Raw genomic sequence first — 57,671 nt, 5'->3', positions numbered from 1 at the left:
ATCGCTTTATCCACAGGAATGACATAGGCTTTCAAATGTGGTGGCGTAATTTGAAGAAGCAATTCCTTACGCAATTCATCATTTGCCACGTCATCACTAATAGCAAAAATGGCTTCGCATTTCACTGCTTTTGCCCAAGAAGTAGCGACTTGACCATGAATTAAACGATCATCAATACGCAGTAAGTTGACACTCATACGTCCATTAGGATCGTATTGAGTATTATCTTCTTCGCTTTCTTGTTCTTCTTTTGCTTCCTCTTTTGGAGTTTCAGGTTGAGCGAAAGAGGCAAGATCATCTGGTTTCCGATAACTTTTCACCGCCATTACGCCAACTTCCTTGGCGACATCGGCAAGTGCTTCCGCTGATTTTGCATCATCCTTGGCATCTAATACTTCTAATAACATTGGTAAACTTACGCCAGTGACAATATCATCTTGAGGACGTTTTGCCGCTACTCGGGCTGCCGCGTTATACGGGCTACCACCAAATAAATCTACCAAAAATAACACGCTATCTGATGGCGAGCATTCAGCAATAATAGCCTCATACTTTTCCACCAAGGTGTCTTGCCCTTCTCCTGGAACGAATGTTACACCGTGGAGTCCTTCCACCTCACCGAACACCATTTCAGAAGAATTGACCAGCTCAGCAGCAAGCTTGCCGTGAGCTGCAACGATTACTTGAATCATTGGATACTCCTAAGGTTGAAATAAATCGTCAAGAGCACAGAGTAAACGGTTGCCTAACTCAAGATAATTATAAGTGCTTGTACCATTAAAATTGACATACATCAATTTTTCAGGACAAAAAAAGCATTGCAAACGGAATAATTTGGCGTGCATTATTGCTTAATTACACATCAGAACTTTTGGATAAAAAGTGCGGTATAAACTAAGAAAGTTTTTAAAAAATAAGAAAAAAGAACGGTGAAATTTGATCTACCCCCAAAAGTTAGACTAAACAAACCAACAATTAAAGTTCAGATCAAATTTCACCGCACTTTTTTATGACTAATTACCCGCTAAACCATCTCTAATCCGTTTTTCAAACTGATCATAATCCACTAAAAATGCATCGTGTCCATAATCTGATGGGAATTCGTAAAAATGTAGATCGACTCCACTTTGTTCTAAAAGCTGTTTACTTTTATAAAGGTCAACTGGCTTAAAAAGCTGGTCCGTTGTCACAGAAACCAACGTATAGCAAGCTTTAATGCGTGATAATGCCTCTTTGACATTTTCATACCCAATGCTTGGATCATACATATCCAACGCACGTAACAAATGCAAATAACTATTGGCATCAAAACGTTCTAAAAATTTTTTACCTTGATAAGAAAGGTAGGATTCAACTTGAAAATAGTCGCCCCAAAAACTGCCATCTGATTTTGTTGCTCGCCCAAATGCTTTTGCAAGCTGTAAATCAGTACGGTAAGTCAACATACCTAGCATACGAGCAATAGATAGCCCTTGATCCGGCGGTGTACCATCATAGTAATCGCCACCATTAAAATTAGGATCATTAATTACCGCTTGACGCATAACATGGTTAAAGCCTATGGCTTCCGCACTAAAATAAATGGATGAGCAAAGATTCACGATATTATCCATAAAATCAGGATAATCAATCGCCCATTGATTCGCTTGCATACCGCCAAAAGATCCACCAATAATAGCTTTTAAATGGCTAATGCCAAGATGATCAAGCAAGGCTTTTTGTACTTTGACAATATCTTGCACGACAATATTAGGAAATTGGCTACCATAAGGTTTACCCGTTTGCGGATTAATTGATGAAGGCCCAGTTGTTCCCTTGCAACCACCTAAGACGTTCGAGCTAATAAAAAAATAACGATCCGTATCCAATGCTAAACCTTTGCCCATAAAATTCTGCCACCAGCCATCTCGACCATCATCAAAATAAGGCTCAGCATCGCCAGTCAAAGCGTGACAAATTAATACTGCATTATTTTTTTCGGCATTGAGCGTACCATAAGTTTGATACGCGACATTGATATGGGAAAGCTTGCCACCAAGCGTCATGGTTAAAGGCTGTGTGTCAAAAAGCACTACATTTTGCACAGACATTGGAAACCTATTGTAATAATGAGAATGGCACTTAAACTATCAGTAAGTCAATTAGGTTGTCAAGAAACTTTAGCCGTCTAAACGGCTAAATTATCGCACATCAATGCAATTCACAAAATCCATCAAATTCCCCTTGAAGTGCGGTCGATTTTTCATTATGTTTACCGCTATGCTAGTAAAAAAATTCTCCCCAAAATTCACCGCACTTTTTCGCACACTACTCTACGCAATCTTTGCATTGATTATACTTTGCTTGCTAGTTGATCGAGGCGTAAGTTTTTACGTGCGTGATAAAGTATTCACGAATATTGATGAACTCCCCCCTCGCGCATATGCTCTTGTGCTGGGCACATCAAAATATATTATTGGTGGAAAACCCAATGCTTATTACGAGTATCGTTTAGCCGCAGCAAAAGAGCTAATCAATCATCAAAAAGTCAATTACCTTTTATTAAGTGGCGATAATCGCACTGTTCAATATAACGAACCAAGAGCAATGTTTCGTGATTTACGAAAAATGGGCGTATCTGAAGCCTCTATGTTCCGTGATTTTGCTGGTTTCCGCACGCTAGATTCCGTTATCCGCGCAGATAAAATTTTCCAAGTGCAAGCATTTACGATTGTCAGCCAAAAATTTCATTGCGAACGCGCACTTTTAATTGCCAAAGCACATGATATTGATGCAATTTGTTTTGTAGCAAAACAACCTGAATTACCTCTATCTACTCGAATAAGAGAAGTTTTTGCGCGTATAAAAGCGGTTTTGGATTTGATATTAGGGGTTGAGCCTTATTTTTTGGGAGAGCCTCAGCCATTACCAAACAGCGCCACATTATAAATATTGATCTAAATCATATTTCTTCTATTTTTTAAAATCACACTAATCTAAACTTGTTAAATAAACACAAACTGATTAAAATATCAGCCGATAAGGAAAATCCTGTTTTATGCTAAAGGATTTACTTTGATTGTCATTGAACTCACAACTTTGGTAGGTTAACTTATGAAACAAGAATCTCAAAAGCAAGCAAGCAAAATTGTAAAAAAAACTTCTTAGTATTCTAATCTCTTCTGCCCTTTCTACTACCTATTATTCACTTAGTACAACTCCAGCCTACGCAGCTTTAACAGAAAATATTATAACAGACACCACGCTTACTGGTGAAACAGATACTCTTCCAGATAATAAACAGCTTTCTGTACAAAACGGTGCACATTTAACATTAAAAGGCGAAGAAACCATAAATGAAACAATTACAGGAGACGAGATCGTTCCCTTATATGTAGAAGGTTCCAAACTAACAGCTGAAACGTTAAATATCAATGTCACCCCTAGTGACAAGGCAACAAACAATCGCCCTAAAGGAATGATTGTTCGTGGTAATTCAACTGCCGAGATCAAAAACCTTAATATCAATGTCACAAAATCCAATCGTGAGAAAAATACAAGCCAATCAGCTGATTCTGACGCGGCTTATGGGCTGGCTGTAGGGTATAACTGGAATGGGGGGAGTAATACTGGTAATGCTCGTGTTAATGTAGAAAACGCAAATATTACAGTAAATAATACAGCAGATACTGTAAGAGGGAATATACTGGAGTTCCTATTCCTGGTGGAAAATTTGAAACTGGCTATCAATATTTTGGTATTAGAGTATATCGTTCAACAGGTTCAACACCAGAATTTCATTCTACAGGAAAAGTAGATATTAAAGTTTCTGATGTGAGTGCAAATAAAGTTGCAGATTATATGGAGGGGCTTTACGTGTCAGGTAATGATGCTAAGGCTATTTTAGACGGGGATACAAATATCAGTGTCACAGCAAATGGTATTAACTCTGCAGGTATTAAAATCGGGAAACCTGGCAACGGAGATGCTGGTAAAAATGCGACGGTAGAAGCTAATGGAAAATTAACCGTAGATACTACTTCAATTAATGGAACGACTCTTGCGAAAGGAAAAACTTATCGCGGTTCAGGTGCGGTACGTTTATTTGATGAAGACTCAAAATTCACTATTACAGGTGAAAAAAATAAGAATGAAGCTTCTGAAATTCGAGCCAGTACAAATGCTTTAGTTTTCGATACTATTGATTATGAGAATCTTGGGGAAGTAAAGTATCTATTTTTTAATTTTCACGAAATGCTTACGAGAGGTAAAGATAATAAAAACAATCAGGTTAGCTTAGTTAATACCAAACTTTCTACTAAATCGGAAACCGATAGCCTTATTCTTGCCAATGCCTGTTTTAAAAAAGATGGACAACTTCTTTCTGGCGCTAGAATATTAGGAAAAGAAGGGATATTAAAAAGTCGTTTTAATTGGGGAGCTTTTAACGTATCTAATGTGACATTTAAACTTTCAGGCAACAAATCCACCGCCACCGCTGCGCCAAAAGGCTGGGCGGTATACGCTAAATCAGAAGAAATTGACGAAATCAATAAAACCGCCGAAGCCCATTCAGAACTTACCGCCACTTTTAGCGATGGTGCAAAATTAACAGGTCTTGTTCATCAAGATATTGGTTCAAGTTTAACAATGAATGTGGATAACAACGCCGTTTGGACGTTGAAGAAAAAAGACGATTTAGGTTCAGACAAGCAACGTTCTACATCAAAATCAGTCACACTTAGCAAAGGTGGTATATTAGATGCTGGAAGTAATCCAGCCGATGAATACATTATCAAAGTATCATCAAATGGCGCTGATAAAGATGGAACATTCACCAATGATCACGGTATCATCACTCTAGCCAATCAATCCTATGCAGACAAACTCACCATTGAAGGGAATTATGTTGGTAAAGATGGTGTGTTAGAAGTAAACACCAAATGGAATACCCCAGGTGATTATCTCGGCACAAATTCAGAATCAGATTTATTAACGATTACAGGTGATGCCTCTGGTAATACGACTGTCAAAGCTATTAAGACGGATGGAACTGAAGATGTTATTGATGGCTCAATCGGCGAACTTGCCGATCGCTACAAACGTAGTGTCCCTGTTATTAAAGTTTTAGGTGCTGACAGTGGAACAGAAGGCAATGAAATAAATTCTACGGATGCAACCAAACCTTACGCTTACAATACACGTTCAACCTTTACTGGTACAGCAAAAACCACAGGGGCAGGAGAATTACAATTAGTTTCACATAAAGATGACAATGGTGTAACAGAATACTTCTGGACTTTAACCACACCAAATAAAGATAAAACCATCATCACGCCAAGCTCACTGGCTTATACACTCGTTCCCCGTCAAAACTTGGAATTAGGCTATACAATGTTGGATACGCTTCATCAACGTCGTGGCGAAAATCAAAGCCTTTCTTGGGATAAACAAGGCAATTATTGGCAAGATGTGGAAAAACAATCTTGGGGGCGAGTGATTGGCAAACACCTCAAACTCGATGGCAAAGAACGTTTTGGTTTAAAAACCAATATGTACGGTTTCCAAGTTGGGCACGACTTTGATGTCAAAACCAAACAAGATGACGAGGGCAAACTCACTCGTCGTTTTACTGGCTTATATCTCGGCGCATTACGTTCTCATAGCAAATTCTATGATGAATACCGTGCGAAAAATGGTGTCGTGATTGCAGATAAATTAACTTCTCGCGTAAAAACCACCGCACTTAATCTTGGTGTAACCGATACACGTTACAATGAAAATGGCACTTACATTGACTGGGTGGGGCAACTCTCTTGGTTAAATAACCGTTATTCATCGGTTGATGGCACAGGTGCGAAAAATCACGGCTGGGGTGCTGCCCTTTCAGTGGAAACTGGTCGTCCTTACGCATTAGGTAAAGATAAAACCAACAACGGGGATAGTTGGATTTTAGAGCCACAAGCACAACTTATTGCACAATACTTGCGCTTAAATGACTTTAACGACGGCACTCGTGCAGTTTCGCAAAAAGGTTATGGCCTGCGCGGTCGTGTTGGTTTCCGTTTGGCGTATAACAAACCAAATGATAAGCAACGCACTCGCACCTATTATTTCATCGGTAATATTTGGCACGATTTTAAAGCAACGGGCAATGCATTAATTGGTCGTGATAAATTAACCGAGAAATTTGACCGCACTTGGTGGGAATTAGGCTTAGGCACTCAATTCTCATTAAGTGAAAACACTTACCTTTATGCGGACGCTCGCTACGAAAAATCCTTCGATAGCAACCGACACAAAGGTTACCAAGGCACCGTGAGTGTGAAATATTCTTGGAAATAATCTTCTAGAAAAAATAAGGGCTGATTTTAAATATCAGCCCTTTGTTTTAATGATAAATTTTATTCCACCACAGACCAAAATTCGGCTACGGTGTGGAAAGATCCAAAGACTAAAACCACATCATTTTTTACCGCACTTTTGAGTGCTGTACGCACCCCATTCATAACAGAATTATCTGATGTAGATTGAATATATGGAAAATGGCTTTTCAGTTTTTCTGCTAGTTCATCGCCTGACTGCCCGCGATAACCGCCTAAGGTCACACAATGCCATTCATCAATAATAGGTGTTAAATGCGCAAATACCCCATTTGCATCTTTGTCTTTGAGCATCCCACATACGGCAATCATTTTGCCCTCAATGTTGCATTTAAGTGCGGTCAATTTTTCAGATAAATATTTAGCAGCATGAGGATTATGCCCCACATCAACGATGATTGTTGGCAAGATTTCAACTGATATGCCAAGATAATCCGCTAATTTTTCACGTCTATCTGCTTTTATTGCTTGAAAACGACCAACCAGTTCAACCTCTTGCAAAGATTTTCGCAAAGTCTGTTCTGAAATATCAAAAGGTAAACATTGAACAGCAGCAAGAGCCGTTGCGGCATTCGCCAATGGAATCTGACAAAACGGCAAATTTTCTAACCGCACTTTTTTATTTTGCCATTGCCAATTTTTAGCATTTTGCTCAAATGACCAATCCACATCGCGTCGAGAAACTTGGCAATGTAATTTTTCAGCTTGCTCGAGCATTGTTTGTGGCACATTAGGTTCGCCAATCACGACAGGGCAATTTTCGCGGAAAATTCCTGCTTTTTCAAAAGCAATGTCCTCTCTGGTATCCCCAAGAAAATCGGTGTGATCAATATCGATGCTAGTAATCACAGCAAGATGGCTATCCACAATATTGGTCGCATCTAAACGTCCACCCAACCCCACTTCTAAAATAACCACATCTAATTTTGCTTGCTTAAATAAATGCAAGGCAGAAAGGGTGCTAAATTCAAAATAAGTCAGCGATTCTGTTTTGTTTTCATTAATAAAAGTAAAAGAGGTGGTGTGTGCTTCATCGGGTAAATCTTGATTTTGAATGCGTACTCGCTCGTTATAACGTAGTAAATGAGGCGAAGAATACACGCCCACACGTAATCCGTGATTAAGCAGAATCGTTTCTAACAAACGGCAAGTCGTGCCTTTACCATTCGTCCCCCCCACTGTTATCACATAAGGGGCAGGATGAAGTAAATCCAATTTTTCTGCCACGGATTTAATGCGATCTAAACCAAGATCAATCGGTTTAAAATGATTTTTTTCTAAATAAGAAAGCCACTCAGCGAGTGGCGAAGTGGCTTTAAGTTGCATATTATTCATCTTCTGAAATGAGTTCAGACTCTACAAAAGGAGAAGGTTGATTCGTTAATTTACTCAGTACACTTGCCAAAGTTTTACGCATTTCTGAACGTTTCACAATCATATCAATTGCCCCTTTCTCAAGTAAAAACTCACTACGTTGGAAACCTTCTGGCAATTTTTCACGCACGGTTTGTTCAATAACACGTGGACCTGCAAAACCAATTAAGGCTTTTGGTTCAGCAATATTTAAATCCCCTAACATCGCAAAACTGGCTGATACGCCGCCTAAAGTTGGATCCGTTAATACTGAAATAAATAGCACGCCTTTTTCACGCATTTGGGCAAGCACCGCGCTAGTTTTTGCCATTTGCATTAAAGAAAATAAGGCTTCTTGCATACGCGCCCCGCCACTTGCAGAGAAACACACAAATGGACAATTCATTTCGATTGCTTTTTCCGCCGCTTTAACAAATTTTGCACCAACTACAGAACCCATTGAACCGCCCATAAAAGCAAAGTTCGATGCAGCCACAACAATTGGCATATTATAAAGCGTACCAGTCATGGTAATTAACGCATCTTTTTCACCCGTTTCTTTTTGCGCCGCACTGATACGATCTTTATATTTCTTTAAATCTTTAAATTTTAAAATATCTTTTGGTTCTAAATCTGCCGCAATTTCTTGGCTTGAACCTTCGTCCAATAATTTTAATAAACGCTCACGTGCGTCAATGCGCATATGATGACCGCATTTTGGGCAAACATAAAGATTACGTTTGAGTTCTTCACTATAAAGTACTTGTTCACAAGAAGTACATTTTGTCCACACGCCTTCTGGCACATTTGCTTTTCGAGTAGAAGAAGACGGACTTTTACTAAAAATTCGGTTAATCCAGCTCATTTTCGACCTTTTTATTGACTAAAAAATTCTGCGTATTAGACCATAAATTTGCAGAATTTGCTACTTGTAAGGCGTTTTTGTACTGCTCCGATTTCCTTTAGAAACTTTCAATAAATACGAGAAATAAATCCATGATTGAACATTTTTTTTATTTCTTTGTCTCATAGACCACGTTATCTGAAATCTATTTTGGAGTATTTTATGAAAAAAACACGTTTTGTATTAAGCAGTATTGCTCTCGGATTAAGTGTCTTGAGTACACCATTTGTGGCTCAAGCCGATTTACCAAGCTTCATTTCAGAGCAAAATAGTTTGGCACCGATGTTAGAAAAAGTTCAACCTGCAGTGGTGACACTTTCTGTTGAAGGAAAAGCAAAAGTTGATTCACGTTCTCCTTTCCAAGACGATATTCCAGAGGAATTTAAATTTTTCTTCGGTGATCGTTTTGCTGAACAATTTGGTGGTCGCGGTGAATCAAAACGTAACTTCCATGGTTTAGGTTCTGGTGTCATTATTAATGCAAATAAAGGCTATGTTTTAACGAATAACCATGTTATTGACGGGGCTAATAAAATTACCGTGCAATTACAAGATGGGCGTGAATTTAAAGCAAAATTAGTAGGTAAAGATGAACAATCAGATATTGCATTAGTTCAACTTGAAAAACCAAGTAATTTAACAGAAATCAAATTTGCTGATTCCGATAAATTACGCGTAGGCGATTTTACTGTTGCAATTGGTAATCCATTTGGTTTAGGTCAAACTGTTACATCAGGCATAGTTTCTGCATTAGGTCGCTCAACTGGCTCTGATAGCGGTGATTATGAAAACTATATTCAAACTGATGCTGCTGTAAACCGCGGTAATTCAGGTGGTGCATTAGTCAACCTAAATGGTGAACTCATTGGTATCAACACCGCGATTATTTCGCCAAGCGGTGGCAATGCAGGAATTGCCTTTGCGATTCCAAGTAATCAAGCAAACAATTTAGTGCAACAAATTTTAGAATTTGGTGAAGTACGCCGAGGATTGCTTGGTATTAAAGGTGGCGAACTCAATGCTGATTTAGCCAAAGCCTTTAATGTAAGCGCACAACAAGGCGCATTTGTAAGTGAAGTATTGCCGAAATCAGCCGCTGAAAAAGCTGGCATTAAAGCGGGGGATATTATCACGGCGATGAACGGTCAAAAAATCTCAAGCTTCGCAGAAATGCGTGCAAAAATTGCAACCTCAGGTGCAGGAAAAGAGATTAGTTTAACTTACTTACGCGATGGAAAATCTCACGATGTTAAAGTGAAATTACAAGCGGATGATGGAAACCAACTTTCCTCTAAAACAGAATTACCTGCGTTAGATGGCGCGACATTGAAAAACTATGATGCAAAAGGCATCAAAGGGATTGAAATCACCAAAGTTCAACCGAACTCGCTTGCTTCGCAACGAGGTTTAAAAGCTGGCGATATTATTATTGGTATAAACCGTCAACTGGTTGAAAACACGGCTGAATTAAGTAAAGCACTTGATGATAAGCCATCGGCTGTAGCCTTAAATATTTTACGTGGAGACAACAATTTTTACTTATTAGTACAATAATTCTTCCACCTAATATATAAACAAAAAGTCCGATCATGATGATCGGACTTCTTTTTTATGAAGCAATTGCTTTCAACAAATCTACCACAAATTCTAACCGCACTTTGTTATCAGATAAATCTTTCATGAACTTAAATTTTAATGGGCCATCAAATCGATACACAATAGGTTCTTTTTGGATTAATTGAATAAATTTATCTGGATTCACTTGTGCTTTTGGTGAAAACTCAATGAAACCGCCTTGCGTTCCTGCATCAATTCGCACAACTTTCAACGGCTCAACCAACAAACGCAATTCTGCAATTTGCAGTAGATTTTTTGTCGCGTCAGGCAATAATCCGAATCGATCTATTAACTCAACTTTTAACTCGTCCAACTCTGATTTACTCTCTGCGGCGGCAATACGTTTATAAAAGAATAAACGCATATTCACATCACCTAAATAATCATCTGGCAATAAAGCAGGCACGCGCAATTCAATATCCGCTTGTTGTTGCGTCAATTCTTCTAATGATGGTTCTCGCCCTTCTTTTAACGCTTTAACCGCCGCATCCAATAATTCCATATAAAGCGAAAAACCGATGCTTTCGATTTGTCCGCTTTGTTCGTTTCCGAGTAATTCGCCAGCGCCACGAATCTCTAAATCGTGGGTTGCCAAGATAAAACCAGCCCCAAGATTATCAAGATTTTCCAAGGCATCTAGACGGCGTTCGGCATCTTTTGTCATCATTTTTGGCGGTGGCGTGAGTAAATAAGCATAAGCCTGATGATGTGAACGCCCTACTCGTCCACGTAATTGATGCAACTGAGCTAATCCAAAATGATCCGCTCGTTCAATAATGATGGTATTAGCCGTTGGTACATCAATACCCGTTTCGATAATGGTTGAACAAACTAAGACGTTATAACGCTGATGATAAAAATCACTCATCACACGTTCTAACTCACGTTCTCGCATTTGTCCGTGCCCCACAATCACTCGCGCCTCTGGCACAAGTGCGGTCAGTTTTTCTGCTGTATTTTCAATACTTGCGACATCATTATGGAGATAATAAACCTGCCCACCACGTAAGATTTCACGCAAAATCGCTTCTCGTACAACAAGATCGTCATTCTGGCGGACGAAGGTTTTAATACTTAATCGACGCGCAGGAGGCGTAGAAATAATGGAAAGATCACGAATACCATTCATCGCCATATTAAGCGTACGCGGAATTGGCGTTGCCGTTAGGGTAAGAATATCGATATTCGCACGGAGCTGTTTGATTTTCTCTTTTTGCCCCACACCAAAACGGTGCTCTTCATCAATAATCAACAAACCAAGATCGCTAAATTTGACATCTGATTGAATTAATTTATGGGTACCAATCAGTATATCGACTTTGCCTTCTGCAAGGTTTTCCAGAATTTGTTTTTGTTCTTTTGCAGTTTTGAAACGCGATAACACTTCTACGTTCACAGGCAAATTCGCAAAACGATCTTTAAAATTCTCATAATGCTGTTGGGCTAAAAGTGTAGTTGGCACCAACACTGCTACTTGCTTATGATTCATCACAGCCAAAAAGGCAGCGCGCATTGCCACTTCAGTTTTACCAAAACCTACATCACCGCAAACAAGGCGATCCATTGCTTTTGGCTGACACATATCCGAAATCACTGCATTAATTGCCATTTCCTGATCATAAGTTTCTTCAAAAGGAAAAGTTGCGGCAAATTGTTGAAATTCCTCACGATCATATTTAAAAGCAAAGCCTTTCTTCGCTTCACGTTGTGCATAAACATCTAATAATTCAGCCGCCACATCACGAATTTTCTCCGCTGCTTTTTGGCGCGATTTCGCCCAAGCCCCGTTACCCAATTTATGTAATGGCGCACTTTCATCAGAACCACCGACATAACGGCTAATCAAATGTAATGAAGTAACAGGCACATAAAGTTTTGATTCATTTGCATAATTTAGTAGCAAATATTCTGCTTTAATACCGCCTGTATCTAACGTGACCAAACCGCCATAACGCCCCACACCGTGATCAAGATGCACAACGGGCTGCCCTATTTTCAACTCAGCAAGATTGCGCACTAGCGTGTCAGGATTAATTGTTTTACGTTTATCTCTAGAACGTTGTTGAACGCGCTCGCCAAGTAAATTAGCTTCACCAATAATCGCAACAGGAAGCGATTGTTCAATTATAAAACCTTGTTCAAGAGAGCTGACTAACAAGCTAAATTTTTCATTTTCAGCCTGTTCCAAGGATTGAATTTGTTTTGGCTTGAGTTTTAACGGTGAAAGCAAATCAAGCAAAGTCTCTCGGCGACCTTCCGTCTCCACGGAAAACAGTACATTTCCTTTAAAATGCTCAATAAATTGGCGGAGTTGTCCCAATGGTTCTTTTTGCTGGGATTGAATGGTCACTTCTGGTAAAGCGACAACAGGTAAATTTTTCTGGCGTACCGATGACCGCACTTTTTCCGCTTTAAATGTAATACGTGGATAAGATTTCAATCGGCGATTGACTTCATCAACATTAAGCCATAATTTTTCAGGCGGTAAAAGCGGACGCATCGGATCCACTTTACGTTGTTCATAACGCTGTTTGGCATCTTGATAAAAACGCTCACCTTGCATTTGGTTATTTTCCATATCCACAAACAGCGTTTGTTCTGGTAAATAATCAAACAAAGTCGCCATTTCAGAAAAGAAAAGAGGCTGCCAATATTCAATGCCAGAAATCAAGGTACCTTTACTGATTTGCTGATAAATATGTTCTGGATCACGACGAATTTCACCAAAGGTTTCACGAAATTGCGCACGGAAAAATTCAATCCCTTTATCATCCGTTGGAAATTCGTGCGCTGGTAAAAGGTTAATCGATGTAATTTCATCAAGAGTACGTTGCGTATCCACATCAAAAGTGCGAATTGAATCAATTTCATCATCAAAAAAATCGAGACGAAAAGGCACCGCACTTCCCATTGGGAAAAGATCCAACAAAGCTCCACGAACAGCGTATTCACCATGTTCTAATACTTGCTCCACCGCACAATAGCCTGCAGCTTCTAATTGTAAGCGCATTTTATCAATGACCAAGCGATCGCCTTTTTTAATCAGAAGCACATTGTGTTGTAAATATTGTGGCGGGCAAAGGCGTTGCATTAATGTCGAAATCGGCAATAAGAAAATGCCTTTTTTCGCATTTTGTAAATGGAAAAGCGCACTTAAACGAGAGGAAATAATTTCTTGATGGGGAGAAAACGTATCATAAGGCAACGTTTCCCAATCAGGGAAAAGGCATACATTTTGACTGCTTAATTCCGATAAAACACGTGATAAACGCACCGCACTTCGTGTATCTGGAGTCACCACTACGGTTAAATTTTGATTTTGCTCTGCAATTTCACTGATCGCCAATGCATCAGCACCCGGTAATACATTGCCTAAAATTTTGTGATCATTGGGTTGGATAGGAATATCAGGTTGGAAAAAAGCCGTTTTCATAAATATAAATAATGCGCCAATCTTGTATAAAAATTGACGCATAGTGTACTGGAATTTGACTTATTTTTCAACAAATTTACTGTTTAAAAAAACAGTTAATGTTTATTTCTTTAAAGGAGATTCTTCTTTCTTCAAATTACCATTTTCATCTTCTGTTGCTGACATAGGCACGCAGCTACAATTAGGTTGCTCTAACCCCCACTCTTTAATGAAATTATCATATTTTTCAAGTGCACGCTTAAACCAACATTTTGGTTTCTCAGTTTGTTCTGTCATAAAGTTCCTCGTTCTAAATATTGTTTAATTTCTAAACGCAGCCATTCTACGCCTTTTTTCTTGTTAATGGGAAGTTGTTTTTTTGTTAAATAAGCGGAAATTAATGGGAAATTTTCTTTGCCCGCTAATTTTAATAAACGCCTCATCGCAGGAATGCTCGAAAATAAAGTACGGTGAAAATTAGCAAAGTTTTTTAAGCTCAACCAATCGAACTCATCAAGCTGCCAATCAAGCTGATTTTTCTCAAAATTTATGGCGAAAGGATGAAAAGATAAAGGAATATTACGCTGAAATTGTTTGTACGCACTATCAACTAAAGCCAAGCCTTCTTTAGAAAGACCTTTAAGGGCAATCGCTGAATAACAACCACTACTCGCTTCTTGATGCTCGCCTAAATGCACCAAAACAAAACCGCACTTTTGCCAAAATTTTGCCAATTCGTCAGTGTAGCCAAAACTCACCGAAAAAAAATCCACTTCTGAATTTTTCATAAATTTCATTAGATTTTGACCAATACCCTTTTTTTGCCAATTTGGCTGAACCGCTATACGAGAAATACGTAAGGAATGTAATTTACAGGCTTGGGACAGATTTTCATGGAAACATAATGCCTGCGGCACCAGATTCCCTTTCGGACGGCGTTTGCCTTGTTGAATTTGAATAATCAACTCATCATCAGCCATATTTCCTTCTTCTAACGCCCAAATTGCACCGAGCAAATTCTGTTGATATTCGGCAAAATAAAAACGTTGATTTTCCCCATCAAATAAACGGCGAAGATCAAGTGGCGACGTTCGATAATGCGCCAATGTCATTAAGCCATAAAACTCTGCAATATGATGTGTTTTTTGCACTTCTCGAATTTGATAAGGGAGATGGGGCTGGAAAAGAAATTGCTGAAACTCATCTTCGGCATTTAGCAACAAAAGATCATCAATAAAATCTTCTAACGGATCATTTTCTTGCCAACGTAGAGGCTGTTTAAGCTCAAAATGCTGAAAAGTGCGGTGAATTTTCCGTTTAAATTTTAATTCGAAACCACGCCCTGTTCCTTCATAGCTATGAATTGTAGTACTGAAAATAATATGTTGAAAATATTGAGAATATTCTTGTAATAACGGCAATGGAATCATCGCAGCTTCATCTACGAGTAACCAAGCGGATTGACTAAATTCGGGTTCAGTTTGTAACATCAAAGCCAATTCATCTGGCGCAATAAATTCAATGCCCCCTTCTGAAAATTCGATAACCGAATATACCGCACTTTTATTCGGTGCGGTGAGATAAACTGGCGCCTGAATTTGGTTAGCAAGCATCCCCAATAATGCGGATTTTCCTCTTCCGCGCTTAGCGGTTAGAAAATAAATATCCTGCTCAACTTGTAAAATATTATCAATAATTTGCTGCTGAGCTAACGTGGCATTTTTATGATGCTCGTTAGAATAAAAAACAGGGGGAAATTCAACCGAACTTTTCTCTCTTAAAATGGGGAAATGATAGCGATCAATGCACTGTTTGAAATGATCAATAAAATTAGGCGTGGCGATTACTGACTGATTTCCATTCCAACGTAAACTATCTTGATCAGGCTGCTGAGATAAATTTTCCCAATCGGACAACACTAAACAAAGTGTGCCGCCCATTTTCAGTGTTCCAGCTCCAATAGCTAGCGCTTCAAGATGAATGCCATTTCGTCCATCAAATAAGATATGTTCAAATTCTTGTCCGAGCAAATTCGTTGCTTTAGAAAAAGCAATGCCGCTTTCACCGATAATTAATACGTTATCAGGCACAAGCGGCAAAGTTTTGCTGATTAAAATTTGAAGCTGGCGAGATAACATCTTTTATTTTAAATAGGCAATTAACATCGAGCCAATAAAACTTACACAAGCAAGCCAAAAGAAAATGCTTTTGGGTTGAGAAACTTTTTTACTGAAAAATTTCGCAGCAAACACGATATACAAAATCAGTAATGCGAATTTAGCCACTAACCACCATTCAATATCAAAAGCAAAGAGATATAAAATGACAACACCAGAAACAATCAACAAGGTATCTGATAAGTGCGGTAAAATTTTTAATAATTTTATCGAACGCCAGTTTTTGCCAGTAAGTTGCATTGCGCCACGAATCACCGACAAGGCAAAACTTAAAAAGGCGAAAAAAATATGTAAATAAACTAGCATAATCACTCCCAAAAAAGTAAGAAAAGTTCGGTTAACATCAACCGCACTTTCTCAATATAAATTACTTCGCAATTCGTTTATATTTAATACGATGTGGCTGAGTCGCTGCATCGCCTAAGGTTTTCTTTTTCCACTCTTCGTAGTCAGAGAAGTTACCTTCGTAGAAGGTCACTTTGCCTTCATCGCCGTAATCTAAAATATGCGTTGCGATACGGTCTAAGAACCAACGGTCATGGGAAATCACCATTGCACAGCCCGGGAACTCTAAAATCGCATTTTCTAACGCACGCAAGGTTTCAACGTCTAAGTCATTGGTTGGTTCGTCCAATAACAGCACGTTACCACCACGTTGTAAAAGTTTCGCTAAGTGTAAACGACCACGTTCACCACCTGATAATTCGCCAACACGTTTTTGTTGATCCACGCCTTTGAAGTTGAAACGGCCCACATACGCACGGCTTGGAATTTCAAAGTTACCAATGGTCAAAATATCTTGTCCGTTAGAGACTTCTTCCCAGACGGTTTTCTTGTCATCCATAGAATCACGGAATTGATCCACCGAAGCAAGCACAACAGTTTCACCCATTATCACAGAGCCTGAATCTGGTTGTTCTTGACCTGACAACATACGGAATAAGGTTGATTTACCCGCACCATTTGCCCCGATAATCCCAACGATTGCACCTTTTGGAATACTGAAGGATAAATCATCAATTAAAGTGCGGTCGCCATAAGATTTGGTTAAGTTTTGCACTTCAATCACTTTATCACCTAAACGCGGACCAGGTGGAATAAAGAGTTCGTTCGTCTCGTTTCGTTTTTGATATTCGCCAGAGTTCAACTCATCAAAGCGCGCCATACGTGCTTTGCTTTTCGCTTGGCGACCTTTAGGATTTTGACGCACCCATTCTAACTCTTTCGCAATGGATTTTTGACGCGCGTTTTCAGCTGCTTGTTCTTGCTCTAAACGTTTCTCTTTTTGCTCTAACCAAGAAGAATAGTTACCTTCCCAAGGTATACCCTCACCACGGTCAAGTTCTAAGATCCAGCCCGCTACGTTATCTAAGAAATAACGGTCGTGGGTAATTGCGACAACAGTGCCCTCGTAATCATGTAAGAAACGCTCTAACCACGCCACAGATTCCGCATCTAAGTGGTTAGTTGGTTCGTCTAATAAGAGCATGTCTGGTTTTTCAAGTAATAAGCGGCAAAGTGCCACACGGCGACGCTCACCACCAGATAAATGTTCAATTTTGGCATCCCAATCAGTTAAACGTAACGCATCAGCGGCACGCTCTAATTGGTTATCTAAATTATGCCCATCGTGCGCCTGAATGATGGCTTCAAGGTTCGCTTGTTCTGCCGCCAGTTTATCGAAATCAGCATCAGAATCCGCATAAAGTGCATACACTTCATCTAAACGAGTCAGTGCATTTTTCACTTCAAAAACCGCTTCTTCCACTGCTTCACGCACGGTTTGTTGCGGATCAAGTTTTGGTTCTTGTGGAAGATAACCGATTTTGATACCTGGCTGCGGACGCGCTTCCCCTTCAAATTCTTTATCCACGCCTGCCATAATGCGTAAGAGGGTTGATTTACCCGCACCATTTAAGCCTAGAACCCCGATTTTAGCTCCAGGGAAAAAGCTTAAAGAAATATCTTTCAAAATATGACGCTTCGGTGGCACTACTTTGCCGACACGGTGCATCGTATATACAAATTGAGTTGACATATTTATCCTTTATCTAATAAAAAAGTGGGGTCATTTTACTTGAAGTTTCTTTATTTGCCTAACAATAGGCAAATAATAGACAAAAAAAAACCACCCGAAACGGGTGGCAGGAAAGTAGTTTAGCTATATTTATGATTATTTTATTTAGGAACTTTATGAATATCAAGCAATTACTTGACGGCGCTATGTTACTGAATATTGAAAGCTAAAGGAAATGCTATTGAGAGTTTTTTTGATTTACATCAACATTTTTAACAGAAAAATTCGTTTTTGCGTGTAGAATAAACAACTTCTAATGCTAACGTTCAAAATAATTAGGATTTTTTGTGAAAACGTATTCATTATTACTCGGTCTATTCATTAGTTGTGGTGTTTTAGCTCACCCCCATGCATTTATAGATATGCAAACCACGCCTATCATAGAAAATAGTCAACTCACCGGTTTATCAATGAAATGGACATTGGATGAACCAAGTTCGTCCGCAATTATTTATGATATGAAACAGGCTAAAACAAAAAATGATCAGCAAAAACTCATCGATGATGTCATGGGAAATATTGTGAGTGAACATTATTTTAGCTATCTATATGACGCTCAAAATAACAAAATTAAATATTCTTCACACCCCAAAAATTACGGCGTAAAAATCCAAGGATTACAACTGCAATATTATTTTGATGTGCCACTCGCCCATTCACAACAGTTAGAAAAAAACACATTTAGCTTACAAACTTACGATCCCACTTATTATGTGGCGATGACTTACGCCTCAAGAAGTGCGGTAGATTTTTCCGCACTTCCGAAAAATTGCCAAGGAAAATTAATTGAACCTAATGTGGATGAAAAAATCCAAGCCTACGCATCTTCACTTGATAAATCCCAAAAGAACGAAGATGATTCATTAGGCGTAATGTTCGCGCAAAAAATAATAATTCAATGTGAGTAGAAATGAAAAAATATAAAACAGGGCTCGTGTTATTAGTGATTGCACTCGCCTTACTTGGCTATTTTTCCCCTTGGTTTTTCTTACATATTGCTGCATGGCAAAAAGATTTTAATCAACTTATTTCGGAAAATTTACATCAAATTCAAAATAATAGTATCAAGGCAGGCATCACACTTATTTTCGCTAGCTTTGTTTACGGCGTACTTCATGCCCTCGGGCCAGGGCACGGCAAATTTATTATCGCCAGCTACCTTTCCACTCATGAAAGTCAATTAAAACAAAGTACTATCTTGAGCTTACTTTCTTCCTTAATGCAAGGTATTGTCGCGATTACAGCAACCACATTGCTCGTTGTAGTACTTAATCTATCATCACGTTATTTCAAATTAAGTCAGCTTTGGTTAGAACGAGCTGCCTTGCTATTATTAGTATTTCTCGGCTTTTATTGGATTTGGCAAGGTTTACGTGCCTATCGTAAAAAAGCTAAATTAGCCATAAAATCCCTAAATCCACTTTCACTACACGAAAAAAGTGCGGTGAAAAATAACCGCACTTTTCAACTAAATACCTGTAGCTGTGGACACCAACATTTGCCAAGCCCGATGCAAACTGCACAAGCTACCAATCTAAAATCACAATTTCTCGTGATTCTAACAATTGGTATGCGCCCATGTAGCGGTGCTATTTTCGTATTATTTTTAGCTTATATGCTTGATCTTTATGGCTGGGGAATTTTAGCTGTATTAGCTATGTCTTTCGGCACAGGACTTATGCTGTCAGCCTTCGCGGGAATTGTACGTTATGCACGAAATACTGCGATTCACTTAGGGAGTTGGTATAGTTCAAAACATACAAAAGGGAAAAGCGAAAGCATCGTGAAATTAATAGCAGGTGGAATAATGCTATTTTTTGCCTTGAGCTTGTTATACGGTACAACCATCTCAACTGGCGGAAGCAAAATCCTATTTTGAGGTAAAAAAATAAAGCCCATCAACATGATGGGCTCAAAATCTTTTGGTTACTAATTTAGAATCTGTAAAAGGAGACAAACAAACTCTAAACCAAAAGAAAAATTGGCTCCTCCTGCTGGACTTGAACCAGCGACATATGGATTAACAGTCCACCGTTCTACCGACTGAACTAAGGAGGAATAAACTTTGTATCACAAGGGATAGGGCGCGAATTCTAATGGTCGATAGTTAGCTTGTCAATGCAAAATTTAAAAAAATTTCATAAAAAAAACAAAAATTTTCTCATCTTTTATATATATACCACCTAATATTTATTTTTCTATCCACAGAGCCTGTGGATAACTTTGTGGATTAACTTTTTAAAATTTTGCGGATCCCTTGTTCTTACAAGGCTTGTTCGATCTTGATTACAGATTAGCCTAAAATTAAATTTTAATTTAAAATCAAAAAGTTAAGTTTTGTCTAGTAAAAAAATTAAAGTTTTTTTATGAATTTGTGACATCTTCCTCTTGACATCACTAAGTCTGTGTAAAACTTAGATTTTTGCCTGATCAATTTTACACATTAAATATGCTAAAATAGACATTATTCAAAACTATGAAAAAACCGACCGCACTTTATGTCTGAGAAAATCAACACAAAACCATTTATTCTGCATTCCGACTTTCGTCCCTCTGGCGATCAGCCACAAGCTATCGAAAAATTGGCTGAAAATTTAACGGATGGATTAGCTCACCAAACTTTACTCGGGGTAACAGGCTCGGGGAAAACCTTTACTATCGCCAATGTAATTGCTCAATTAAATCGCCCCGCAATGTTACTTGCGCCAAATAAAACCCTTGCTGCCCAGCTTTATGCAGAAATGAAAGCCTTTTTTCCAGAAAATGCAGTGGAATATTTTGTGTCTTACTATGATTATTACCAGCCAGAAGCCTATGTGCCGAGCAGTGATACATTTATTGAAAAAGATGCGTCTATTAATGATCAAATCGAACAAATGCGTCTTTCTGCGACAAAATCTTTTTTAGAGCGTCGAGATACTATTGTAGTAGCTTCTGTTTCTGCAATTTATGGTTTGGGCGATCCTGATAGCTATTTACAAATGATGTTGCATTTACAACAAGGTGCCATTATCGATCAGCGCCAAATTTTAGCGAAGTTAGCGGAATTACAATATACGCGCAATGATCAAGCATTTCAGCGTGGAACTTTCCGTGTTCGTGGAGAAATTATTGATATTTTTCCTGCGGAATCCGATGATCGTGCGGTGCGTATTGAATTATTTGATGATGAAATTGAGCGTTTAAGTTTATTTGATCCGCTCACTGGTAGTAGTTTTGGTGCTGTACCACGTTTTACGATCTATCCTAAAACTCACTATGTGACGCCCAGAGAACGTATTTTAGATGCTATAGAAAACATCAAAAAAGAACTCGTATCACGCCGTGAATACTTCATTAAAGAACATAAACTTTTAGAAGAACAACGTATCAGCCAGCGTACCCAATTTGATATTGAAATGATGGATGAATTGGGCTATTGCTCGGGCATTGAAAACTACTCTCGCTATTTATCAGGCAGAAATGAGGGTGAGCCACCACCAACATTATTCGATTATATGCCCTCTGATGCGATTTTAATTATTGATGAATCTCACGTTACTGTGCCTCAAATTGGCGGGATGTATCGTGGCGACCGTTCACGTAAAGAAACTTTAGTCGAATATGGTTTTCGTTTACCATCAGCATTAGATAATCGTCCGTTACGCTTTGAGGAATTTGAACGCTTAGCCCCACAAACTATTTATGTTTCCGCAACACCAGGACCTTATGAATTAGAGAAATCAGGCAGTGAAATCATCGATCAAGTGGTTCGCCCCACTGGTTTGCTTGATCCGCTTATTGAAATTCGTCCAGTCTCAATTCAAGTGGATGATTTACTTTCTGAAGCTCGCCAAAGAGCGGATAAAAATGAGCGTGTTTTAGTGACGACACTCACAAAAAAAATGGCAGAAGATTTAACGGATTATTTAGATGAACACGGGATTCGTGTGCGTTATCTACATTCTGATATTGATACCGTGGAACGCGTCGAAATTATCCGTGATTTGCGTTTAGGCGAATTTGATGTATTGGTGGGAATTAACTTATTACGTGAAGGTTTAGATATTCCAGAAGTGTCTCTTGTGGCGATTTTAGATGCCGACAAAGAAGGATTCTTACGTTCCGAACGCTCTTTAATCCAAACCATCGGCCGAGCTGCGCGAAACTTAAATGGTAAAGCGATTTTATATGCGGATAGCATCACAAAATCGATGGAAAAAGCCATCACCGAAACTAATCGTCGTCGTGAAAAACAAACCAAATACAATGAAGAACATGACATTGTGCCACAAGCATTAAATAAGAAAGTCGGTGAATTGTTAGATATTGGGCAAGGTGCAAACCAAAAAGCGAAAGCCAATAAACAACGTGGAAAAATGGCAGCAGAATCAACCGCACTTTATAATGCACCGAAAAATGTCAAAGAATATCAGCAACAAATCAAAAAACTGGAACAACAAATGTATAAATTTGCGCAAGATTTGGAATTTGAAAAAGCCGCGGCAATTCGTGATCAATTACATCAATTACGTGAACAGTTTGTTTTTGAAAACTAAAAAAACGCCAGCTTAAGCTGGCGTTCCGTTTATTATAGCCAGCCAAAAGTCTGGCTATAAAAACCATACGCTATGCGTATGGAGCCAAATAGCTTAAGCGATGAACAGAAAAAATCCTCGCTATATAATGAACAAGGCTGACAACCAAAATTCAACATATAGGAGGATTATCATGGTAAGTAAAACCAGTGACGATTCAAGTCTATCACACACAAAATGGAACTGTAAGTATCACATTGTATTTATCCCGAAGTATAGAAGAAAAGCAATTTATGGAAAGTTAAGAGCAGATATAGGTCAAATATTGAGGCAGTTATGTGACTATAAAAATGTGGAGATAATAGAAGCGCATGCAATGCCAGACCATATCCATATGCTCTTAAAAATCCCAGCTAAAATATCAGTATCAGGTTTTATGGGCTATCTGAAGGGGAAGTCAGCGCTGATGATTTTTGAAAGACACGCGAACTTAAAATATAGATATGGAAATAGGCATTTCTGGGCGAAAGGATTTTTTGTAAGCACAGTAGGGTTAAATACAAAAGTGGTAGAGGATTATATAAGAAACCAAGAAAAAGAAGATATGGTTCAAGATAATTTATCAACGAAAGAACATGTTGACCCCTTTAAGGGGTAATCAAGGAAATAATTAGACGCAGTTGTCAGTTCTCACAAGCCCCTTGAGGGGCTTGTGAAGTATAGGCCCTTATAGGGGAGCCTAAAAACCGCACGTTTTACGTGCGGATTGTTATTTGTTTTCACCTGAAGAATACAAGCGATTCTTATATAAATAACTGCCTAATAAAGCGTGAGCTAATGCCTCTTTTTTCATTGCATCGGGTACGTCTTTTGGCGTTAAAGTTTCTGAAGCTTTATCATAATGATAACCTTTCGCTGCTTTATTTGGCATTTGAATCACCACATCATTATTGCCTTTCATCATTGCTTGAGTTTGATCATATTGCATAAAGGCACGATCTGGGTTTACATCTTGCGTTAAATCAAAACCAATCATTGGATAATTGCCACTTACGCCAGCTAAAGAAAGTAATGTGGTTGGCATATCAATTTGGCTCACAAGACGGCTGTCACGGCGTGGCGCAATGCCATCACCAAGAATCAAGGCTGGAATATGAAAATGCTTAATTGGCACAAGACTTGCTCCGCCTACACGAGAATCGTGATCCGCAACAATTAAGAAAATCGTATCTTTCCAATAATTAGACTGTTTTGCCATTTTAAAGAAATGACCTAACGCATAATCCGCATATTTTGCCGCGTTATTACGAGTGGCTTTTGGTTGCTCATAAAGCTCAATTTTGCCATCTGGATATTCAAATGGATCGTGATTGCTGGAGCTAAACACTAAACTAAAAAACGGTTTACCTTCATTTTGTAATTTCGTGAAAGTTTCATTGGCTTTATTAAATAAATCCTCATCACTCACGCCCCAAGTGCCAGTAAATGTTGGATTTTGGTAATCTTGTTGATCCCAAATATCTTTAAAGCCATTGCCATAGAAAAAGCTCGCCATATTGTCGAAGTGCTTTTCACCTCCATAAATAAATGAAGTGTTATAGCCTTGTTTATGTAATAAATCCGCAATAGTAAAGAAACCACTTTGAGCATTATTAAGTTTCACGACTGCACGAGCTGGCGTTGGCGTAAAACCTGCGGTTGTTGCTTCAATACCGCGTACTGAACGCGTGCCTGTTGCATAAAGATTTTCAAATAACCACCCTTCTTTTGCGAGCTGATCCACATTTGGAGAAAGTGGTTTGCCACCGAGTGTACCAATAAATTGAGCTCCGAGACTTTCTTGTAGCAAAATCACGATATTTTTAGGTTTACCCTGATAAGTCGCAACATTTTTCGTTAAAGTTGGGTATTTATCTGAAATGTAATCGCTGTCTGGACGGCCTCGACTTGCTTTAACAATACGAAACATTTCATCTGCATCCATTTTTCCGTACATCTCTGAAGATTTTTCTTCATCTTTAAATTGCTGTGCCGCATAAATGACGGAATAGCCCGAATTAAGCACCAAAGAATTCACTAACGCATCAGAAGAAAAAGCCACCATGGCGGGATTGATACCGCGGTGTTGAAAGCTTGAACGCGCCCCTAGGAAGCTCACTGCAATAACATGTAAAGCAATCACAGGACGAAGTTTCCAACTGATTGAACGTAAATTTTTGACTGCCCAACCAGAAATTTTCCAATAAATCACGACAGCTAAAACTGTGAAAACAAGGCTAAAAATCACCGCACTTAAATGCCCTTCAGCAAGCATTGAAAAAACTTCTTTCGGATAAATCAGATATTCGATAAATAAACGATTTGGACGGTAATCGTAGGTTTCAATAAAGGCAGGTGTGGCAATTTCCATAAAGATAATAAACACGCTGCCAAGCGTTAACCAAACGCGTAAAATTTTTCCCCAAACTTTGCTGCTATGAAATAACGTTGTGAGCAATGCTGGTACACCAAATAAATAACAGAGTGCCACAACATCCATTCGTACGCCTTGCAAAAATAATTGCAACCAGCCATCTACGGCAGATACACGCTCTGATTGCCATACTGCAAGTCCCAAACGGGATAAGGAAAGGATGATGAGATTAATCAACACAAATGTGAAGATGGGGAATAAAAGAGAATGCGCTTTTTTCATTGTAAAAACCACTAACAAAACGGCATCCAAGCCGTATTAAATTGAAGAAATATAGGCAACTGTCTATCGGTCGGTTCCTTTTCGACATGACAAAAGTCTTAAAGTGCGGTCAATTTTCGCATAGTTTTACTTAATCTCAAATGTAGACAATATGCCGAATTCTGTATAACGCAATTTTATCTAATCACATTCACTAGAAAGTAAAAATAAAGCCTCGAGAAAAATCGAGGCTTCATTAAATAAACAGCGGGAATTTACCGCACTTTTTCGATTACTCTTGTTGTGCTTTCACCGCAGCATAGGCAATCATATTAATAATACGGCGAACAGATGCACCTGGATTAAGAATATGCGCAGACTTGTTCATACCCATTAAGATTGGGCCAACAGTAATTGCCGTAGTGGTACCGCGCAATAAGCTATAACTAATACGTGATGCGCTCAAATCAGGGAACACTAATAAATTTGCGCTTCCTTTCAATGGACTATCAGGCATGACTTCTTTTCTATGAGCTTCATTCATCGCTAAATCGCCACGCATTTCACCATCGATCATTAAGTGCGGATTACGCTCTTTTACGATCTGTAATACTTCACGCATTTTTGGTGCACCGAGTGAATCAGATGAACCAAAATTAGAATGAGAAAGCAATGCAACCGCAGGTTCAATACCAAAACGATGGATTTCTTCTGCTGCCATTAAAGTGATTTCAGCTAATTCTTCTGTTGTTGGATTACTGTTTACATGGGTATCAGTTAAGAATACGTTACCAGTCGGTAATACAAGGCTATTTAAAGCAGCGGCAGTTTTCACGCCATCTTTTAAGCCAATAATATCGCGAATAGAGGCAAGGTGTTTTCCGTATGAACCAAATAAGCCACATACTAAAGCGTCTGCATAACCTAAGCTAAGCAACGTAGAAGCTAATACAGTTGTATTAGAACGCACCACGCGTTTTGCGATTGCAGGTGTAATGCCTTTACGTTTGGTAAGCTCGTAGTAATGTTTCCAACATTCTTCATAGCGAGGATTATCTTCGTTATCCACAATTTCAAAATCGACACCGGCGGTTAAACGTAAACCAAGTTTTTTAATTTTTTCTTCAATCACACTGCGGCGACCGATTAAGATTGGATTTGCCAAGCCCATTGAAATCACTTCTTGAGTGGCATGCAATGCTTTATTTTCTTCCCCTTCCGCTAAAATAATGCGTTGTTTTGCCGCTTTTGCTTGGTTGAAAATAGGGCGCATAAACAAGCTCGTTTTGTAAACAAACTGAGTTAGTTTTTCAACATAAGTATCCCAATTTTGAATTGGACGAGTTGCCACACCAGATTCCATTGCTGCTTTTGCTACCGCTGGTGCGATACGCACAATTAAGCGAGGATCAAATGGGCGAGGAATCACATAATCTGCACCAAAAGTCGCGCCTTCACCACCGTAAGCAGAAGTTACAACTTCGTTTTGCTCTTCTAACGCAAGGTCAGCAATGGCATAAACTGCCGCACGTTTCATTTCTTCATTAATAGTGGTTGCGCCCACATCTAATGCGCCACGGAAAATGAATGGGAAACAAAGCACGTTATTTACTTGGTTTGGGTAATCAGAACGGCCTGTACATACAATCGCATCAGGACGAACCGCTTTCGCTTCTGGTGGGGTAATTTCAGGATTTGGGTTAGCCAAAGCAAGAATAATTGGATGTGCAGCCATGGTTTTCACCATATCTTGTGTAAGCGCACCAGCTGCGGAACAACCTAAGAAAATATCTGCATTTGGAATCGCATCACCAAGTTTACGCCAGCCATTATCTTCAATTGCATAATCTTTTTTGGTTTGATCCATTTTGTCATCACGGCCTTTATATACTACGCCTTTCGAGTCGCAAACCGTGATATTTTCACGTTTCATACCTAAAGAAAGCAATAAGTTCAAGCACGCAATAGATGCAGCCCCCGCACCAGACGCAACAAGTCGAACATCTTCAATTTTTTTACCTACAATACGAAGAGAATTGATGATCGCGGCAGCACTGATGATCGCTGTACCATGTTGGTCATCATGGAATACAGGAATATTCATTCTCTCACGCAATTTTTGTTCAATATAGAAACATTCCGGTGCTTTAATATCTTCTAAATTGACCCCACCGAAAGTCGGCTCTAACGAAGCAATAATATCTACAAGTTTATCGGGATCATGTTCATTCACTTCAATATCAAATACGTTGATACCAGCGAATTTTTTGAACAATACGCCCTTCCCTTCCATTACAGGTTTGCCCGCAAGCGCACCAATATTGCCAAGACCAAGTACCGCTGTACCATTAGAAATAACAGCGACCAAATTTCCACGCGCCGTATATTTGTAAGAGGCTGTAGGATCTTTTTCAATTTCTAAACAAGGCTCTGCCACACCTGGTGAATAAGCTAAAGCCAGATCGCGTTGTGTTGCTAATGATTTTGTTGGGGTAACTTCAATTTTTCCAGGAATTGGAAATTCGTGGAAATCCAAGGCTGCTTGACGTAATTGTTCACTCATAATAAATGCTCCATTTTATTGAAACAGGATTGAAATATTACGTCGATTATAGCGGTTTTTTATTCAAAAAATTGTGACAGACTGCAAATTTTCACAAAATCATTACAAAATTTTTTGATGTGAGGCATTAGCTAGACTTTTCATTTTTCAGCAAAAAAGGTAGGATTTTCACAAGAGAATCATAGAGGATAATAAAATGAATCCATTTCAAAAACTTAAAAGTACGGTGAATAAATGTCAAAGATTTTTTATCAATCGTTCATTACAACGTAAATTGACTAACCAAGGCATGACTGTCATTTCTGCCAATTGCGTGGGGGCTTTTATCTTACATGATTTGCACCAGCCGTTTAATTCTCCATTTGTGAACCTCTATCTCTCGCCACAGGATTTTTTGCGTTATTTACAAAATATGGATTTCTACCTCACTCAACCTCTTACATTTGTACAAACAGAAAAAAGTTATCCACTGGGAAAACTTGCCGATCTTGAAATTCATTTTATGCACTATCACAGTGAGCAAGAAGCCAATGAAAAATGGCAACTTCGTACGTCACGAATGAATTTAGACAATCTTTTTATTATGATGACAGATCGAGATGGTGTAACCGAAAAAGACATTCAACTTTTTGATCAACTCCCTTTCAAAAATAAAGTAATTTTTACTCACACCCCCTACCCTGCTTTTAAATCGGCTTATTATATAAAAGGCTTCGAGAAGCAAAATCAGGTGGGCGATATTTTTGAGTTTTCTGGCTGGAATGGGAAAAAATATTACGATCAATTCGATTACGTGAAGTGGTTTAACCAAGCTTAATAGATAAAGGTTGCATTGCAGCCTTTTTTGTTTCGTTCTAAAAGCAAAAACCTGTACAATGCCTAGCGAATTTTAACAAGAGAAAACATAATGAGATTAGATAAATTTATTGCTGAAAATACGGGATTAACCCGTTCTCAAGCAACAAAAGCAATCCGCCAAAGTGCGGTAAAAATTAATGGTGAAATTGTCAAAAGTGGCTCCGTACAAATTTCACAAGAAGACGAAATTTATTTTGAAGATGAATTATTAACTTGGGTGGAAGAAGGTCAATATTTTATGTTGCATAAGCCACAAGGCTGTGTTTGTTCTAATGATGATGGCGACTATCCAACAATTTATCAATTTTTTGATTACCCTTTAGCGGGGAAATTACATAGCGCGGGTCGCTTAGATGTGGATACGACAGGTCTCGTCTTGCTTACCGATGATGGACAATGGTCACATCGCATCACGTCCCCAAAACATCATTGTGAAAAAACCTATTTGGTGACATTGGCTGATCCCGTAGAAGAAAATTATGCGGCGGCTTGTGCGGAAGGCATTTTATTACGCGGAGAAAAAGAACCCACTAAACCAGCGAAATTAGAAATTTTAGATGATTACAATGTGAATCTGACGATTTCCGAAGGTCGCTATCATCAAGTAAAACGTATGTTTGCCGCACTTGGGAATAAAGTTGTTGGATTACATCGCTGGAAAATTGGGGATGTTGTACTAGATGAATCATTAGAAGAAGGCGAATACCGCCCATTGACTCAAAGTGAAATCGAAAGTTTGGTGAAATAAGATGAGTCAGCAAAAATCTACTTTTATCTTTATTCTTACGCTCGGTATTCTCTCTATGCTACCGCCTTTTGGCGTGGATATGTATTTGCCGTCTTTTTTAGAAATTGCGAAAGATCTCGGAGTGAGTCCAGAACAAGTACAACATACACTAACCTCTTTTGCCTACGGTATGGCATTCGGTCAGCTTTTCTGGGGGCCTTTTGGCGATAGTTTTGGACGAAAACCGATCATTTTACTCGGTGTCATTGTAGGTGCGCTAACCGCTTTAGTGCTCACCGAAATAAATTCAGTCGGAAATTTCACCGCACTTCGTTTTGTGCAAGGTTTCTTTGGTGCCGCACCTGTTGTGCTTTCAGGCGCATTATTACGTGATTTATTTAGTAAAGATCAGCTATCTAAAGTGATGTCCACCATCACGTTAGTGTTTATGCTTGCACCTTTAGTTGCGCCAATTCTTGGGGGTTATATCGTCAAGTTTTTCCACTGGCATGCGATTTTTTACGTCATTTCACTGGTGGGATTATTAGCCGCTGCATTGGTCTTTTTCATCATTCCAGAAACCCATAAAAAAGAAAATCGCATTTCGCTGCGCTTAAATATTATCGCTCGCAATTTCCTTCTGCTTTGGAAGCAAAAAGAAGTGCTCGGCTATATGTTTGCCGCCTCTTTTGGATTTGGCGGGTTGTTTGCTTTTGTGACTGCAGGTTCGATTGTCTATATCGGCATTTATGGCGTTCCCGTCGATCAGTTTGGTTATTTCTTCATGATGAATATCGTTACGATGATCTTTGCCTCTTTTTTAAATAGCCGATTTGTCACTAAAGTGGGCGCAGAAACAATGTTACGGATAGCCCTCACAATTCAATTCCTTTCTGGAATGTGGCTAATTTTGACCGCACTTTTAGATCTCGGTTTTTGGCCTATGGCAATTGGCGTCGCCTTTTTCGTCGGTCCAAACCCAGTGATTTCATCAAATTCAATGGCATCAGCTTTAGAAAGATGTCCTCAAATGGCGGGAACTGCAAATTCTTTGATTGGCAGCGTACGTTTTGCAGTGGGCGCAATTATGGGAAGTTTAGTTGCATCAATGAAAATGGATACCGCCGCACCAATGCTCTTTACTATGGGGGCATGCGTCGCGATTTCCTTGTTGGCGTATTACTTTCTAACCAGCCGAAATCTTAAAAAATCTGAGAAAAAATAAGCTCACAATTCATCATTGTTCCCTCAATGTTAGTGAGGGAACATTAATTTCTAACGTTTTGATCCTAAATAAATCGCAAATAAAGTGAGCAATGCACCAAGCCATTGCCAAAGATTAATCGCTTTATCCAAATAGAAATAATCAATCAACAATGCCGCTACTGGCTCCGTGAGTAACAATAATCCAGTAACACTTAGCGAAAGCAAAGGGATTGAATAAGCAATCATGCCCCAAGCTACGCACTGCATCACCGCACCATAAATCACGACTAATCCCCAATCCTGCCATGTTGTTGGATAAAGATTATTTGAATTGAAAATTAAAGATGGGATAAATAGCACTAAGGCACCTGTCAAACTGATCATTAACATCAACGGAAATAATGCTGTTTGCTCTTCTTGATGAACTTTTTTCACCATCACCATAGAACCAGCCAACATTACCGCTGAAATTAAACCAATCACAATGCCATAAATTCCGTCAATATTATGCTGTAATTCTTCGACAGAAATTAACGCTACGCCAACTATCGCCAAAAACAAACTTAATATTTGTAGTTTGCTTTGACGTTCTGCAAAAAAGACAAAACCAATGGCAGCCAAACAAAAAATTTGCAAGCTATTTAATAAGGTAGAAATGCCTGGACCTACGGCGTAAATACTTTCATGCCAAAAGGCAAGATCAAACGCTAAAAATACTCCAGAAAGTGCGGCAAAAAATAAGGCTTTTTTACTTTTTGGAAAATGTTGGCGTTTTAATTTCATTAAAAAATAGAAAATGCCTGATGCAATTAATAATCGCCAAAAAGCAATTGCATAAGCACCGACAGGCACAAACTTAACAATTAAGCTACCTAGTCCGAATAAAATACAACCAAACACCAACAAAAATGAAGCGATATTACTTTGTTTTTTCATTAAACGAAGACCATCCATAACGGCAAGCAAACCGCAATAAATAATAGGATAAATAAACTATTGGCAGATAATTTCCACTTTTGGAAACTATGCAGAATCAGAATAGCCGCAATAACAAAATGGCAAACAAAATAAATGATGTAAGCAAAAATACTATCAGAATTAACCGCACTTTCCATGCCATTTAAAAGTAAAAATAAAAACATTGCCAAAGCATTTAAGGCGAGCAATATAATCATGGCTAAGGGCAACAATGCAATAAAACCTTGTAAACGATTTCGTGCAATAACAAGCGCAAGATTTGCCAAAATCACGCCAGATAAAATCGGTGCAAAAGGGTTATATTTAGCAAAATCACTCGCAGGAAGCACGGTAAAAATCATTAAATAACTCAAGCAACCTAAACCCGCAATTAATGCAGCCATCAATAAAAAGCTATTACGGATTTTTTCAGTTTTTGGTTGTTTCCAAATAAAATACACGACAGAAAGACCAGATACGCTCATCACATTAGTAAGCGTGTGATTATTCTGTAATAGACTTATCAGCAACCACACCGCCCAATAAATAACAAAAGTCAGATTCACTTTGATTAAACGACCACGTTGTCCTGGGCAAATTTCGCCACGATAAAACACCAATAAAGAAATTAACTGTGCAACCAATACACCTACACTCAAGTGAGGTATTACTTGCTTTTCAACTTGCAAAGAAAAAATAAATAGATCGATGCCAAGCACCATTGAGATCGATAATACCGCAAGCAATGCCGCAATATATTTAGAAGATTGTTCTGACATAATTTTGACGACTGAAAAATAATGCACCATTATGCTAAAAATTCATTAAATTTTAAAGTAGAATGAAACCAATTTTAACCGCACTTAGGTACATGAATGTTACTTAGTATTTTATATATCATCGGTATCACCACTGAAGGAATGACAGGCGCACTTGCAGCTGGTCGTGAAAAAATGGATATTTTTGGCGTGATAATTATCGCATCCGTCACTGCCATTGGCGGCGGCTCTGTGCGTGATGTACTGCTTGGGCATTATCCTCTCGGCTGGGTTAAGCACCCAGAATATTTTTTAATGGTGGCAAGTGCGGCGGTAATTACCGTATATGTTGCGCCATTCATCAATCATTTTATGCGCTACTTTCGCACTATTTTCTTGGTGCTCGATGCGATGGGTTTGGTGGTGTATTCCATTATTGGCGCACAAATTGCGATGGATATGGGACATAGCCTCACCATTGTAAGCATTGCAGGCTGTATTACAGGTGCCTTTGGCGGGGTTCTACGCGATATGCTATGCAATCGAATTCCTCTCGTATTCCAAAAAGAACTCTACGCCAGCATTGCGCTATTTGCCACTCTGACTTATTACGCATTAAGCACACTTCAAGTAGAACATACGCTTGCCGTGTTACTCACACTAATTAGCAGCTTTACTTTACGTCTTTTAGCTATTCATTTCGAATGGGGTTTACCCGTGTTTAATTACCAAGAACTCACATCGGAAGAACAAGATAAGCTACCAAATAAAAAGAAATAAATAAAATAAAGGGAATAACTATGTTAGAACAAATGGGCAAACAAGCCAAAGATGCGGCATTTATCTTGGCTCAACTCACCACTGCTGAAAAAAATCGTGCATTATCCATTATTGCAGAACAACTCGAACAACAAGCACCGCTTATCTTAGCCGAAAACGCAAAAGATATTGACCTTGCCAAACAAAATGGATTATCAGATGCTTTGATTGATCGCCTACTGCTCACGCAAGAACGTTTGCAAGGCATTGCTAATGATGTACGCCACGTTATTTCTCTTGCAGATCCAGTGGGTAAAATCATAGACGGCGGTACACTGGATAGTGGACTTAAAATCGAACGCGTACGCACTCCGCTCGGTGTTATTGGCACAATTTATGAGGCTCGCCCAAATGTGACCATTGATGTGGCAAGTCTTTGCCTCAAAACGGGTAATGCAGTAATTTTACGCGGCGGTAAAGAAACACAGTTTTCTAACAAGATTTTAATCGAAGTTGTACAAAATGCTTTAGAGCAAGCCGGCTTACCAAAATTTGCAGTGCAAGCCATTACCGATCCAAATCGTAAACTCGTTATGCAATTATTAAAACTAGATCGCTATGTGGATATGATTATTCCTCGTGGTGGCTCTGGTTTACATGAATTGTGTAAACAACATTCGACTATTCCAGTTATTGTGGGGGGCGTGGGTGTTTGCCATACTTTCGTTGAAAAAAGTGCGGATCAAAATAAAGCAATTTTTGTTATTGATAACGCCAAAACACAACGTCCAAGCACCTGTAACACATTAGAGACTTTATTAGTTCAACATTCTATTGCTGAAGAATTTTTACCTAAACTCGTCTCTCACCTCGTGTCCAAAAATGTAAAATATCATGCAAAATCCACCGCACTTAATATATTGAAACAAGTGGGTGCGAATGTCTGCGAAGTGACAGAAAAAGAATTACGCGAAGAATGGGGATCATTGGATTTGAATGTTGTTGTTGTGGAAGATATTCATGCCGCTATTGAGCATATCCGCCAATATGGCACACAACATTCTGAAAGTATTTTAACTTCCTCACAAAACCTAGCACATCAATTTATCAATCAGGTCGATGCCGCTGCCGTTTATGTGAATGCAAGCACACGATTTACTGATGGCGGACAATTTGGATTAGGTGCAGAAGTTGCCGTGAGTACTCAAAAACTTCACGCTCGTGGCCCAATGGGATTAGAAGCATTAACAAGTTATAAATGGGTTTGTGAAGGCGAATATACCGTTCGCAAATAAAACCCAAAGTGCGGTAATTTTTAGAAGAGATTATTTGCATATAAAAAAGCCCGCGAAATGCGGACTTTTTCATTACCTTTATTTGTCAGATTTACCCAAATTATCAAAGAATTTTTTCACACCGTCCAAAAATCCTGAAGATTTTGGTGCGTGTTTACTTAAATCTTTACCTTGTAAACTTTCCTCAAGTTTTTGAAGTAATTCTTTTTGTTCGCTGGTTAAATTAACTGGCGTTTCGACCACGATACGGCAAATCAAATCGCCCGCATAGCCGCTACGTGTAGATGCGACACCTTTGCCTCGCATACGGAATAATTTTCCAGTTTGCGTTTCAGCGGGGATTTTAAGTTTCACTCTGCCATCTAAGGTCGGCACTTCAATTTCACCGCCAAGGGCTGCAGTAGCAAAACTAATCGGTACTTCGCAATATAAGTTGTTACCGTCACGTTCAAAAATGTTATGTTCTCTCACGTGAATCACAACATATAAATCCCCAGCTGGTGCACCATTTTCGCCTGCAGCACCTTTTCCTGCTAAACGAAGTTGGTTACCCGTATCTACGCCTACAGGAATTTTTACTGAAAGATTTTCTTTCTTATGAACTCGCCCTTCTCCATGACAGCTGCGACAAGGTTTTTCAATTTTCTTACCGCTACCATGACAAGTTGGACAAATACTTTCAGATACAAAGAAACCTTGTTGACGACGAATTCGACCAGAACCATGACAATGCGGACAAGTTTCAACTTTAGAGCCTTTTTCTGCACCAGAGCCACCACAGCTATCACAATGTGCAAGGGTGTTAATTTGAATATCTTTGGTTGTACCTTTTACGGCTTCTTCTAAAGTGATTTCTAAGTCATAGCGTAAGTCTTCGCCACGAACAACTCGCTGACGACCACGGCCACCGCCACCAAAAATATCGCCAAAAATATCACCGAACATATCACCGAAATCAGCACCACCAAAGCCACCACCGAAGCCACCAGCGCCACCACCTTGTTCAAAGGCAGCATGGCCATATTGATCATAAGTTGCACGTTTTTGATCGTCGCCTAATACTTCATAAGCTTCATTAATTTCTTTGAATTTTTCTTCCGCTTCTTTACTGCCTTGGTTTTTATCCGGGTGATGTTTAGACGCTAAACGTTTATACGCACGTTTAATATCATTCTCACTCGCCCCTTTTTGTAACCCAAGGACTTCGTAGTAATCTTTTTTTGCCATAGTGTTTCCGTATTTTTATTTGTAAATATTTTGTCATTTCTGACCGTTTACATTCGCTATTTTTAGCAATGTGGGTAAATTGAAATGTAAATATCCACTTTTCCATTTGGATAATATTTCTCAAAATCCACTTTATAAGCACGTTTTAATAAGCCTTGCTTTTCTTTATTCCAAATGCGTTGCCACGTTTGAACTACTGATTCATAAGTCGTGGGGAAGATTTCATACCAAGTCAGATCTTCAATTTCAATGGTTGAAAAACTGCCCTCAGGTTTACTTTCTTGAGCAACAGCAACATCATAATAGCCCGTAAAATCCGATTCATAATTCAGATAAACACCATAATAAGGATCATTTTGAGGCAATTTTGCAAAATTATTCTGCCAAATCTGTCCAATCTTTTCTGCGGGATTTTCCTTTGTGTTATGCGTACGAATTGTAGCAAGAGGATAAAGTGTAAGTGGCATAACTATTCCTTAAATTTACAAAATTCTGGGTAAATTTGACCGCTTATAACATACTCCCCTCTTTAGCAAAGAGGGGGATCATTTATATACACCAAAAGGGCGTGTTCCCACGCCCTTTGTTTGTGCTAAGAAGAGCGGTGAATTATTTATTATCTTTATCTTTCACTTCTTCAAATTCAGCATCTACCACGCCATCATCTTTTGCTGATGATTGTTGTGGTTGCTCGCCACCAGCTTGTTGAGCTTTTGCTTGAGCTGCTTGCATGAGTGGTTCAGACGCTTTGATTACTGTTTCAATTTTTGCTTCAATTTCTGCTTTATCTTCACCTTTTGCTGCTGTTTCAAGCTCAGCTACTGCAGCTTCAATTTTCTCTTTGTCTGCGGCACCCAATGCATCGCCAGCTTCTGCAATTTGTTTACGTGTTGCGTGTGCAATACCATCAGCTTGGTTACGCGCTTGAACAACTTCTTCAAATTTACGGTCTGCATCGGCATTTGCTTCTGCATCACGCACCATTTGTTGAATTTCTTCATCAGATAAACCAGATGATGCTTGAATACGAATTTGTTGCTCTTTACCCGTATTTTTATCTTTTGCAGATACGTTGATTACGCCGTTTGCATCGATATCAAATGTTACTTCGATTTGTGGCATACCACGCGGTGCAGGATTAATACCTTCTAGGTTGAATTGACCTAAAGATTTATTATCTGCCGCACGTTTACGTTCACCTTGAAGAACGTGAATGGTTACCGCACTTTGATTATCTTCCGCTGTTGAGAATACTTGCGATTTTTTAGTTGGAATCGTAGTATTTTTCTCAATTAAGGTGGTCATCACACCGCCCATAGTTTCGATACCAAGTGATAACGGAGTAACATCTAATAAAAGAACGTCTTTCACATCACCTTTTAATACACCACCTTGAACTGCCGCACCGATTGCCACCGCTTCATCAGGGTTAACATCTTTACGCGCTTCTTTACCAAAGAACTCAGCAACTTTTTGTTGAACAAGTGGCATACGAGTTTGACCGCCCACAAGAATAATATCGTGAATTTCACTCACGCTTTTACCTGCATCTTTTAATACAGCTTTCAAAGACTCAATTGAGCTTGCCACTAAATCTTCTACTAATGCTTCTAATTTTGCACGAGTGATATTTAATGCTAAGTGTTTAGGGCCAGTCGCATCTGCAGTGATGTACGGAAGGTTCACTTCAGTAGATTGAGCTGATGAAAGTTCAATTTTTGCTTTCTCTGCAGCTTCTTTCACACGTTGTAATGCCATTGCATCATTACGTAAATCGATATTTTGTTCTTTTTTGAACTCATCAATAATGTAATCAATTACACGGTTATCAAAGTCTTCACCACCTAAGTGAGTGTTACCACCAGTTGCTAACACTTCGAAAGTTTGTTCACCATCAAAGTTATCAATTTCGATGATTGAAATATCGAATGTACCTCCACCTAAGTCGTAAACTGCGATTACTTGGTTCTCTTTGCTTGAACCTAAACCGAACGCTAACGCAGCCGCCGTTGGTTCATTGATGATACGTTTAACGTCTAAACCAGCGATTTTACCTGCATCAATCGTTGCTTGACGTTGTGCATCGTTAAAGTATGCAGGAACAGTAATTACCGCTTCTGTTACAGACTCACCCAAGAAATCTTCTGCCGTTTTTTTCATTTTTTTCAATACTTCAGCAGAGATTTGTGGTGGTGCTAATTTATCACCTTTTACATTTACCCAAGCATCGCCATTGTCAGCACGAGTAATTTCGAAAGGCATAATTTTAATATCGCGTTGAACTTCTTCGCTTTCAAAACGACGACCAATTAAACGTTTAATAGCAAACAATGTATTTTTCGGGTTAGTGATTGCTTGACGTTTTGCTGGCTGACCAACTAAGGTTTCATTATCTGTATAAGCAATAATTGAAGGAGTTGTACGTGCACCTTCCGCATTTTCAATCACGCGTGCTTTGTCGCCGTCCATTACTGCTACACAAGAGTTTGTTGTACCTAAGTCAATACCAATAATTTTTCCCATTTTGTACTCCTAGTAAAAATTTTAAAATTCGGGGAAGGGCTTTTAGACCCATTTATTACGAATTGTAAGATGTAGATATTCTTTCGCATTTCAAGAGAAAATTTTAAAAATTTTTTATTTCTTAAAGTGCGGTGATTTCCGTTCTTGTTTTCAAAATAAGTCTCAAATGATGAACTTCAAGGGGAAAATAAAAATTTTCAGGCAAGAAAAAGGGATTTGTGATAAATTTGGCGAAAATTTTTACTTTAAAATAGGAAAGAAATAAATGAAAAAATCAAAAATTGCTGCAGGCGTAGTCGTTGCTCTTGCTGCCGTTTGGTGTGCAGGTGCATGGTTTACAGGGAAAAAAGCCGAAGAGGAATATTTACATCAACTAAAACAATTAGATCAACTATTTGCCAAAACAGATGTATTAGAAGAAAGTAAAATTTTTTATAAAAATATAAAATTTGATAGAGGATTATTTGCGTCTCATATTCAAGATCAAATAGAAATCCACAAGGCAAATGAAACGATCATTATTCCTTTATCATCAACGCTTTATCACGGGCCTTTGCCGCTTGATCGTGTGGCGAAACTGAATTTCGTTCCAGCCATTTTTTCAAGCCAAACCTTGTTAGGAAAAAATGCAACAACTCAGGTACTCTTTGATATCACAAAATCAGAGAAACCATTACAACTGAATTTCGCAATGAATTATGTATTAAATGGTAATGCGGAATTAAAACTTGCATCGGGGCAATATCACAATGAGCAATCTCAATCTAAGGCAGATTTTGATTGGTCAAATGTCGTATTAAACGTTGATTTAGATAAAAATGAACCCAGTAATTATACGCTATCTGTAGATTCATTTAATTCAAACGACCCTAATCATTCAGTTTCAACGGCTTCATTAATTAAAATAAAAGATCTTGTCGTACAAGGCTCACTACAAAGCACAAAATGGCCATTTATTTATAGTGGAAATATCAATAGTAAAATAGGCTATTTTGAGCAAAATACCGAATCTGCAGAGACTGGCGAAAAATTCTCTCTTATGCAGAAAAACAGCCAAGCAAATTTAACTACACAAGTTGAGGGCGATACAGTAAATATCATCAATAAAACAAATCTGGATGAATTACATATTAATGGTAACAACTTAGGTAAAGTGACCAACAATGTAGAATTCAACCATATTGATGGCAACGCATTACAAGAACTTTTAAATATTTTAGTTGCAATAGGCAAAGCCGACTCAGATACGCCTTTATCTAAAACATTAGTGCAAAAATTACAACAAGCAGGCATGACCATTGCAAATAATCAGCCTCAAATTAAATTTGCCCCTCTTTCTATTTCTGATGAAAAAGGAAAAGTGGCGCTAGATCTGAATATTGCTTTAGTGCCAAACCCTAAATTTGATTTAATGCGCAGCGGCTTATACAAACAATTCAAAGATTTTTCGATCAATTTTGATGTGAATAAAGAAACTGCAATTTCATTATTATCTAAATTTGTACCAGAAAACCAAAAGCAAGATTTAGCTTACAGAATGGACGAATTAGTTGCTGAAGGAGAAGCAAATGGCATTATCGTAAACGCCGATAAAACCGTCACATTAACGCTTGCTTTAGAGAATAACGAATTGAAACTAAACGGCAAGCCAATCCCAGAAGAACAATTGAAAATGATCCTCTTTATGCTTGTAATGGGGGGAATTGGGAGATAACCGCAACAGGACGATAAATTATCGCCCTGTTTCACGATGAAGAGCGGTCAATATTCTTTATCTTTTTAAGCTAAACGCTCTTTTAAATACCCTTCATAATCTGGCACTTCAATTTCGATATCTTGTTCGAATAAAACTGAAGTTAACATAAAATCTGCAGAGCTTTGATTAATGGCAACAGGAATATTCCACACTGTTGCAATACGCATGAGGGCTTTCACATCTGGATCATGTGGTGCGGCATTCATTGGATCCCAAAAGAAGATCATCATGTCGATTTTCTTTTCTGCGATTAATCCACCAAGTTGTTGGTCGCCGCCCATCGGACCACTTAATAAAGATTGAATGCTTAAACCTGTTTCTCGTTCTAAAATATGGCCTGTTGTACCTGTTGCATAAAGTATATGAGGCTTAAGTGCCTTTTTGTGTTTTTGCGTCCAATTCAGTAAATTTTTTTTGCAGCTATCATGAGCCACAAGCGCAATACGTTTATGTTGGGTGAGCGTTCGAGTCGTTATATGCATGATTAATTCCTTTTTGAAATAAGTTTGAAAACTTTAAAGCAAAGCCCTACAGAATGCAATGTTTTACTGATGATTTTAATAGGCTTTACAAAAGGCGAGAAAAATTACCGCACTTTCAAAAGATTACCGATTAACACTGTACTCAACAGGGATATTTGATGAAAATTTACTATCTTTATCTCAAAAAATCTTCTAAAATTTGTTAAATGTTTGTAAAAAGGCAAGCATTTCTGATATTCGTGTTTAGTGCTTACTAAACTAATGTTCACTTAATTAACAGATAAGGAAAACCTATGTCTGAGATTTTAAAAAATGACGTTGATCCAATCGAAACTCAAGATTGGTTACAATCATTAGATTCTTTGATTCGTGAAGAAGGCGTAGAGCGTGCACAATATATTATTGAGCAAGTTATTGGCCAAGCTCGCACCAACGGTGTTTCATTACCTACAGGTGTAACGACCGATTACGTCAATACTATCCCTGCTTCTGAACAACCTACTTACCCAGGTGATCATGCTATTGAGCGTCGTATTCGTTCTGCTGTGCGTTGGAATGCTATTGCTATGGTATTGCGTAGTCAGAAGAAAGATCTTGACTTAGGTGGTCATATCTCAACTTTCCAATCTGCTGCAACCATGTATGAAGTTTGCTATAACCACTTCTTCAAAGCAGCAACGGAGAAAAACGGTGGCGACTTAATTTTCTTCCAAGGCCATGCTGCTCCAGGTATGTATGCGCGCGCATTCTTAGAAGGTCGTTTAACTGAAGAACAAATGGATAACTTCCGTCAAGAAGCCTTTACCGATGGTTTATCTTCATATCCACACCCTAAATTAATGCCTGAATTCTGGCAATTCTCTACGGTTTCTATGGGGTTAGGCCCTGTGAACGCCATCTATCAAGCGCGTTTCTTAAAATACTTAGATAACCGTGGCTTAAAAGATACCAAAGATCAAAAAGTCTATGCATTCTTAGGTGATGGTGAAATGGATGAAATTGAGTCTAAAGGTGCATTAACTTTTGCAGCTCGTGAAAAATTAGATAACTTAATCTTCACTATCAGCTGTAACTTACAACGTTTAGACGGCCCTGTGAATGGTAACGGTAAAATCGTTCAAGAATTAGAAGGCCTATTTACTGGTGCTGGCTGGGAAGTGATTAAAGTTTTATGGGGAAGCGATTGGGATAAATTATTTGCTAAAGATACTTCAGGTAAATTAACTCAGTTAATGATGGAAGTGGTAGATGGCGACTATTTAACTTTCAAATCTAAAGATGGTGCGTATATTCGTGAACACTTCTTTGGTCGTTATCCAGAAACTGCCGCATTAGTTGCAGATATGACCGATGATGAAATTTGGGCATTACGCCGTGGTGCGCACGATAGCGAAAAATTATATGCAGCCTATGCAAAAGCACAAAATGCAACGAAACCAGTTGTAATTTTAGCGCATCAAGTTAAAGGTTATAAAATTCCTGAAGCGGAAAGTAAAAACACCGCTCACCAATCTAAAAAAATGTCTTACGAAAGCCTTAAAGGTTTCCGTGACTACTTCGATTTACCATTGACTGATGAGCAAGTAGAAAAATTAGAATACATTAAATTTGCTGAAGGCACCCCTGAATACGAATATTTACATGGCCACCGTAAAGCATTAAACGGCTATGTTCCTGCTCGTCGCACTAAATTTGATGTTGAATATAAAGTTCCTGCATTAGAGGAATTTAAAGCATTATTAGAAGAACAACCGCGTGGTATTTCAACCACAATGGCGTTTACTCGTGCCTTAAATATCTTATTAAAAGATAAAAACATTGGTAAAACTATCGTTCCAATGATTGCGGATGAAGCACGTACGTTTGGTATGGAAGGTTTATTCCGTCAAGTGGGTATTTATAACCCACATGGTCAAAACTATGTTCCTTCAGATCGTGATTTAGTGGCTTACTATCGTGAAGCAAAAGATGGTCAAGTTCTACAAGAAGGTATCAATGAATTAGGTGCAACCGCATCTTGGTTAGCAGCAGCGAACTCCTACTCTGTCAATAACCAACCAATGATTCCATTCTTCATTTACTATTCAATGTTTGGTTTCCAACGTGTGGGTGATATGATGTGGGCTGCTGGTGACCAATTAGCTCGTGGTTTCATGGTGGGTGGTACTTCTGGTCGTACAACCCTGAACGGTGAAGGTTTACAACACGAAGATGGCCATAGCCATATTCAAGCAGGTATCATTCCTAACTGTGTCACTTACGACCCATCATTCGCATTCGAAGTTGCAGTAATTATGCAAGACGGTATTAACCGCATGTACGGCGAAAAACAAGAAGATGTATTCTATTACATGACAACATTAAATGAAGTCATGGATCAACCTGCAATGCCTGCTGGTGCGGAAGAAGGTATCCGTAAAGGTTTATACAAATTTGAAACAGTGGAAGGTAAAAAAGGCAAAGGCCACGTTCAATTGTTAGGTTCTGGTGCCATCATGCGTCATGTTCGTGAAGCGGCACAAATTCTTGCAAAAGATTATGGTGTCACCTCAGATGTATTCTCTGCACCGTCATTCAATGAATTAGCGCGTGAAGGTCAAGATGCGGCACGTTGGAACTTATTACACCCAACAGAGACACAACGCGTACCATACGTTGCTCAAGTATTAGCTGATTTACCAACCGTTGCTTCAACTGACTATGTTAAAACATACGCAGATCAAATCAGTGCATTCGTACCAAGTCGTCATTATCATGTGTTAGGCACAGATGGTTTCGGTCGTTCAGACAGCCGTGCAAATTTACGTGAACACTTCGAAGTTGATGCACGTTATGTTGTGGTTGCTGCACTTTCTCAATTAGCGAAAGAAGGTACAGTATCTAACCAAGTTGTTGCAGATGCGATTGCGAAATTCGGTTTGAATGTAGATCGTATCAATCCGCTTTACGCGTAATTGATGAAAACTGCGGTCAAAAAACATCGTGTTTTATGACCGCACTTTAAAAGGAACAAAAAATGTCAAAACAAATTCAAATTCCTGATATTGGTAGTGATGAAGTTACAGTAACAGAAGTCATGGTAAACGTAGGCGATACCATCTCTGTTGATCAATCTATCATTAACGTTGAAGGCGATAAAGCTTCAATGGAAGTGCCAGCACCAGAAGCAGGTGTTGTAAAAGAAGTTTTAGTCAAAGTCGGTGATAAAGTCACAACCAGCACCCCAATGCTCGTATTAGAAGCCACAGGCGCTGCACCAGCGGCTGAAGCACCTGTAGCCCCAGTAGCCGTTGCCACGCCAACCGCGTCGGCTGTTGTTGAAGTAAACGTACCAGATATCGGTTCTGATGAAGTAAACGTTACTGAAATTATGGTTAAAGTGGGGGATAGTGTTGAAGTTGATCAATCAATCATCAATGTTGAAGGCGATAAAGCTTCAATGGAAGTTCCAGCACCAATCGCAGGTGTGGTAAAAGAAATTTTAATTAATGTTGGTGATAAAGTTTCAACTGGCAAACTCATCATGAAATTTGAAACTGCATCAGCTGCTCCAGTTGCTGCGGCTGCGCCAGCTCAAACAGCTGCACCTGTAGCTGCCACAACATCTGCAATTAAAGATGTGAATGTGCCAGATATTGGTGGTGATGAAGTCAATGTGACTGAAATCATGGTTGCAGTTGGTGATACTGTTTCAGAAGATCAATCATTAATTACCGTTGAAGGTGATAAAGCGTCAATGGAAGTTCCAGCTCCATTTGGCGGTGTCGTAAAAGAAATTCTCGTGAAATCAGGTGATAAAGTATCGACTGGTTCATTAATTATGCGCTTTGAAGTAGCGGGGGCAGCGCCAGCTGCGGCAACATCTGCGCCAGCATCACAAGTTGCATCGCCTGCGCCGGCGGCACAACCTGCTCAATCTGGCAATGTATCTGGCTTAAGCCAAGAACAAGTGGTGGCAAGCGCTGGCTATGCGCATGCTACTCCAGTTATTCGTCGTTTAGCACGTGAATTTGGCGTAAACTTAGATAAAGTAAAAGGTACAGGTCGTAAAGGTCGTATCGTTAAAGAAGATATCGAAGCTTATGTGAAGACCGCGGTTAAAGCTTATGAAAGCGGTGCAACAGCACAAGCTGCTGGCAATGGCGTAGCGAATGGCGCTGGCTTAGGCTTATTACCATGGCCAAAAGTTGATTTCAGTAAATTCGGTGAAGTAGAAGAAGTCGAATTAAGCCGTATTAATAAAATTTCAGGCGCTAACTTACATCGTAACTGGGTAATGATTCCACACGTTACTCACTTCGATAAAGCAGATATCACGGATTTAGAAGCATTCCGTAAAGAACAAAATGCATTAGCAGAAAAACAAAAACTTGGCGTGAAAATTACTCCAGTTGTGTTTATTATGAAAGCGGTGGCAAAAGCATTAGAAGCGTATCCACGTTTCAACAGTTCAATTACCGAAGATGCACAACGCTTAATCCTGAAAAAATATATTAACATTGGTGTCGCAGTAGATACACCAAATGGCTTAGTCGTGCCTGTCTTCAAGAACGTGAACAAAAAAGGCATTATTGAACTTTCACGTGAATTAATGGAAGTATCGAAAAAAGCCCGTGAAGGCAAATTGACTGCATCTGATATGCAAGGTGGCTGTTTCACTATTTCAAGTCTTGGTGGCATTGGTACAACTCACTTTGCACCAATCGTAAACGCGCCAGAAGTGGCTATCCTTGGTGTATCTAAATCATCAATGGAACCAGTATGGAATGGTAAAGAATTTGCGCCACGCTTAATTCTTCCAATGTCATTATCATTCGACCACCGTGTCATTGATGGTGCGGATGGTGCACGATTCATCAGCTATATCAGTGCTGTATTAGCAGATTTACGCCGTTTGATTATGTAATAACGTCTCTTTCTTCTAATTAGAAGAAAGGGCGTTTTAGCAAATCCATTATGATCGCAAAGATCGCAAAAAGTGCGGTCAATATTTTGAACGTTTTTACGAGGTAAAAATGAGTAAAGAAATTAAAACCCAAGTCGTCGTACTTGGTGCTGGCCCAGCAGGTTATTCTGCTGCGTTCCGTTGTGCGGATTTAGGTTTAGAAACTGTATTAGTTGAACGTTATTCAACTCTTGGTGGGGTATGTTTAAATGTAGGCTGTATCCCATCGAAAGCATTGTTGCACGTAGCAAAAGTGATTGAAGAAGCAAAACACGCAAGTAAAAATGGTATTTACTTTGGTGAGCCAAGAATTGATTTAGATGAAGTTCGTGCAGGTAAAGAAGCGGTTGTCACTAAATTAACTGGTGGTTTAGCGGGTATGGCAAAAGCGCGTAAAGTCACTGTTGTTGAAGGCTTAGCTGCATTTACTGATCCTAATACTTTAGTCGCGCGTGACCGTGATGGGCATCCAACTACAATTAAATTTGATAATGCTATTATTGCAGCAGGTTCTCGCCCAATTGAATTACCATTTATTCCACATGAAGATCCACGTATTTGGAACTCAACTGATGCGCTTAAATTAAAAGAAGTACCTAAAAAACTTCTCATTATGGGCGGCGGTATCATCGGTTTAGAAATGGGGACGGTTTACCACGCATTAGGTTCAGAAATTGAAGTTGTGGAAATGTTTGACCAAGTTATCCCTGCCGCGGATAAAGATGTTGTTGCAATTTACACCAAACAAATCGAGAAAAAATTCAAGTTAATGCTTGAAACCAAAGTGACCACTGTTGAAGCAAAAGATGATGGTATCTACGTTTCAATGAAAGGCAAAGCATGCAATGACACCAAACATTATGATGCGGTGCTTGTCGCTATCGGTCGTGTACCAAATGGCAAATTGATTGATGCAGGTAAAGCAGGCGTTGAAGTGGATGATCGTGGTTTCATTCATGTTGATAAACAAATGCGCACCAATGTGCCACATATCTTTGCAATCGGCGATATTGTTGGTCAACCAATGTTAGCGCACAAAGGTGTTCACGAAGGTCACGTTGCTGCAGAAGTCATTGCGGGACAAAAATACTACTTCGATCCTAAAGTTATTCCATCCATCGCTTATACCGAACCAGAAGTAGCTTGGGTAGGTAAAACAGAGAAAGAATGTAAACAAGAAGGTTTAAACTACGAAGTAGCTAAATTCCCTTGGGCAGCATCAGGCCGCGCGATTGCCTCTGAATGTTCAGAAGGTATGACGAAGTTAATCTTTGATAAAGATACTCATCGTGTACTTGGCGGTGCAATCGTAGGTTCTAACGGTGGTGAATTATTAGGTGAAATTGGTCTTGCCATCGAGATGGGTTGCGATGCAGAAGATATCGCATTAACTATCCACGCTCACCCAACTTTACATGAGTCTGTTGGTTTAGCTGCGGAAGTATTTGAAGGCTCAATCACCGACCTTCCAAATGCAAAAGCGAAGAAAAAATAATTTCTATTTAAGAAGTTTTAATTCAGCTAAAATTGTAAATTCAAGCCTAAATAAAAATCCCCAATAGGGGATTTTTATTTTCCTATCTTTTTATTTTTTTATGATAAGATATTGTCCTAAAAACGTTTCTTTTTTTACCGCACTTTTGAGCATTATTTATGACTACACAACTTGATTTAATTAAATCTTCTATCAAATCAATTCCTAACTATCCAAAAGAAGGCATTATCTTCCGCGATATTACTACCCTTTTAGAGGTTCCAGCAGCTTTTAAAGCAACAGTAGATCTTATTGTGGAACAATATCGCGATAAAGGAATCACCAAGGTGCTTGGAACTGAATCTCGTGGTTTTATTTTTGGCGCACCAGTTGCCTTAGCACTAGGTTTACCTTTCGAATTAGTACGTAAACCTAAAAAATTACCACGTGAAACCATTTCTCAATCTTATCAATTAGAATATGGTCAAGATACTTTGGAAATGCACGTTGATGCAATTTCAGAAGGTGACAATGTTTTAATCATTGATGATTTATTAGCAACAGGTGGCACCGTTGAAGCGACGGTAAAATTAGTACAACGTTTAGGTGGAGCGGTAAAACACGCTGCATTTGTGATTAATTTACCTGAATTAGGTGGAGAAAAACGCTTAAATAATTTGGGCGTTGATTGCTATACACTCGTCAATTTTGAAGGTCATTAATTAAAGATTCGATGAGCTATCAAGTCTTAGCCAGAAAGTGGCGACCAAAAACATTTGCTGATGTCGTTGGGCAAGAGCACATTATCACGGCATTAGCAAATGGATTAAAAGATAATCGACTACATCACGCTTACCTCTTTTCAGGCACGCGTGGTGTAGGGAAAACCTCTATTGCCAGATTATTTGCAAAAGGATTAAATTGCGTACATGGTATAACGGCTACGCCTTGTGGTGAATGTGAAAATTGTAAAGCGATTGAGCAAGGCAATTTTATTGATTTAATTGAAATTGATGCGGCATCCCGCACAAAAGTTGAAGACACGCGTGAATTATTGGATAACGTGCAATATAAACCTGTTGTCGGAAGATTTAAGGTTTACTTAATTGATGAAGTCCACATGCTGTCCCGTCATTCATTTAATGCGTTGCTCAAGACGTTAGAAGAACCACCAGAATATGTAAAATTCTTACTTGCGACAACGGATCCACAAAAATTACCTGTAACTATTCTTTCTCGCTGTTTACAATTTCATCTCAAAGCATTAGATGAAACCCAAATCTCCCAGCATCTTGCCCATATTCTGACGCAAGAAAATATTCCTTTTGAAGAGCCTGCATTAGTTAAACTTGCAAAAGCGGCGCAAGGAAGTATTCGTGATAGCTTAAGTTTAACCGATCAAGCCATTGCTATGGGTGACCGACAAGTTACTAATAGTGTTGTAAGTAATATGTTAGGGTTGCTTGAGGATAACTATTCTGTTGATATTTTATACGCCTTACACCAAGGTAATGGTGAACTCTTAATGCGAACACTACAAAGAGTTGCAGATGCGGCAGGCGATTGGGATAAATTACTTGGCGAATGTGCAGAAAAATTACATCAAATTGCACTCATGCAACTTCTTCCACAAAAATCTTCAGATGACAATGAACATTTTTCATTTTTAGCCAAACATATCTCTCCAGAAGATGTTCAGTTTTTTTATCAAGTCATTGTTTCTGGTAGAAAAGACTTATCAAATGCGCCAAATCGTCGTATTGGCACAGAAATGACATTATTGAGGGCATTGGCATTCCACCCAAAGTTCCTTACGGCAGTACCAAAGGCTAACACGACAATTACTCCACCGCCATCAACTCCAAGTGCGGTTGAAAATACAGGTAATTATGTAGATGTGCCGGTACTGTCGCAAAGTATCAAATCAGCGTATTCTCAAGCAAAACCAAATAAAACGAGCATTCCAAATTTGGCAAGCCTTTCGGCTTTAGATGCGCTTGAACATTTAACACAACTCGAAAACCAAGAACGTCAAGAACACAAAGCTGAATCATTAGCTGCAGTAAGCGAAACGTTACATCACATTCAAGAACTGGACGAAGAAAAATCTCATAAAAAAATGACCGCACTTCCCGTGCGAGAAATGACTGAACCGAAGCCTAAGCACATAGAAAAGCCGACATTACCATCAAATGCTGCACTGGCTCCACAAGAAAATAGTACTGAAGAAAATTCAAGTGATGATAATGTAGAAATTGCTCAAGATGAGCAAGAAATCTTAAGTGCAGACACCTATCGTTGGGAATGGAGCAATCCAGAACTTGCTAAAGCCGATACAGGCGTTCGTCCTTCTGATATAAAACAGGCGATTTTGAAAGATATTACGCCTGAATTACGTTTAAAAATCATCACTCAAACTCAACAACAAGATGAATGGGCAGATATAGTTGAACGTTCTGGAGTAACAGGATTTAGCAAAGAATTAGCGTTAAATTGTTTCTTACAAAACAAAACCGATGATGAAATCAATCTTGGACTACATTCAGAAAAATCTCATTTACGTCAAGACAGAAGCATAAAAAATTTGGTTGAAGCTTTAAGCAAATTGCAAGGTAAAGACATTCGATTAACAATTAATATTGATGATAGCAATATCACTACTCCAATTGAATATCGTCGTAATATTTATCAAACATTGCGGGAAAAGGCTCAAAATGAGTTGCAAAAAGATAGTAAATTACAAATTCTGCTCAATGAGTTTGATGCAAAATTAGATATAGAGAGTATTCGACCAGTTTAAAGACAATATTGTATTGAGAACTCCCGTTTCAAGTCAGAATATTTTTATAAACCTCTACCATTTTGTCTTTTTTTAATCTAGAATTCGTCAATTTGTTTTTTAAGCGCCAAAAGGAGAGTGAAAATGAAACTGGTTGAAGTAAAACACCCACTTGTAAAACACAAACTAGGTGTGATGCGTGAAGCTGAGATTGATACAAAAAAATTCCGTGAACTGGCAACAGAAATCGGTAGTCTATTAACCTATGAAGCAACGTCTGATTTAGAAACTGAAAAAGTAACGATCAACAGTTGGAATGGCCCAGTAGAAATTGATAGAATTAAAGGTAAAAAAGTAACGGTTGTGCCAATTTTACGTGCAGGTTTAGGTATGATGGATGGCGTACTTGAACATGTACCAAGCGCACGTATCAGTGTAGTGGGAATCTACCGTAATGAAGAAACCCTTGAACCAGTCCCTTACTTCCAAAAATTAGCTAGCGATTTAGAAGAGCGCCTTGCAATTGTTGTCGATCCGATGCTTGCAACTGGTGGTTCAATGATTGCAACCCTTGATCTTTTAAAAGCAAAAGGTTGTAAACACATCAAAGTATTAGTGTTGGTCGCTGCGCCAGAAGGTATTAAGGCTCTTGAAGCTGCACATCCTGACATTGAACTTTACTGCGCTTCTATTGATAGCCACCTAAATGAACACGGTTACATTATTCCGGGTCTAGGTGACGCGGGTGATAAAATTTTTGGGACAAAATAATCCCCAAAAATAAAAGATGGACGGCATTCTTGCCGTCTTTTTGTGTGCGTGAAACACAAGAAAAACTGACCGCACTTTAAGTTAATTCAAACAGAGAGTTGAAACTAAATGACAAATCAAACTTCTTCTTTCCCTTCGGAAAAACAAAGTACATTAAAACAATCATTCGTTGGTCTACAGATGCTCTTCGTCGCGTTTGGTGCGCTCGTTCTTGTACCATTAATTACAGGCCTTGATTCCAATACAGCATTATTAACCGCTGGCGTTGGTACCCTACTCTTCCAACTTTGCACTGGCAAACAAGTTCCTATTTTCTTAGCCTCATCTTTTGCCTTTATCGCACCGATTCAATATGGTGTTCAAACTTGGGGCATTGCGACCACTATGGGGGGGTTAGCATCCGCTGGGCTTGTATATCTAGCACTAAGCATGTTAGTAAAATTACGTGGAACAGAGGCATTACAACGCATTTTCCCACCGATTGTAGTTGGCCCAGTAATTATTATCATTGGTATGGGTCTTGCACCTGTGGCAGTTGATATGTCATTAGGCAAAAATAGTGCTTATGCTTATAACGACGCTGTATTAGTTTCAATGGTAACTCTTCTTACTACTTTATCTGTGGCAGTATTTGCCAAAGAATTGATGAAACTCATCCCGATTATGTTTGGTATTACTGCGGGCTATATTTTATGTTTATTCCTAGGTTTAATTAATTTCCAACCAGTGATCGATGCGCCTTGGTTCAGCTTACCAAAATTAACTGCGCCTGAATTTAACCTAGAAGCTATTCTTTATATGTTACCTATTGCCATTGCACCTGCAGTAGAACACGTGGGCGGCATTATGGCAATCAGCTCTGTGACAGATAAAGACTTTTTAAAAAAACCAGGATTACACCGTACTTTATTAGGCGATGGTTTAGCGACAGCAGCTGCATCTTTAGTGGGGGGGCCACCAAATACAACCTATGCGGAAGTAACTGGTGCCGTAATGTTAACCCGAAATTTCAATCCTAATATTATGACTTGGGCTGCGGTTTGGGCTATTGCGATTTCATTCTGTGGAAAAGTAGGCGCATTCCTATCAACGATCCCAACTATTGTAATGGGTGGCATTATGATGCTTATTTTCGGTTCAATCGCAGTCGTGGGCATGAGCACCTTAATTCGTGGCAAAGTTGATGTTACCGAAGCACGTAATCTGTGTATTATTTCTGTCATCATGACATTTGGTATCGGCAATATGTTTGTAGATGTGGGTAACGTATCACTAAAAGGTATCAGCTTGTGTGCGATTGTTGCTATCATCTTAAACCTTGTTTTACCGAAAGCAAAAAATGAAGTAGAATAAGATTCCTTTTAAAAGGGTTAAATACCAATTTAGCCCTTTTTCTTACTTATAATCTGTAATACATAAATATTTGAATAAGCAGCTTCCCTTACCCATTCATCAAATTGATGATGCCACATTAGAAAACTTTTACGGCGATAATAATCTTTTATTGCTCGATTCTTTACACAAAAATTCAGCTGAATTAAAACAACAGTTTTTCTATATTTGGGGAAAAAAAGGTTCTGGAAAAACTCACCTGCTTAGAGCATTCAGTAACGAATATTTAATCAATCAACGTACTGCTATTTATGTACCGCTCAGCAAATCTCAATATTTTTCTACCGCAGTTCTTGAAAATCTAGAACAGCAAGAATTAGTATGTCTAGATGATGTACAAACCGTGATCGGCAATGATGAATGGGAATTAGCTATTTTTGATCTATTCAATCGAATTAAAGCAAGCGGAAAAACGCTTTTGCTTATTAGTTCAGATAAATCGCCTTCCGCACTTTCTGTAAAATTGCCTGATTTGAACTCTCGCTTGACTTGGGGGGAAATTTATCAATTAAATTCCCTAACTGACGAGCAAAAAATTAGTGTTCTGCAACTTAATGCTTATCAACGAGGAATTCAATTACCTGATGAGACAGCTAATTTTTTACTTACACGACTAGCACGAGACATGCACACATTATTTGAAGCGCTTGATCTACTAGATAAAGCCTCGTTACAAGCACAACGAAATCTTACGATTCCTTTCGTTAAAGAAATTTTAAATCTTTAACAAAAAAGGCGCTAATGCGCCTTTTAATCATCCACCTGATAATTTAACGGTAAACCCTTTTTGCTCTAACAATTGCTTGAGCAAATCACGCTTTTCACCTTGAATCTCAATTATTCCATTTTTAACTGAGCCACCACATCCACAACGTTTTTTTAATTCAGCCGCTAATTTTTTCAATTCCTCATCAGATAAATCTAAACCAGTTATAACCGATACGCCTGCACCTTTCCTACCACTCGTTTGTTTTTGGATACGTACAATACCATCTCCTTTTGGGCGAACTACAGAAGTCTTTTCCTCTTTAATTCGACCTATATCTGTTGAATACACTAAAACAGAATCTGACATCATAATTACCCAATAGATGCATTAATAGAACGAAGAACCTCTGCAGGATTACCAGCTTTAGTAATAGGACGTCCTATTACTAAATAATCTGAACCAGCACGAATCGCAGCAGTAGGTGTCATCACACGTCGTTGATCACCCAAATCCGCTCCAATTGGACGAATCCCAGGGGTCACTAATTTAAAGTCTTCTCCACAAGCGTTACGTAAAATTTCAACTTCTTGCGGAGAGCAAACCACACCATCCAAACCTGCTCGTTGGGTTAAATGAGCTAAGCGTAAAACTTGTTCCATTGGCGATGCATTAATCCCAATTTGTAATAAATCCAAATCTTCCATACTGGTTAATACCGTCACAGCAATAAGCAATGGCGCATCTTTCCCATAAGGTTCAAGAATTCTCTTAGCTTCTTCCATCATTCGTAGCCCACCGCTTGCGTGCAAATCTACCATCCATACCCCTAAATCAGCTGCAGATCTTACCGCTCTTGCTACAGTATTTGGAATATCATGATATTTAAGATCTAAGAAAACATCAAAATTACGTTGATGTAATTGTTTTACAAAATTAATACCAAGTGTAGTAAACATTTCTTTACCCACTTTTAATCGACACAAACTCGGATCAATTTGATCAACTAAAGCAAGAGCCTCTGCTTCTTTCTCATAGTCTAATGCCACAATAATTTTGCTTATCATAATGTTACCTCGCTGAGTATCAATTAATTATGTTCTTGACTTGAAACTGGTTTAATACTTTCCCATTGACGGCAAGATGGGCAATTCCACAATAGCTTATGTATTTGATAACCACAATTTGTACAACGATAGGCCGATGTTTGTTTAATTCGTTCACCAACCATTTTATGTAATAAAATTAGGCTTTCTTTTCCCCGCCCGTCTTCTGCATCATCAATTTGATACTGCATAAAACGATGGAAAATTAAAGTACTTGGCTTTTTCGTGAGTTGCTGATAAAGCTTAGCCTGAGCTGCAGACTTGCCATCTTTTTCTTCAATTAATTTGACCAAAGCTAGCTCTACTTCATCATTATTAGTAATTTTGCCAGCGCGAATTAAGAATAACTCAAAGTTATCTAACTGATTTAATTCTTCATAACAATGTTTTAAAGGTGACAAAATTTCACCTGTATAATCTGGATTTTGTTCTAAAACATTTTCTAGTATTTTTGCCGCTTGTTGATATTGACCTTCAAGCATTTCTAAATTTGCGAGTAATAAGGAAGCGCGAACACAAGTAGGAGAAACTAGCAAAGCTTTTTGTAAAATACTGCGTTTTTCAACCGCACTTTCAGGCTCTAAACTTTGTGAATATTCACAATAACATTGCGCAAGTTCAATATTATTCTCTTGTGGTTTTATTTTAGCGAGTTTTTCAGCAATATTAACCGCTTTTTTCCATTCTTTAGTTTTTTGATAAATTACTAAAAGTTGCTGTAAAGCATTTTCTGCAAATTCAGGCTCATCCACTAGTAAAATATAAAGATTTTCAGCCCGGTCAAAAAAACCAACCACCATAAAATCTCTAGCAAGCTGCTGCTTTGCGAGTAATTTTTGCTCAAATGTATAATTAGGGCTGAGGTCTAAAGCTTGGTGAATACGCAATGCGCGATCAACTTCACCTCTAGAACGGAATAGATTGCCAAGTGTAAGCTCCGCTTCAAATTGAGAGTGGCTTTCGATTTCATTTTCGGTTTCTTGTTTCTGAAGCATGTCCAAAAACAAATCTACAGCTTTATCGGTTTGATTGGAAAGTAAGAAGTTTACCCCCGTAACATAATCTCGGGAGAGTTTATTACTAATGTCATCTTGATCTTTCTTTGCACTACGCTGCCCCATGTACCACCCATAGGCTGCAGCAATCGGCAATAGTAGAAAGAGTAATTCTAGCATCAGGCGACCTTATCTCGCACGGTAGTCAATTCGTTGATTTGTAAAGTTTGACGCTTAACTTGACGAGCTAATGCCATATTTTTAAGTTTTAACTTAAGATAGAAAAAAGCGGTGATTAACCAGCCAAGAATTAAACCTAATCCAAATAAAATAGCAACAAGAGTGGATAGTTGGAGTTGGCTTTCCGCCACAATATAATTAAATGTAATAACTTGATCGTTATTTGCTCCAATGGTAATTGCAACCAACACGATAGCGATAAAAATCACAATACCTAAAATATATTTAATCATAACATTTCCTTAAAATATGGCTTTGCTAAATAATGGCAAACGTTGTAGTTTGAAAGGCATATTCGAGCATTTTAATTTTATTAATAAATATCTACACGCTCTTTTAATTCTTTACCTGCTTTAAAGTGCGGTACAGATTTAGCTTCTAATTTAACAGAATCACCCGTTTTTGGATTACGCCCTAAACGAGGATTACGATAATGCAGTGAAAAACTTCCAAATCTTCTCAACTCGACACGATCGCCATTTTCAAGAGATTGAGAAATAAACTCCAAAATATCTTTTACCATATTTTCGATTTCTTTTACGGGTAAAGTCGGATGTTTCGCTAATAATTTTTCTATAAGTTCTGACTTAGTCATCGTCTTTTCTCCCTTAATATTATTCAAATTGAGATTTATTGCTAATACATTATTTCAATGTATTAGCAATAAGCCCTAAAAATAAGGCTGGACATCAGCCCAGCCTTATCACGTGAATTAATTATTCACCTTTAGCTGCTTTAAATGCTTCAGCCATTGCGTTTGGAATAGCAACTTCTTCTTGTTTGTTATTCACATTTGCAACTGCAGCAGCTTCTTCAGCTTGGTCTTTTGCTTTCACTGATAAGTGAACGATACGAGATTTACGATCTACACCAGTATATTTAGCTTCAACCACATCACCTGCAGCAACTTCATTTGTTAAATCAGCTGCGCGGATATAACCTTCAACGCCGCCCGCTAATTCAACTTTAGCACCTTTTGCATCTGCTTCAACTACTGTTGCAGATACTACAGCGCCTTTTTTGTTGATTGCGACGAAGTTATTAAATGGATCTTCTTCAAGTTGTTTGATACCTAAAGAGATGCGCTCTTTCACTGCATCAACTGCTAATACTACTGCAGAAACTTCGTCACCTTTTTTGTAGTTACGAACTGCTTCTTCACCTGATACATTCCAAGAAATATCAGATAAGTGAACTAAACCATCGATACCACCTTCAAGACCAATGAAGATACCGAAATCAGTGATAGACTTGATTTTACCAGTTACTTTATCGCCTTTATTGTGAGTTTCAGCAAATTGAGTCCATGGGTTAGCTTTACATTGTTTTAAGCCTAAAGAAATACGACGACGTTCTTCATCAATTTCTAATACCATTACTTCTACAGTATCGCCTAAGCTAACAACTTTAGATGGGTGGATATTTTTGTTAGTCCAATCCATTTCAGAAACGTGAACTAAACCTTCAACGCCATCTAAGATCTCAACGAAACAACCATAGTCTGTTAAGTTAGTTACTTTACCAGTTAATTTGCTGTTTACTGGGTGATTTTCAGCAATTGCGGCCCATGGATCTTGACCTAATTGTTTTAAGCCTAAAGATACACGAGTACGATCTTTATCAAATTTTAATACTTTAACAGTAACTTCATCGCCAACATTCACGATTTCGCTTGGGTGTTTAACACGTTTCCAAGCCATATCTGTGATATGTAATAAACCGTCAACACCACCAAGATCAACGAATGCACCGTACTCAGTTAAGTTTTTAACGATACCTTTAACTTCTGAACCTTCAACAAGATTTTCTAATACTTGTTCACGTTCTTGGCTATTTTCAGATTCAATCACTGCACGACGAGAAACAACAACGTTGTTACGTTTTTGATCTAATTTGATTACTTTGAATTCTAATTCTTTACCAAGTAAATGATCTGCTTCACGCGCTGGACGAGTATCAACTAAAGAACCTGGTAAGAATGCACGAACACCGTTTAACTCAACTGTGAAACCACCTTTCACTTTGCCGTTGATTAAACCGATAACGGTCGCTTTTTCTTCGTAAGCTTTTTCTAATTCAATCCAAGATTCGTGACGAACAGCTTTCTCACGAGAAAGTTTAGTTTCACCGAAACCATCCTCAACTGCATCTAATGCAACATTTACAGTATCGCCAACTTGGATTTCAAGTTCGCCTTGTGCATTTAAGAATTCAGCAACTGGAATTGCAGACTCAGATTTTAAACCTGCATCAACAAGCACAAAGCCTTTTTGGATAGCTACTACAGCACCGCTAACGATTGAACCTTGACGAGTTTCAAGGCCTTTTAATGATTCTTCAAAAAGTTGAGCAAAAGATTCTGACATATAAATAATCTTCTTAATTTAAGTTAATAACATCCACATTAAAATCCATAAAATGCGGGGTTGAGGATAAATGCTTATTCTTCCTTGAACAAACAGTTAAATCGAAACTGACACCTTTTCTTGAATATAAGCCAACGCCTGATCAATAACTTCACCAATACTCAACGTTGTGCTATTCAATAACAAAGCATTATCAGCCGGTTTTAGAGGCGCAACCTCTCGATTTCTATCACGAAAATCACGCTCTTTTATCTCGGCTAAAATCTGCTCAAAGTTACCATTTATTCCTTTATTTTGCAACTGTTTATAGCGTCTTTTTGCACGTTCTTCAGCACTCGCATCTAAAAATAACTTCACTTGAGCATTTGGGAATACCACAGTCCCCATATCTCTGCCATCAGCAATTAATCCATCATTTTTCGCAAAATCTTGCTGAAGTTGTAGCAAAGCTGACCGCACTTGGGGAAACACTGCTACTTTAGATGCGGCATCAGCGACTTCTTGAGTGCGAATTAAATGACTTACATCCCTGCCTGCAAGCAAAATATTCACCTCACCATTTTGAGGAATAAATTGAATATCTAAGTGACGAGCTAATTCAGCTAGTGCCGATTCATTTGTTAAATCAGTTTTACGTTGTAATGCAGCTAATGCTGTAACGCGATAAATTGCTCCACTATCCAATAATGCATA

At 38.6% G+C, this 57,671-nt stretch carries 46 protein-coding genes and 1 tRNA gene (2 of these 47 running past the window's edge); 22 read left to right on the top strand and 25 right to left on the bottom strand.

Annotated elements, in window-relative coordinates:
- On the bottom strand, window positions 1–692 hold the 5' portion of the coding sequence (locus tag AC6H0A_RS01060; RefSeq protein ID WP_497512245.1) for a mannose/fructose/sorbose PTS transporter subunit IIA. The gene continues 295 nt to the left of window position 1, outside the view; only the first 692 of its 987 coding nucleotides appear in the window; the start codon lies at window positions 690–692; its stop codon lies beyond the left edge, outside the window.
- A 321-nt stretch (window positions 693–1,013) separates the two neighbouring features.
- A complete protein-coding gene (gene metX, locus AC6H0A_RS01055; RefSeq protein ID WP_497512243.1) occupies window positions 1,014–2,090 on the bottom strand; it encodes a homoserine O-acetyltransferase MetX in 1,077 nt (358 codons plus the stop codon).
- A 157-nt stretch (window positions 2,091–2,247) separates the two neighbouring features.
- Here metX and AC6H0A_RS01050 point away from each other — a divergent pair, with 157 nt between their 5' ends.
- The 3 genes from AC6H0A_RS01050 to AC6H0A_RS01040 all read left to right on the top strand — a co-directional run bounded on the left by AC6H0A_RS01050 (window position 2,248) and on the right by AC6H0A_RS01040 (window position 6,324).
- Window positions 2,248–2,928 (top strand): SanA/YdcF family protein, encoded by a 681-nt coding sequence (locus AC6H0A_RS01050; protein WP_044232300.1) that lies wholly within the window; start codon window positions 2,248–2,250, stop codon window positions 2,926–2,928.
- 529 nt (window positions 2,929–3,457) lie between these two features.
- Window positions 3,458–3,796, top strand: coding sequence for a hypothetical protein (locus tag AC6H0A_RS01045; RefSeq protein ID WP_253181204.1), 339 nt, complete (start codon window positions 3,458–3,460; stop codon window positions 3,794–3,796).
- A gap of 17 nt (window positions 3,797–3,813) precedes the next feature.
- On the top strand, window positions 3,814–6,324 hold the full coding sequence (locus AC6H0A_RS01040) for an autotransporter family protein (protein WP_005640378.1): 2,511 nt from the start codon (window positions 3,814–3,816) through the stop codon (window positions 6,322–6,324).
- 59 nt (window positions 6,325–6,383) lie between these two features.
- On the opposite strand, the gene folC is transcribed toward AC6H0A_RS01040, so the two are convergent.
- Both folC and accD read right to left on the bottom strand, forming a co-directional pair.
- The gene (gene folC, locus AC6H0A_RS01035; RefSeq protein ID WP_005640376.1) at window positions 6,384–7,688 is read right to left on the bottom strand and encodes a bifunctional tetrahydrofolate synthase/dihydrofolate synthase; all 1,305 of its coding nucleotides are present in this window, start codon (window positions 7,686–7,688) and stop codon (window positions 6,384–6,386) included.
- Window position 7,689: 1 nt separating this feature from the next.
- A complete protein-coding gene (gene accD / locus AC6H0A_RS01030) occupies window positions 7,690–8,580 on the bottom strand; it encodes an acetyl-CoA carboxylase, carboxyltransferase subunit beta (RefSeq protein WP_005640373.1) in 891 nt (296 codons plus the stop codon).
- 201 nt (window positions 8,581–8,781) lie between these two features.
- Here accD and AC6H0A_RS01025 point away from each other — a divergent pair, with 201 nt between their 5' ends.
- Window positions 8,782–10,173, top strand: a complete 1,392-nt coding sequence (locus AC6H0A_RS01025) for a DegQ family serine endoprotease (RefSeq protein ID WP_005640371.1) — start codon at window positions 8,782–8,784, stop codon at window positions 10,171–10,173.
- 55 nt (window positions 10,174–10,228) lie between these two features.
- On the opposite strand, the gene mfd is transcribed toward AC6H0A_RS01025, so the two are convergent.
- The 5 genes from mfd to ettA all read right to left on the bottom strand — a co-directional run bounded on the left by mfd (window position 10,229) and on the right by ettA (window position 17,863).
- Window positions 10,229–13,669, bottom strand: a complete 3,441-nt coding sequence (gene mfd, locus AC6H0A_RS01020; RefSeq protein WP_044232337.1) for a transcription-repair coupling factor — start codon at window positions 13,667–13,669, stop codon at window positions 10,229–10,231.
- 102 nt (window positions 13,670–13,771) lie between these two features.
- Window positions 13,772–13,945, bottom strand: a complete 174-nt coding sequence (locus tag AC6H0A_RS01015; protein ID WP_005640369.1) for a DUF5363 family protein — start codon at window positions 13,943–13,945, stop codon at window positions 13,772–13,774.
- Window positions 13,942–15,786: a tRNA(Met) cytidine acetyltransferase TmcA gene (locus tag AC6H0A_RS01010; RefSeq protein ID WP_005640367.1), complete on the bottom strand. Its 1,845-nt coding sequence runs from the start codon at window positions 15,784–15,786 to the stop codon at window positions 13,942–13,944. Before AC6H0A_RS01010 ends, AC6H0A_RS01015 begins: the two co-directional genes overlap by 4 nt.
- 3 nt (window positions 15,787–15,789) lie before the next feature.
- Window positions 15,790–16,131: a SirB2 family protein gene (locus AC6H0A_RS01005; RefSeq protein WP_044232295.1), complete on the bottom strand. Its 342-nt coding sequence runs from the start codon at window positions 16,129–16,131 to the stop codon at window positions 15,790–15,792.
- 61 nt (window positions 16,132–16,192) lie between these two features.
- Window positions 16,193–17,863 carry an energy-dependent translational throttle protein EttA gene (gene ettA / locus AC6H0A_RS01000; protein WP_005640361.1) on the bottom strand — a complete coding sequence of 557 codons (1,671 nt, stop codon included), beginning with the start codon at window positions 17,861–17,863 and terminating at the stop codon, window positions 16,193–16,195.
- 326 nt (window positions 17,864–18,189) lie between these two features.
- On the opposite strand from ettA, the gene zevA reads away from it, so the two are divergent.
- Window positions 18,190–18,810 (top strand): zinc transporter binding subunit ZevA, encoded by a 621-nt coding sequence (gene zevA, locus AC6H0A_RS00995; protein WP_005640358.1) that lies wholly within the window; start codon window positions 18,190–18,192, stop codon window positions 18,808–18,810.
- 2 nt (window positions 18,811–18,812) lie between these two features.
- Window positions 18,813–19,781 carry a zinc transporter permease subunit ZevB gene (zevB, locus tag AC6H0A_RS00990; RefSeq protein ID WP_179230748.1) on the top strand — a complete coding sequence of 323 codons (969 nt, stop codon included), beginning with the start codon at window positions 18,813–18,815 and terminating at the stop codon, window positions 19,779–19,781.
- A 103-nt stretch (window positions 19,782–19,884) separates the two neighbouring features.
- On the opposite strand, the gene AC6H0A_RS00985 is transcribed toward zevB, so the two are convergent.
- Window positions 19,885–19,960, bottom strand: a tRNA-Asn gene (locus tag AC6H0A_RS00985).
- Between the two features lie 440 nt (window positions 19,961–20,400).
- Between AC6H0A_RS00985 and uvrB the strand changes: the two genes are divergently transcribed.
- Together uvrB and tnpA are read left to right on the top strand one after the other, a co-directional pair.
- The gene (gene uvrB / locus AC6H0A_RS00980; RefSeq protein ID WP_005640355.1) at window positions 20,401–22,440 is read left to right on the top strand and encodes an excinuclease ABC subunit UvrB; all 2,040 of its coding nucleotides are present in this window, start codon (window positions 20,401–20,403) and stop codon (window positions 22,438–22,440) included.
- A 172-nt stretch (window positions 22,441–22,612) separates the two neighbouring features.
- A complete protein-coding gene (tnpA, locus tag AC6H0A_RS00975; protein ID WP_005639541.1) occupies window positions 22,613–23,077 on the top strand; it encodes an IS200/IS605 family transposase in 465 nt (154 codons plus the stop codon).
- A gap of 111 nt (window positions 23,078–23,188) precedes the next feature.
- On the opposite strand, the gene AC6H0A_RS00970 is transcribed toward tnpA, so the two are convergent.
- Complete coding sequence (locus tag AC6H0A_RS00970; RefSeq protein WP_044233015.1) at window positions 23,189–25,114, bottom strand: LTA synthase family protein; 1,926 nt, start codon at window positions 25,112–25,114, stop codon at window positions 23,189–23,191.
- Window positions 25,115–25,385: 271 nt separating this feature from the next.
- Window positions 25,386–27,656: an NADP-dependent malic enzyme gene (locus AC6H0A_RS00965; RefSeq protein ID WP_005642141.1), complete on the bottom strand. Its 2,271-nt coding sequence runs from the start codon at window positions 27,654–27,656 to the stop codon at window positions 25,386–25,388.
- A 196-nt stretch (window positions 27,657–27,852) separates the two neighbouring features.
- Between AC6H0A_RS00965 and AC6H0A_RS00960 the strand changes: the two genes are divergently transcribed.
- From AC6H0A_RS00960 to AC6H0A_RS00950, 3 genes are all read left to right on the top strand, one after another.
- The gene (locus tag AC6H0A_RS00960) at window positions 27,853–28,473 is read left to right on the top strand and encodes a DUF1919 domain-containing protein (RefSeq protein WP_005642144.1); all 621 of its coding nucleotides are present in this window, start codon (window positions 27,853–27,855) and stop codon (window positions 28,471–28,473) included.
- A gap of 90 nt (window positions 28,474–28,563) precedes the next feature.
- Window positions 28,564–29,262 carry a 16S rRNA pseudouridine(516) synthase RsuA gene (gene rsuA / locus AC6H0A_RS00955; RefSeq protein ID WP_005642146.1) on the top strand — a complete coding sequence of 233 codons (699 nt, stop codon included), beginning with the start codon at window positions 28,564–28,566 and terminating at the stop codon, window positions 29,260–29,262.
- A gap of 1 nt (window position 29,263) precedes the next feature.
- Window positions 29,264–30,466 (top strand): Bcr/CflA family multidrug efflux MFS transporter, encoded by a 1,203-nt coding sequence (locus AC6H0A_RS00950; RefSeq protein ID WP_005642148.1) that lies wholly within the window; start codon window positions 29,264–29,266, stop codon window positions 30,464–30,466.
- Window positions 30,467–30,516: 50 nt separating this feature from the next.
- Here the strand turns inward: AC6H0A_RS00950 and AC6H0A_RS00945 are convergent, their stop codons facing one another.
- Entirely contained in the window at window positions 30,517–31,383 is an 867-nt protein-coding gene (locus tag AC6H0A_RS00945) for a DMT family transporter (RefSeq protein WP_044232990.1), read from the bottom strand.
- The gene (locus AC6H0A_RS00940) at window positions 31,383–32,183 is read right to left on the bottom strand and encodes an HI_1241 family integral membrane domain (RefSeq protein WP_044233017.1); all 801 of its coding nucleotides are present in this window, start codon (window positions 32,181–32,183) and stop codon (window positions 31,383–31,385) included. Before AC6H0A_RS00940 ends, AC6H0A_RS00945 begins: the two co-directional genes overlap by 1 nt.
- Window positions 32,184–32,279: 96 nt before the next feature.
- On the opposite strand from AC6H0A_RS00940, the gene AC6H0A_RS00935 reads away from it, so the two are divergent.
- Together AC6H0A_RS00935 and proA are read left to right on the top strand one after the other, a co-directional pair.
- Entirely contained in the window at window positions 32,280–32,942 is a 663-nt protein-coding gene (locus AC6H0A_RS00935) for a trimeric intracellular cation channel family protein (RefSeq protein WP_005642153.1), read from the top strand.
- A gap of 20 nt (window positions 32,943–32,962) precedes the next feature.
- On the top strand, window positions 32,963–34,216 hold the full coding sequence (proA, locus tag AC6H0A_RS00930; RefSeq protein ID WP_005642155.1) for a glutamate-5-semialdehyde dehydrogenase: 1,254 nt from the start codon (window positions 32,963–32,965) through the stop codon (window positions 34,214–34,216).
- A gap of 78 nt (window positions 34,217–34,294) precedes the next feature.
- On the opposite strand, the gene dnaJ is transcribed toward proA, so the two are convergent.
- The 3 genes from dnaJ to dnaK form a co-directional block, all read right to left on the bottom strand.
- Window positions 34,295–35,443, bottom strand: coding sequence for a molecular chaperone DnaJ (dnaJ, locus tag AC6H0A_RS00925; protein ID WP_005642157.1), 1,149 nt, complete (start codon window positions 35,441–35,443; stop codon window positions 34,295–34,297).
- Window positions 35,444–35,505: 62 nt separating this feature from the next.
- A complete protein-coding gene (locus AC6H0A_RS00920) occupies window positions 35,506–35,910 on the bottom strand; it encodes a GyrI-like domain-containing protein (protein WP_005642159.1) in 405 nt (134 codons plus the stop codon).
- A gap of 142 nt (window positions 35,911–36,052) precedes the next feature.
- Window positions 36,053–37,966 (bottom strand): molecular chaperone DnaK, encoded by a 1,914-nt coding sequence (gene dnaK, locus AC6H0A_RS00915; RefSeq protein WP_005642161.1) that lies wholly within the window; start codon window positions 37,964–37,966, stop codon window positions 36,053–36,055.
- A gap of 265 nt (window positions 37,967–38,231) precedes the next feature.
- Here dnaK and AC6H0A_RS00910 point away from each other — a divergent pair, with 265 nt between their 5' ends.
- Window positions 38,232–39,680, top strand: coding sequence for a YdgA family protein (locus tag AC6H0A_RS00910; RefSeq protein WP_005642165.1), 1,449 nt, complete (start codon window positions 38,232–38,234; stop codon window positions 39,678–39,680).
- A 65-nt stretch (window positions 39,681–39,745) separates the two neighbouring features.
- On the opposite strand, the gene mgsA is transcribed toward AC6H0A_RS00910, so the two are convergent.
- A complete protein-coding gene (mgsA, locus tag AC6H0A_RS00905; RefSeq protein ID WP_005642166.1) occupies window positions 39,746–40,204 on the bottom strand; it encodes a methylglyoxal synthase in 459 nt (152 codons plus the stop codon).
- Window positions 40,205–40,497: 293 nt separating this feature from the next.
- Between mgsA and aceE the strand changes: the two genes are divergently transcribed.
- From aceE to hda, 8 genes are all read left to right on the top strand, one after another.
- Window positions 40,498–43,158, top strand: a complete 2,661-nt coding sequence (aceE, locus tag AC6H0A_RS00900; RefSeq protein WP_005642168.1) for a pyruvate dehydrogenase (acetyl-transferring), homodimeric type — start codon at window positions 40,498–40,500, stop codon at window positions 43,156–43,158.
- A 62-nt stretch (window positions 43,159–43,220) separates the two neighbouring features.
- Window positions 43,221–45,110 carry a pyruvate dehydrogenase complex dihydrolipoyllysine-residue acetyltransferase gene (aceF, locus tag AC6H0A_RS00895; RefSeq protein ID WP_005642170.1) on the top strand — a complete coding sequence of 630 codons (1,890 nt, stop codon included), beginning with the start codon at window positions 43,221–43,223 and terminating at the stop codon, window positions 45,108–45,110.
- A 109-nt stretch (window positions 45,111–45,219) separates the two neighbouring features.
- Entirely contained in the window at window positions 45,220–46,644 is a 1,425-nt protein-coding gene (gene lpdA / locus AC6H0A_RS00890; RefSeq protein WP_179231013.1) for a dihydrolipoyl dehydrogenase, read from the top strand.
- A gap of 158 nt (window positions 46,645–46,802) precedes the next feature.
- Entirely contained in the window at window positions 46,803–47,345 is a 543-nt protein-coding gene (gene apt / locus AC6H0A_RS00885) for an adenine phosphoribosyltransferase (protein WP_005642172.1), read from the top strand.
- A gap of 11 nt (window positions 47,346–47,356) precedes the next feature.
- Window positions 47,357–49,423 carry a DNA polymerase III subunit gamma/tau gene (gene dnaX, locus AC6H0A_RS00880; protein ID WP_005642173.1) on the top strand — a complete coding sequence of 689 codons (2,067 nt, stop codon included), beginning with the start codon at window positions 47,357–47,359 and terminating at the stop codon, window positions 49,421–49,423.
- 123 nt (window positions 49,424–49,546) lie between these two features.
- Entirely contained in the window at window positions 49,547–50,173 is a 627-nt protein-coding gene (upp, locus tag AC6H0A_RS00875; RefSeq protein WP_005642174.1) for a uracil phosphoribosyltransferase, read from the top strand.
- Window positions 50,174–50,281: 108 nt separating this feature from the next.
- Window positions 50,282–51,526, top strand: coding sequence for a nucleobase:cation symporter-2 family protein (locus tag AC6H0A_RS00870; RefSeq protein WP_005642175.1), 1,245 nt, complete (start codon window positions 50,282–50,284; stop codon window positions 51,524–51,526).
- A gap of 70 nt (window positions 51,527–51,596) precedes the next feature.
- On the top strand, window positions 51,597–52,292 hold the full coding sequence (hda, locus tag AC6H0A_RS00865; RefSeq protein WP_005642176.1) for a DnaA regulatory inactivator Hda: 696 nt from the start codon (window positions 51,597–51,599) through the stop codon (window positions 52,290–52,292).
- Between the two features lie 27 nt (window positions 52,293–52,319).
- Here the strand turns inward: hda and yciH are convergent, their stop codons facing one another.
- From yciH to cmk, 7 genes are all read right to left on the bottom strand, one after another.
- The gene (gene yciH / locus AC6H0A_RS00860) at window positions 52,320–52,640 is read right to left on the bottom strand and encodes a stress response translation initiation inhibitor YciH (protein WP_044232992.1); all 321 of its coding nucleotides are present in this window, start codon (window positions 52,638–52,640) and stop codon (window positions 52,320–52,322) included.
- A gap of 5 nt (window positions 52,641–52,645) precedes the next feature.
- Window positions 52,646–53,338 (bottom strand): orotidine-5'-phosphate decarboxylase, encoded by a 693-nt coding sequence (gene pyrF / locus AC6H0A_RS00855; RefSeq protein WP_005642178.1) that lies wholly within the window; start codon window positions 53,336–53,338, stop codon window positions 52,646–52,648.
- A gap of 23 nt (window positions 53,339–53,361) precedes the next feature.
- The gene (lapB, locus tag AC6H0A_RS00850) at window positions 53,362–54,552 is read right to left on the bottom strand and encodes a lipopolysaccharide assembly protein LapB (RefSeq protein WP_005642179.1); all 1,191 of its coding nucleotides are present in this window, start codon (window positions 54,550–54,552) and stop codon (window positions 53,362–53,364) included.
- Window positions 54,552–54,845: a LapA family protein gene (locus AC6H0A_RS00845; RefSeq protein WP_005628856.1), complete on the bottom strand. Its 294-nt coding sequence runs from the start codon at window positions 54,843–54,845 to the stop codon at window positions 54,552–54,554. The genes lapB and AC6H0A_RS00845 overlap by 1 nt, the downstream gene beginning before the upstream one ends.
- Before the next feature lie 80 nt (window positions 54,846–54,925).
- The gene (locus tag AC6H0A_RS00840; RefSeq protein ID WP_497512654.1) at window positions 54,926–55,225 is read right to left on the bottom strand and encodes an integration host factor subunit beta; all 300 of its coding nucleotides are present in this window, start codon (window positions 55,223–55,225) and stop codon (window positions 54,926–54,928) included.
- A gap of 103 nt (window positions 55,226–55,328) precedes the next feature.
- Window positions 55,329–56,978 (bottom strand): 30S ribosomal protein S1, encoded by a 1,650-nt coding sequence (rpsA, locus tag AC6H0A_RS00835; protein WP_005642181.1) that lies wholly within the window; start codon window positions 56,976–56,978, stop codon window positions 55,329–55,331.
- A gap of 96 nt (window positions 56,979–57,074) precedes the next feature.
- Window positions 57,075–57,671, bottom strand: the 3' portion of a protein-coding gene (cmk, locus tag AC6H0A_RS00830) for a (d)CMP kinase (RefSeq protein ID WP_005642182.1). Its footprint extends 81 nt past the window's final position; only the last 597 of its 678 coding nucleotides appear in the window; its start codon lies beyond the right edge, outside the window — the gene reads right to left on this strand; its stop codon occupies window positions 57,075–57,077.

Source organism: Haemophilus sp. THUN1692 (assembly GCF_059704395.1).
The sequence above is the reverse complement of the archived record's forward strand: the minus strand, read 5'-3'. Positions and strand labels throughout refer to the sequence as shown.

Bases quoted from the DNA above. Each gene is read 5' to 3' on its own strand.
- rpsA (WP_005642181.1), bottom strand. From the start codon at position 56,978: ATGTCAGAATCTTTTGCTCAACTTTTTGAAGAATCATTAAAAGGCCTT.
- AC6H0A_RS00870 (WP_005642175.1), top strand. From the start codon at position 50,282: ATGACAAATCAAACTTCTTCTTTCCCTTCGGAAAAACAAAGTACATTA.
- AC6H0A_RS00950 (WP_005642148.1), top strand. From the start codon at position 29,264: ATGAGTCAGCAAAAATCTACTTTTATCTTTATTCTTACGCTCGGTATT.
- dnaX (WP_005642173.1), top strand. From the start codon at position 47,357: ATGAGCTATCAAGTCTTAGCCAGAAAGTGGCGACCAAAAACATTTGCT.
- AC6H0A_RS01015 (WP_005640369.1), bottom strand. From the start codon at position 13,945: ATGACAGAACAAACTGAGAAACCAAAATGTTGGTTTAAGCGTGCACTT.
- folC (WP_005640376.1), bottom strand. From the start codon at position 7,688: ATGCAACTTAAAGCCACTTCGCCACTCGCTGAGTGGCTTTCTTATTTA.
- mfd (WP_044232337.1), bottom strand. From the start codon at position 13,669: ATGAAAACGGCTTTTTTCCAACCTGATATTCCTATCCAACCCAATGAT.
- uvrB (WP_005640355.1), top strand. From the start codon at position 20,401: ATGTCTGAGAAAATCAACACAAAACCATTTATTCTGCATTCCGACTTT.
- AC6H0A_RS00965 (WP_005642141.1), bottom strand. From the start codon at position 27,656: ATGAGTGAACAATTACGTCAAGCAGCCTTGGATTTCCACGAATTTCCA.
- AC6H0A_RS00945 (WP_044232990.1), bottom strand. From the start codon at position 31,383: ATGAAAAAACAAAGTAATATCGCTTCATTTTTGTTGGTGTTTGGTTGT.
- AC6H0A_RS01050 (WP_044232300.1), top strand. From the start codon at position 2,248: ATGTTTACCGCTATGCTAGTAAAAAAATTCTCCCCAAAATTCACCGCA.
- zevB (WP_179230748.1), top strand. From the start codon at position 18,813: ATGAAAAAATATAAAACAGGGCTCGTGTTATTAGTGATTGCACTCGCC.
- AC6H0A_RS00935 (WP_005642153.1), top strand. From the start codon at position 32,280: ATGTTACTTAGTATTTTATATATCATCGGTATCACCACTGAAGGAATG.
- AC6H0A_RS00845 (WP_005628856.1), bottom strand. From the start codon at position 54,845: ATGATTAAATATATTTTAGGTATTGTGATTTTTATCGCTATCGTGTTG.
- rsuA (WP_005642146.1), top strand. From the start codon at position 28,564: ATGAGATTAGATAAATTTATTGCTGAAAATACGGGATTAACCCGTTCT.
- yciH (WP_044232992.1), bottom strand. From the start codon at position 52,640: ATGTCAGATTCTGTTTTAGTGTATTCAACAGATATAGGTCGAATTAAA.
- lpdA (WP_179231013.1), top strand. From the start codon at position 45,220: ATGAGTAAAGAAATTAAAACCCAAGTCGTCGTACTTGGTGCTGGCCCA.
- dnaK (WP_005642161.1), bottom strand. From the start codon at position 37,966: ATGGGAAAAATTATTGGTATTGACTTAGGTACAACAAACTCTTGTGTA.
- accD (WP_005640373.1), bottom strand. From the start codon at position 8,580: ATGAGCTGGATTAACCGAATTTTTAGTAAAAGTCCGTCTTCTTCTACT.
- upp (WP_005642174.1), top strand. From the start codon at position 49,547: ATGAAACTGGTTGAAGTAAAACACCCACTTGTAAAACACAAACTAGGT.
- AC6H0A_RS00940 (WP_044233017.1), bottom strand. From the start codon at position 32,183: ATGTCAGAACAATCTTCTAAATATATTGCGGCATTGCTTGCGGTATTA.
- apt (WP_005642172.1), top strand. From the start codon at position 46,803: ATGACTACACAACTTGATTTAATTAAATCTTCTATCAAATCAATTCCT.
- pyrF (WP_005642178.1), bottom strand. From the start codon at position 53,338: ATGATAAGCAAAATTATTGTGGCATTAGACTATGAGAAAGAAGCAGAG.
- metX (WP_497512243.1), bottom strand. From the start codon at position 2,090: ATGTCTGTGCAAAATGTAGTGCTTTTTGACACACAGCCTTTAACCATG.
- ettA (WP_005640361.1), bottom strand. From the start codon at position 17,863: ATGTCAACTCAATTTGTATATACGATGCACCGTGTCGGCAAAGTAGTG.
- AC6H0A_RS00960 (WP_005642144.1), top strand. From the start codon at position 27,853: ATGAATCCATTTCAAAAACTTAAAAGTACGGTGAATAAATGTCAAAGA.
- proA (WP_005642155.1), top strand. From the start codon at position 32,963: ATGTTAGAACAAATGGGCAAACAAGCCAAAGATGCGGCATTTATCTTG.
- aceE (WP_005642168.1), top strand. From the start codon at position 40,498: ATGTCTGAGATTTTAAAAAATGACGTTGATCCAATCGAAACTCAAGAT.
- aceF (WP_005642170.1), top strand. From the start codon at position 43,221: ATGTCAAAACAAATTCAAATTCCTGATATTGGTAGTGATGAAGTTACA.
- AC6H0A_RS01025 (WP_005640371.1), top strand. From the start codon at position 8,782: ATGAAAAAAACACGTTTTGTATTAAGCAGTATTGCTCTCGGATTAAGT.
- AC6H0A_RS01045 (WP_253181204.1), top strand. From the start codon at position 3,458: ATGATTGTTCGTGGTAATTCAACTGCCGAGATCAAAAACCTTAATATC.
- AC6H0A_RS00920 (WP_005642159.1), bottom strand. From the start codon at position 35,910: ATGCCACTTACACTTTATCCTCTTGCTACAATTCGTACGCATAACACA.
- tnpA (WP_005639541.1), top strand. From the start codon at position 22,613: ATGGTAAGTAAAACCAGTGACGATTCAAGTCTATCACACACAAAATGG.
- AC6H0A_RS00910 (WP_005642165.1), top strand. From the start codon at position 38,232: ATGAAAAAATCAAAAATTGCTGCAGGCGTAGTCGTTGCTCTTGCTGCC.
- AC6H0A_RS01005 (WP_044232295.1), bottom strand. From the start codon at position 16,131: ATGCTAGTTTATTTACATATTTTTTTCGCCTTTTTAAGTTTTGCCTTG.
- lapB (WP_005642179.1), bottom strand. From the start codon at position 54,552: ATGCTAGAATTACTCTTTCTACTATTGCCGATTGCTGCAGCCTATGGG.
- AC6H0A_RS01010 (WP_005640367.1), bottom strand. From the start codon at position 15,786: ATGTTATCTCGCCAGCTTCAAATTTTAATCAGCAAAACTTTGCCGCTT.
- mgsA (WP_005642166.1), bottom strand. From the start codon at position 40,204: ATGCATATAACGACTCGAACGCTCACCCAACATAAACGTATTGCGCTT.
- AC6H0A_RS00970 (WP_044233015.1), bottom strand. From the start codon at position 25,114: ATGAAAAAAGCGCATTCTCTTTTATTCCCCATCTTCACATTTGTGTTG.
- dnaJ (WP_005642157.1), bottom strand. From the start codon at position 35,443: ATGGCAAAAAAAGATTACTACGAAGTCCTTGGGTTACAAAAAGGGGCG.